51 protein-coding genes and 1 pseudogene (2 of these 52 only partly in view) are annotated in these 56,596 nt (G+C 71.4%); 26 read left to right on the top strand and 26 right to left on the bottom strand.

Going from position 1 to position 56,596, the window contains the following annotated elements; translation table 11 throughout:
* The 8 genes and pseudogenes from egtB to ABD785_RS04755 all read left to right on the top strand — a co-directional run.
* Window positions 1–948: the 3' portion of an ergothioneine biosynthesis protein EgtB gene (egtB, locus tag ABD785_RS04790; RefSeq protein ID WP_344822514.1), read on the top strand. The gene continues 315 nt to the left of window position 1, outside the view; 948 of the gene's 1,263 nt are visible here — the last part of the coding sequence; the start codon falls outside the window, past its left edge; its stop codon occupies window positions 946–948.
* 1 nt (window position 949) lies between these two features.
* On the top strand, window positions 950–1,684 hold the full coding sequence (gene egtC, locus ABD785_RS04785) for an ergothioneine biosynthesis protein EgtC (RefSeq protein ID WP_344822512.1): 735 nt from the start codon (window positions 950–952) through the stop codon (window positions 1,682–1,684).
* Between the two features lie 14 nt (window positions 1,685–1,698).
* Window positions 1,699–2,643: an L-histidine N(alpha)-methyltransferase gene (gene egtD / locus ABD785_RS04780; RefSeq protein WP_344822510.1), complete on the top strand. Its 945-nt coding sequence runs from the start codon at window positions 1,699–1,701 to the stop codon at window positions 2,641–2,643.
* A gap of 72 nt (window positions 2,644–2,715) precedes the next feature.
* A complete protein-coding gene (locus ABD785_RS04775; protein WP_344822508.1) occupies window positions 2,716–3,654 on the top strand; it encodes a LacI family DNA-binding transcriptional regulator in 939 nt (312 codons plus the stop codon).
* A 21-nt stretch (window positions 3,655–3,675) separates the two neighbouring features.
* Window positions 3,676–4,422, top strand: a pseudogene (locus tag ABD785_RS04770) (ABC transporter ATP-binding protein); the annotation flags it as partial.
* A 13-nt stretch (window positions 4,423–4,435) separates the two neighbouring features.
* Window positions 4,436–5,086 (top strand): ABC transporter permease, encoded by a 651-nt coding sequence (locus ABD785_RS04765; RefSeq protein ID WP_344822506.1) that lies wholly within the window; start codon window positions 4,436–4,438, stop codon window positions 5,084–5,086.
* The gene (locus ABD785_RS04760; protein ID WP_344822504.1) at window positions 5,083–5,745 is read left to right on the top strand and encodes an ABC transporter permease; all 663 of its coding nucleotides are present in this window, start codon (window positions 5,083–5,085) and stop codon (window positions 5,743–5,745) included. Before ABD785_RS04765 ends, ABD785_RS04760 begins: the two co-directional genes overlap by 4 nt.
* A 17-nt stretch (window positions 5,746–5,762) precedes the next feature.
* Window positions 5,763–6,677, top strand: coding sequence for a glycine betaine ABC transporter substrate-binding protein (locus ABD785_RS04755; protein ID WP_344822502.1), 915 nt, complete (start codon window positions 5,763–5,765; stop codon window positions 6,675–6,677).
* Window positions 6,678–7,030: 353 nt separating this feature from the next.
* Here ABD785_RS04755 and ABD785_RS04750 read toward each other — a convergent pair whose 3' ends face one another.
* The 3 genes from ABD785_RS04750 to ABD785_RS04740 all read right to left on the bottom strand — a co-directional run bounded on the left by ABD785_RS04750 (window position 7,031) and on the right by ABD785_RS04740 (window position 9,234).
* A complete protein-coding gene (locus ABD785_RS04750; RefSeq protein ID WP_344822500.1) occupies window positions 7,031–7,753 on the bottom strand; it encodes a hypothetical protein in 723 nt (240 codons plus the stop codon).
* Window positions 7,754–7,787: 34 nt separating this feature from the next.
* On the bottom strand, window positions 7,788–8,354 hold the full coding sequence (locus ABD785_RS04745; protein WP_344822498.1) for an RNA polymerase sigma factor: 567 nt from the start codon (window positions 8,352–8,354) through the stop codon (window positions 7,788–7,790).
* Window positions 8,355–8,433: 79 nt separating this feature from the next.
* Window positions 8,434–9,234, bottom strand: a complete 801-nt coding sequence (locus ABD785_RS04740; protein WP_344822496.1) for an IclR family transcriptional regulator — start codon at window positions 9,232–9,234, stop codon at window positions 8,434–8,436.
* Window positions 9,235–9,326: 92 nt separating this feature from the next.
* Between ABD785_RS04740 and hutH the strand changes: the two genes are divergently transcribed.
* Genes hutH through ABD785_RS04720 form a run of 4 tightly spaced genes read left to right on the top strand, consistent with a single transcriptional unit; the run spans window position 9,327 to window position 15,089 of the window.
* Entirely contained in the window at window positions 9,327–10,886 is a 1,560-nt protein-coding gene (hutH, locus tag ABD785_RS04735; protein WP_344822494.1) for a histidine ammonia-lyase, read from the top strand.
* Window positions 10,887–10,896: 10 nt separating this feature from the next.
* On the top strand, window positions 10,897–12,546 hold the full coding sequence (hutU, locus tag ABD785_RS04730; protein ID WP_344822492.1) for a urocanate hydratase: 1,650 nt from the start codon (window positions 10,897–10,899) through the stop codon (window positions 12,544–12,546).
* The gene (locus ABD785_RS04725; RefSeq protein ID WP_344822490.1) at window positions 12,546–13,736 is read left to right on the top strand and encodes an allantoate amidohydrolase; all 1,191 of its coding nucleotides are present in this window, start codon (window positions 12,546–12,548) and stop codon (window positions 13,734–13,736) included. The genes hutU and ABD785_RS04725 overlap by 1 nt, the downstream gene beginning before the upstream one ends.
* 3 nt (window positions 13,737–13,739) lie before the next feature.
* A complete protein-coding gene (locus ABD785_RS04720; RefSeq protein ID WP_344822489.1) occupies window positions 13,740–15,089 on the top strand; it encodes a formimidoylglutamate deiminase in 1,350 nt (449 codons plus the stop codon).
* Here ABD785_RS04720 and ABD785_RS04715 read toward each other — a convergent pair.
* The 3 genes from ABD785_RS04715 to ABD785_RS04705 form a co-directional block, all read right to left on the bottom strand.
* Window positions 15,086–16,324 carry a cytochrome P450 gene (locus ABD785_RS04715; protein WP_344822487.1) on the bottom strand — a complete coding sequence of 413 codons (1,239 nt, stop codon included), beginning with the start codon at window positions 16,322–16,324 and terminating at the stop codon, window positions 15,086–15,088. The two genes, ABD785_RS04720 and ABD785_RS04715, sit on opposite strands and share 4 nt — an antisense overlap.
* A complete protein-coding gene (locus ABD785_RS04710) occupies window positions 16,321–17,676 on the bottom strand; it encodes a glycoside hydrolase family protein (RefSeq protein ID WP_344822485.1) in 1,356 nt (451 codons plus the stop codon). The genes ABD785_RS04715 and ABD785_RS04710 overlap by 4 nt, the downstream gene beginning before the upstream one ends.
* A 222-nt stretch (window positions 17,677–17,898) precedes the next feature.
* Entirely contained in the window at window positions 17,899–18,123 is a 225-nt protein-coding gene (locus ABD785_RS04705; RefSeq protein WP_344822483.1) for a hypothetical protein, read from the bottom strand.
* Window positions 18,124–18,218: 95 nt separating this feature from the next.
* On the opposite strand from ABD785_RS04705, the gene ABD785_RS04700 reads away from it, so the two are divergent.
* On the top strand, window positions 18,219–19,001 hold the full coding sequence (locus ABD785_RS04700) for a GntR family transcriptional regulator (protein ID WP_344822481.1): 783 nt from the start codon (window positions 18,219–18,221) through the stop codon (window positions 18,999–19,001).
* A gap of 59 nt (window positions 19,002–19,060) precedes the next feature.
* Window positions 19,061–21,247, top strand: coding sequence for a 1,4-alpha-glucan branching protein GlgB (gene glgB, locus ABD785_RS04695; protein WP_344822480.1), 2,187 nt, complete (start codon window positions 19,061–19,063; stop codon window positions 21,245–21,247).
* On the opposite strand, the gene ABD785_RS04690 is transcribed toward glgB, so the two are convergent.
* Entirely contained in the window at window positions 21,244–22,050 is an 807-nt protein-coding gene (locus tag ABD785_RS04690) for an NUDIX domain-containing protein (protein ID WP_344822478.1), read from the bottom strand. The two genes, glgB and ABD785_RS04690, sit on opposite strands and share 4 nt — an antisense overlap.
* 119 nt (window positions 22,051–22,169) lie before the next feature.
* Here ABD785_RS04690 and ABD785_RS04685 point away from each other — a divergent pair, with 119 nt between their 5' ends.
* From ABD785_RS04685 to ABD785_RS04670, 4 genes are all read left to right on the top strand, one after another.
* A complete protein-coding gene (locus tag ABD785_RS04685; protein ID WP_344822477.1) occupies window positions 22,170–23,801 on the top strand; it encodes a serine/threonine protein kinase in 1,632 nt (543 codons plus the stop codon).
* 86 nt (window positions 23,802–23,887) lie between these two features.
* Complete coding sequence (locus ABD785_RS04680) at window positions 23,888–24,364, top strand: PaaI family thioesterase (protein WP_344822476.1); 477 nt, start codon at window positions 23,888–23,890, stop codon at window positions 24,362–24,364.
* Window positions 24,365–24,373: 9 nt separating this feature from the next.
* Complete coding sequence (gene sppA, locus ABD785_RS04675) at window positions 24,374–26,068, top strand: signal peptide peptidase SppA (protein ID WP_344822475.1); 1,695 nt, start codon at window positions 24,374–24,376, stop codon at window positions 26,066–26,068.
* A 31-nt stretch (window positions 26,069–26,099) separates the two neighbouring features.
* A complete protein-coding gene (locus ABD785_RS04670) occupies window positions 26,100–26,576 on the top strand; it encodes a flavin reductase family protein (RefSeq protein WP_344822474.1) in 477 nt (158 codons plus the stop codon).
* Here the strand turns inward: ABD785_RS04670 and ABD785_RS04665 are convergent.
* Window positions 26,557–26,868, bottom strand: a complete 312-nt coding sequence (locus tag ABD785_RS04665; RefSeq protein WP_344822472.1) for a cupin domain-containing protein — start codon at window positions 26,866–26,868, stop codon at window positions 26,557–26,559. The genes ABD785_RS04670 and ABD785_RS04665 overlap by 20 nt on opposite strands.
* Before the next feature lie 51 nt (window positions 26,869–26,919).
* Here ABD785_RS04665 and ABD785_RS04660 point away from each other — a divergent pair, with 51 nt between their 5' ends.
* A complete protein-coding gene (locus ABD785_RS04660; RefSeq protein ID WP_344822470.1) occupies window positions 26,920–27,462 on the top strand; it encodes a hypothetical protein in 543 nt (180 codons plus the stop codon).
* 27 nt (window positions 27,463–27,489) lie between these two features.
* Here ABD785_RS04660 and ABD785_RS04655 read toward each other — a convergent pair whose 3' ends face one another.
* Complete coding sequence (locus ABD785_RS04655) at window positions 27,490–28,032, bottom strand: ferritin-like domain-containing protein (RefSeq protein ID WP_344822468.1); 543 nt, start codon at window positions 28,030–28,032, stop codon at window positions 27,490–27,492.
* Between the two features lie 50 nt (window positions 28,033–28,082).
* Window positions 28,083–29,225 carry an imidazolonepropionase gene (hutI, locus tag ABD785_RS04650; protein WP_344822466.1) on the bottom strand — a complete coding sequence of 381 codons (1,143 nt, stop codon included), beginning with the start codon at window positions 29,223–29,225 and terminating at the stop codon, window positions 28,083–28,085.
* A gap of 163 nt (window positions 29,226–29,388) precedes the next feature.
* Here hutI and ABD785_RS04645 point away from each other — a divergent pair, with 163 nt between their 5' ends.
* A complete protein-coding gene (locus ABD785_RS04645; RefSeq protein WP_344822464.1) occupies window positions 29,389–29,850 on the top strand; it encodes a MarR family winged helix-turn-helix transcriptional regulator in 462 nt (153 codons plus the stop codon).
* A gap of 47 nt (window positions 29,851–29,897) precedes the next feature.
* Here the strand turns inward: ABD785_RS04645 and ABD785_RS04640 are convergent, their stop codons facing one another.
* From ABD785_RS04640 to ABD785_RS04585, 12 genes are all read right to left on the bottom strand, one after another.
* A complete protein-coding gene (locus tag ABD785_RS04640; RefSeq protein WP_344822462.1) occupies window positions 29,898–30,515 on the bottom strand; it encodes a hypothetical protein in 618 nt (205 codons plus the stop codon).
* 13 nt (window positions 30,516–30,528) lie between these two features.
* The gene (locus ABD785_RS04635) at window positions 30,529–30,834 is read right to left on the bottom strand and encodes a hypothetical protein (protein WP_344822460.1); all 306 of its coding nucleotides are present in this window, start codon (window positions 30,832–30,834) and stop codon (window positions 30,529–30,531) included.
* The gene (locus ABD785_RS04630) at window positions 30,831–31,739 is read right to left on the bottom strand and encodes a glycosyltransferase family 2 protein (protein ID WP_344822458.1); all 909 of its coding nucleotides are present in this window, start codon (window positions 31,737–31,739) and stop codon (window positions 30,831–30,833) included. The genes ABD785_RS04635 and ABD785_RS04630 overlap by 4 nt, the downstream gene beginning before the upstream one ends.
* Window positions 31,736–33,949, bottom strand: a complete 2,214-nt coding sequence (locus ABD785_RS04625; protein WP_344822457.1) for a hypothetical protein — start codon at window positions 33,947–33,949, stop codon at window positions 31,736–31,738. The genes ABD785_RS04630 and ABD785_RS04625 overlap by 4 nt, the downstream gene beginning before the upstream one ends.
* A 2-nt stretch (window positions 33,950–33,951) precedes the next feature.
* On the bottom strand, window positions 33,952–35,343 hold the full coding sequence (locus tag ABD785_RS04620) for a lipopolysaccharide biosynthesis protein (RefSeq protein ID WP_344822455.1): 1,392 nt from the start codon (window positions 35,341–35,343) through the stop codon (window positions 33,952–33,954).
* Window positions 35,333–36,115, bottom strand: a complete 783-nt coding sequence (locus ABD785_RS04615) for a polysaccharide deacetylase family protein (protein ID WP_344822453.1) — start codon at window positions 36,113–36,115, stop codon at window positions 35,333–35,335. The genes ABD785_RS04620 and ABD785_RS04615 overlap by 11 nt, the downstream gene beginning before the upstream one ends.
* Before the next feature lies 1 nt (window position 36,116).
* Window positions 36,117–37,217, bottom strand: coding sequence for a glycosyltransferase family 2 protein (locus ABD785_RS04610; RefSeq protein ID WP_344822451.1), 1,101 nt, complete (start codon window positions 37,215–37,217; stop codon window positions 36,117–36,119).
* The gene (locus ABD785_RS04605) at window positions 37,214–38,284 is read right to left on the bottom strand and encodes a GNAT family N-acetyltransferase (RefSeq protein ID WP_344822449.1); all 1,071 of its coding nucleotides are present in this window, start codon (window positions 38,282–38,284) and stop codon (window positions 37,214–37,216) included. Before ABD785_RS04605 ends, ABD785_RS04610 begins: the two co-directional genes overlap by 4 nt.
* A complete protein-coding gene (locus ABD785_RS04600) occupies window positions 38,281–39,111 on the bottom strand; it encodes a glycosyltransferase family 2 protein (protein ID WP_344822447.1) in 831 nt (276 codons plus the stop codon). The genes ABD785_RS04605 and ABD785_RS04600 overlap by 4 nt, the downstream gene beginning before the upstream one ends.
* A 129-nt stretch (window positions 39,112–39,240) precedes the next feature.
* A complete protein-coding gene (locus ABD785_RS04595) occupies window positions 39,241–40,371 on the bottom strand; it encodes a maltokinase N-terminal cap-like domain-containing protein (protein ID WP_344822445.1) in 1,131 nt (376 codons plus the stop codon).
* Window positions 40,368–42,065 carry a maltose alpha-D-glucosyltransferase gene (gene treS, locus ABD785_RS04590; protein ID WP_344822443.1) on the bottom strand — a complete coding sequence of 566 codons (1,698 nt, stop codon included), beginning with the start codon at window positions 42,063–42,065 and terminating at the stop codon, window positions 40,368–40,370. The genes ABD785_RS04595 and treS overlap by 4 nt, the downstream gene beginning before the upstream one ends.
* Window positions 42,062–43,984 (bottom strand): alpha-1,4-glucan--maltose-1-phosphate maltosyltransferase, encoded by a 1,923-nt coding sequence (locus tag ABD785_RS04585; RefSeq protein ID WP_344822442.1) that lies wholly within the window; start codon window positions 43,982–43,984, stop codon window positions 42,062–42,064. The genes treS and ABD785_RS04585 overlap by 4 nt, the downstream gene beginning before the upstream one ends.
* Before the next feature lie 201 nt (window positions 43,985–44,185).
* On the opposite strand from ABD785_RS04585, the gene ABD785_RS04580 reads away from it, so the two are divergent.
* Complete coding sequence (locus tag ABD785_RS04580; RefSeq protein ID WP_344822440.1) at window positions 44,186–45,295, top strand: lipase family protein; 1,110 nt, start codon at window positions 44,186–44,188, stop codon at window positions 45,293–45,295.
* 108 nt (window positions 45,296–45,403) lie between these two features.
* Window positions 45,404–47,938 (top strand): alpha-glucan family phosphorylase, encoded by a 2,535-nt coding sequence (gene glgP, locus ABD785_RS04575; RefSeq protein WP_344822438.1) that lies wholly within the window; start codon window positions 45,404–45,406, stop codon window positions 47,936–47,938.
* Between the two features lie 52 nt (window positions 47,939–47,990).
* Here glgP and ABD785_RS04570 read toward each other — a convergent pair whose 3' ends face one another.
* From ABD785_RS04570 to ABD785_RS04555, 4 genes are all read right to left on the bottom strand, one after another.
* Window positions 47,991–49,139, bottom strand: coding sequence for a hypothetical protein (locus tag ABD785_RS04570; RefSeq protein WP_344822436.1), 1,149 nt, complete (start codon window positions 49,137–49,139; stop codon window positions 47,991–47,993).
* 2 nt (window positions 49,140–49,141) lie between these two features.
* Window positions 49,142–49,675: a SigE family RNA polymerase sigma factor gene (locus tag ABD785_RS04565; protein ID WP_344822434.1), complete on the bottom strand. Its 534-nt coding sequence runs from the start codon at window positions 49,673–49,675 to the stop codon at window positions 49,142–49,144.
* Between the two features lie 99 nt (window positions 49,676–49,774).
* Window positions 49,775–50,590 (bottom strand): SWIM zinc finger family protein, encoded by an 816-nt coding sequence (locus ABD785_RS04560; RefSeq protein WP_344822432.1) that lies wholly within the window; start codon window positions 50,588–50,590, stop codon window positions 49,775–49,777.
* Window positions 50,590–53,634 carry a DEAD/DEAH box helicase gene (locus tag ABD785_RS04555; protein WP_344822430.1) on the bottom strand — a complete coding sequence of 1,015 codons (3,045 nt, stop codon included), beginning with the start codon at window positions 53,632–53,634 and terminating at the stop codon, window positions 50,590–50,592. The genes ABD785_RS04560 and ABD785_RS04555 overlap by 1 nt, the downstream gene beginning before the upstream one ends.
* 136 nt (window positions 53,635–53,770) lie before the next feature.
* Between ABD785_RS04555 and ABD785_RS04550 the strand changes: the two genes are divergently transcribed.
* The 4 genes from ABD785_RS04550 to ABD785_RS04535 form a co-directional block, all read left to right on the top strand.
* Window positions 53,771–53,920: a hypothetical protein gene (locus ABD785_RS04550; RefSeq protein ID WP_344822428.1), complete on the top strand. Its 150-nt coding sequence runs from the start codon at window positions 53,771–53,773 to the stop codon at window positions 53,918–53,920.
* Window positions 53,921–53,952: 32 nt separating this feature from the next.
* A complete protein-coding gene (locus ABD785_RS04545) occupies window positions 53,953–54,732 on the top strand; it encodes an enoyl-CoA hydratase/isomerase family protein (protein WP_344822426.1) in 780 nt (259 codons plus the stop codon).
* 10 nt (window positions 54,733–54,742) lie between these two features.
* Window positions 54,743–55,495 carry an SDR family NAD(P)-dependent oxidoreductase gene (locus ABD785_RS04540; RefSeq protein ID WP_344822424.1) on the top strand — a complete coding sequence of 251 codons (753 nt, stop codon included), beginning with the start codon at window positions 54,743–54,745 and terminating at the stop codon, window positions 55,493–55,495.
* Window positions 55,496–55,667: 172 nt separating this feature from the next.
* A protein-coding gene (locus ABD785_RS04535; RefSeq protein WP_344822422.1) for an acyl-ACP desaturase crosses the window boundary here: on the top strand, window positions 55,668–56,596 show its 5' portion. The gene runs 7 nt beyond the window's last position; 929 of the gene's 936 nt are visible here — the first part of the coding sequence; its start codon is at window positions 55,668–55,670; its stop codon lies beyond the right edge, outside the window.

Below are 56,596 nucleotides of genomic sequence, written 5' to 3'. Positions count from 1 at the left end.
GTCCTGGACGCCCTGGACGGCCTCGGCCCGCACAACCGCTTCCTCTACGAGATGGTCATCCAGCACGAGCACCAGCATGACGAGACCATGCTGGCCACCCACCAGCTCCGCACCCTGGCCGCCCCCTTCACCGAGCCCGCGGGCGTCCCGGGGGAGATCGTGCCGTTCGCGCCCGAGACCCTGGTCCCCGGCGGCCCGTTCGTGATGGGCACCAGCGACGACCCGGCGGCCTACGACAACGAGAAGCCCGCCCACCGGGTCGACGTGCCCGGCTACCTCATCGACACCGTGCCCGTCACCAACGGCGCCTACCAGGCCTTCATCGAGGCGGGCGGGTACGACGACCCGCGCTGGTGGGCCCCCGAGGGCTGGGCGTGGCGGCGGAGCAGGGAGATCGGCGCCCCCGCCTTCTGGTTCAAGGAGGGCGTCTGGCTGCGGCGCCGGTTCGGGACCGTCGAGGAGGTGCCGCCGGACGAGGCCGTCCAGCACGTCTGCTGGTACGAGGCCGACGCCTACGCGCGCTGGGCCGGGCGGCGGCTGCCCACCGAGCGGGAGTGGGAGAAGGCGGCCCGCTGGAACCCGGAGACGCAGCGGTCCCAGCGCTATCCGTGGGGTGACACCTTCGAGCCGGGAAGGGCCAACCTGGGACAGATCCGTTTGCGGCCCTCCGAGGCGGGATCTTTCAGTGAGGGAGCGTCCCCCTCCGGGGTGCGCCAGCTCATCGGAGATGTGTGGGAGTGGACGTCGACGGACTTCCGGGGATACCCCGGCTTCCGCTCCTACCCGTACAAGGAGTACTCGGAAGTGTTCTTCGGCAAGGACTACAAGGTGCTGCGCGGCGGGTCGTGGGCGACCGACGCCACGGCCTCCAGGGGCACCTTCCGCAACTGGGACTACCCGATCCGGCGGCAGATCTTCGCCGGTTTCCGCACGGCCAGGGATCTGTAGGGTGTGCCGCCACGTCGCCTACCTCGGTCCGCCCGTCACGCTGCACTCGCTGCTCTACGGCCCGCCGCACGCGTTGCAGCGGCAGTCGTACGCGCCCAAGTACAACCTGCACAACGTGCTGAACGCCGACGGCTTCGGCGCCGGCTGGTACGCGGGCGACCGGGTGGTGCGCTACCGCCGCAACATCCCGATGTGGCAGGACGTCGGGTTCGCCGAGCTGACGGAGATCCTGCAGACGTCCTGCGTGGTCGCGGCCGTCCGCAGCGCCACGACGGGCTTCCCCGTGGACGAGGCCTGCGCCCAGCCGTTCCGGTGCGAGCGCTGGCTGTTCAGCCACAACGGCAGGGTCGAGGGGTTCGGCGCGGTCGAGGCCAAGCTCCGGGAGATGGCCGGCGACCTCTCGCTGGTCCCCGAGGCGCGGGCGCCCGTCGACTCGGCCCTGCTCTTCGCCAGGTCCGTCCGGTCCTGGCGCGGCGGCCGGACCCTCGCCGAGGGCCTCGCCGAGACGGTCAGGACGGTCAGCGCGATCGCTCCCGGCCGCTACAACCTCCTGGCCTCCGACGGCCAGGGCATCGCGGCGACGGCCTGGGGGGACAGCCTGTTCTTCCGCTCGGCCGACCACGCCGTGGTGATCGCCTCCGAACCGTACGACAGCAGCCCGTCCTGGCAGCAGGTGCCCGACCGGTCTCTGGTCACCGCCGACCGGCACGGCGTCTCCGTCCACCCCCTCCGATGAAGCAGAGGACCGACATGGATCGCCATCTGGACCCCGCCGAGCTCGACGCGGCACTGCGCAGGGACGTCGCCCTCGGGCTGACGTCCCGGCCGAAGACCCTGCCGCCCAAGTGGTTCTACGACGAGCGCGGCAGTGAGCTCTTCGACGAGATCACCCGGCTGGAGGAGTACTACCCGACGCGCCGGGAGCGATCGATCCTCGCCGAGCGCGCGGCCGAGATCGCCGAGCTCACCGGCGCCCGCACCCTGGTCGAGCTCGGCGCGGGCTCGGGGGAGAAGACCCGCCTGCTCCTGGACGCCCTGCCGCTGGCCGGGTACGTGCCGGTGGACGTCAGCGGGGAGTTCCTGGGCGACGCCGCGGCGAAGATCGCCGAGGAGTACCCGGGGCTGGCGGTCCTGCCCGTCGTGGCCGACTACGAGCACCATCTGAAGCTGCTCCCCGACGGAGAGCGGAAGATCGTCGCCTTTCTGGGCGGCACGATCGGGAACATGGTCCCGGCCGAGCGCGAGGGCTTCTTCACCGGCGTCCGGGAGATCCTCGGCGAGGGCGACGCGCTGCTGCTGGGCGCCGACCTGGTCAAGGACGAGCGCCGTCTGGTCGCCGCCTACGACGACTCCCTCGGGGTCACCGCGGAGTTCAACCGGAACGTCCTGCGGGTGATCAACGCCCGGCTCGACGCCGACTTCGACCCGGAGTCCTTCCAGCATCTGGCCGTCTGGGATCCCGGTCAGGAGTGGATCGAGATGCGGCTGCGGGCCCGCGGCCGCCAGGACGTCAGGGTCGGCGCCCTGGGCGTCACCGTCCATTTCGAGGACGGTGAGGAGATGCGCACCGAGATCTCCGCCAAGTTCCGCCGCGAGGGACTCGAACGCGAGCTCGCCGAGGCCGGCTACCGGGTGGAGCGCTTCTGGACCGACGCCGCGGGGGACTTCTCCCTCACTCTCGCCAGACCCGTCTGAAAGGGTCCCCGATCGCCGGATATCCGGGGGGCGGATCTCGGAAATGTCCGTCCCCCCTCCTAGGGTGGTCTGATGGCCCGAGTCACGATCCGGGACGTGGCGCGGGTGACGGGTCTGTCCCCCGCGGCGGTCTCCTACGCCCTCAGGGGCCAGCACACCTCGGCGGAGACCCAGCGGCGGGTCCGGCGGGCCGCGGCCGAGCTCGGCTACGAGGCCCATCCGATCGCCCGCGCCCTGGCCAGCGGGAAGACCGGGATGGTCGGCCTGATCTGCGGGTCGCTGGAGGACTTCTGGCAGCAGTCCCTGGCCGTGGAGATCGGCCGGGCGCTGCTGGCGGTCGACCGGTACGCCATCATCCTGGACGCAGCGGACGATCCCGTGCGTGAGCGCGAGCTGGCGCGCCAGCTGAAGGAGCAGCAGGTCGACGGCCTGATCGTGCAGCCGATCGACCCCTCGGCGCCGTTCTGGGCGGAGCTGGCGGCCGAGCTCCCCGTGGTCTCGATCGGCGACTCCCTCACCGGCAACCCGCACGGGGAGGTCGTCTTCGACAACGAGGAGGGCCTCCGCCTGGTCCTCGGCCATCTGGCGGGCCACCGGATCGCGGTCCTCACCCCCACCCCGCTGCGCGTCGGCCTCCCGCCGGAGATCGAGGTGATCCTCACCCCCTCCGGCCTGGCCGAGTCGACCGCCGTGGCCAGGGAACTCCTGGTCAGGCCGGACCGCCCGACCGCGGTGTTCTGCCTGTCCGACTCGATCGCCTACGGCGTGTACGCCGCCACCCGTGAGCTCAGCCTGGAGGTCCCGGATGAGATCTCCGTCTGCGGGTACGACGCCCATCCGCTGTCGGCGCTGCTGTCCCCGCCGTTGACGACCGTCGACTGGGATCTGCCGGAGGTCGCGGCGGATTCCGTCCGTTTGGTGGTGGGAGCGATCGAAGAACAGACGCATCGGCGGATCGTCCGGAAACCGAGGCTGTGTCCGCGAACATCCACTGCTAGCATTACAGATTAATCCGAGCGATTAGGTAGGAAATTGATCACCTTCAGTGGCGTGACCAAGCGCTACGCCGACGGCACCGTGGCGGTGGACGAGCTCGACCTCGAGCTGGCCACCGGCGAGATCACGGTGCTGGTCGGCCCCTCGGGCTGCGGGAAGACCACGACGCTGCGCATGATCAATCGCATGGTCGAGCCCACCTCCGGCACGATCAGGATCGACGACGTGGACGTCACGACGAAGGACGCCGCCCAGCTCCGGCGGGGCATCGGCTACGTCATCCAGCAGGGCGGGCTGTTCCCCCACCGCACGATCATCGACAACATCACGACCGTCCCGCGGCTGCTGGGGGTGGGCAGGAAGGAGGCCCGCGCCACGGCGGCCGAGCTGATGGAGCGCGTCGGGCTCGACCCGAAGTTCGCCAAGCGCTATCCCCACCAGCTCTCCGGCGGCCAGCAGCAGCGCGTCGGGGTCGCCAGGGCACTGGCCGCCGACCCGCCGGTCCTGCTCATGGACGAGCCGTTCAGCGCCGTCGACCCGATCGTCAGGGGCCAGCTCCAGACCGAGTTCCTGCGCATCCAGAGCGAGCTGCACAAGACCATCGTCTTCGTCACCCACGACATCGACGAGGCCGTCCGGCTCGGGCACCGCATCGCGGTCTTCGCCAAGGGCGGCAAGGTCGCCCAGTACTCCGCCCCCGACGAGCTGCTGGCCACCCCCGCGCCCGGCTTCGTCACGGAGTTCCTGGGCGGGGAGCGGGGGCTGAAGAAGCTCCGGTTCTTCCGGGAGCTCGCCGATGCCTGAGGACGAGCCGCTGATCCGGTGGGACTGGATCCAGGACCACTACGGGCTGTTCGGCGACCTCACGTTCCTGCACCTGAAGCTGGCGCTGCTGCCGATCCTGTTCGGGCTGCTCGTCTCGGTCCCGCTCGGGGTGCTGTGCGCGCGCTGGCGCTGGCTCTACCCGCCGGTCCTGACCGCCGTGAACATCCTCTACGCGGTGCCGTCGCTGGCGCTGTTCCTGTTCCTGATCGACTACTTCGGCCTCGAGATCTGGACCGTCGTCATCCCCCTGACGCTCTACACGCTCTCGGTCCTGGTCCCCAACGTCGTCGACGGCCTCCGCCAGGTCCCCGAGCACGTCCGCCAGGCCGCCACCGCGATGGGGTACACACCGCTGCGCCGGCTGGTGGCCGTCGAGCTGCCGATCGCGGTGCCCGTGATCATCGCGGGGCTGCGGGTCGCGACCGTCTCCAACATCAGCCTGGTCTCGCTCGGCGCGATCATCGGGATCGGCGGGCTCGGCTCCCTGTTCAAGACCGGCTTCGACCTGCAGTTCACCACCCCGGTCATCGCGGGCATCGTGCTGATCGTGCTGCTGGCCGTGGTGTTCGACCTGGTGCTGGTCGCGCTCCAGCGCCTGCTCACCCCCTGGAGCGCCCGATGAACGAAGGCTGGACCTGGCTGACCGACGGGGACAACTGGCACGGCCCCGACGGCATCCCCACCCGCGTCGCCGAGCACCTCGGCTACAGCCTCCTCATCCTGCTGATCGCGGTCGCGATCGGCGTGCCCCTCGGCCTGCTCATCGCGCGCACCGGCAACCCGCTCGCCTTCACGGTGATCAGCGTGGCCAACGCCTTCCGCGCGCTCCCCACGCTCGGCCTGCTCGTCCTGATCTACCTGCTGACGACCGGCGGCGACTCGGCGGCGCTGATCCCGCTGATCGCGCTGGCCGTCCCGCCGATCCTCCTCAACACCTACGAGGGGATCCGGCAGGTCGAGCCGCAGATCAGGGACGCCGCCTCCGGCATGGGCATGACCGGGCTCCAGATCCTGCTGAGAGTGGAGCTGCCGATCGCGGTGCCACTGCTCATGCTGGGTGTTCGCACGGCCGCCGTGCAGGTGGTCGCCACGGCGACCGTCGCCGCTTACATCAACCTGGGCGGGCTCGGCGGCTACATCATGGACGGCGTCCTGCTCCAGGAATACGGCACCGTCGTCGGCGGTTCCGTCCTGGTAGTGATCTTGGCGATCGCCGTCCAGCTCTCCTTCACCCTGCTCGGCCGCGTGCTCACCCCCAAGGGACTGCGGCAGAAATCCTGAAAGGATCTCCACCTCACATGCGTTCTCTCTCCATCCTCGCCGGAACCGCGCTGCTCGCGACGCTCGTCGCCGGGTGCGGTGACGACGGCAAGTCGGACAATCCGCTCGAGGCGCCGAAGCCCAGCGGCTCGGCCTCCTCGAAGACCATCACGGTCGGCTCGGCCGCCTTCCCCGAGTCCGAGCTGCTCGCCGAGATCTACGCGGGCGCGCTCGAGGCCAAGGGCGTCACGGTCAAGAAGCAGCTGAAGATCGGTGAGCGCGAGGCGTACTACAAGCTCATCGAGAACGGCACGATCAGCTTCTTCCCCGAGTACAACGGCGCGCTGCTGGCCTACCTCGACCCGAAGGGCGAGGTCCCGGCCACGGCCGAGGACACCACCAAGGCGCTCACCGGCAAGCTGCCGGCCTCGCTGAAGATCCTCGCCCCGTCGCCCGCCGAGGACAACGACTCCCTGACGGTCACCCAGGAGACCGCAACGAAGCACAACCTCAAGACCCTCGACGACCTCAAGCCGGTCGCGAAGGACTTCACCGTCGGCGGCCCGGCCACCTTCGAGCAGCGGTTCAAGGAGAAGTTCAGCAGCGTCTACGGCCTGACCTTCAAGGGCTGGACCCCCGACCGCTCCGGCGGCGGCAACATCCCGACCTGGCTGAAGAGCGACAAGGTCCAGATCGGCAACGTGTTCACCACGTCGCCGGCGATCGTCACCCAGAACCTGGTCGTGCTGGAGGACCCCAAGCACGTCTTCGGCTTCCAGAACATCACCCCGCTGGTCCGCGCCGACGCCGTCGACGCGACCGCCGAGGGCGTCATCAACGGCGTCTCCGCCAAGCTCACCACCGAGGACCTCCTCAAGCTGGTGAAGGAGATCGCGATCGACAAGAAGGACGCCGCGTCCGTGGCCAAGGAGTGGCTCGCCGCGCACCCGTGAATCCGTTCGTGACGACGATGGCCGCTCCCGCGTGGGGGCGGCCATCGTCGTCACCGGGGAGCGGGCGTGCGGGGAGGGGCCGGGAGAGAAAGCGGCCCGCCACGTCTGCGCGACCACCCCAGATCGACAGACGCGGCGGACCAGTGAATGAGCCGTGTTCGCGGGCCCGGGCAAAGCCCGCGAACACGGCATACTGCCGAACTCCTCGCGCGACCGGACGGCCGCTCTCACAGTGGGGTCGCCGCACCGTCCGGACCGGAGGGCGCGAGAAGACCCGGCAGTTCCGGGCATCGGGGCCAGCGGGAACGGGGGCAGAACCCGCTGTGATGCCCGGAGTCTTCTTCAGTTGTGGTCTAGGGCGTGAGCAGGGAGTCCCACGCCTTCTTCTGGTCCTTGATCCAGCGCTCGAGCGCCTTGTCGTCCCTGGCCGGACGCAGGGGCCACTGGGGCCAGTCCTGGGGTCGTCCGGCGTCCTTGCCGAGCAGGGTGAAGCAGTAGCCGAGGACGTCCTTCCTGCCCCCGGCGGCCTTGATCAGCCGATCGAGGCCGGCGGTGTCGGCCTTGCGGCCGAGGAACGCCTTGCACAGGTCCGCCAGTTCCGCGGTCTGCGCCTTCTTCGTGCCGGGCTTCACCTTGGCCTTGGGGGCCTGCTTGCGGGTGAGCTTCTCCGGCGAGGGGGCCACCGTGGGAGCGGGCGGCAGCGGAGCCGGGGTGGTCGCCGAGGGAACGACGGTCGGGCCGGTGCGGCCCGCGTTCCCCGCCGCGATGACCGCGCCGCCGCAGACCGCCGTCACGGCCACCGCGAGCCCCACGGCTTTGACGGTCACCGCCCTGGCCGTCCATGCGGACGATCTCCCCCTGCCACGCGTCGATGAGGTCCTCCCGAGCACCACGACCGGACTGTCGAGCGCCATCCGGAACGTGGCCACCGCGATCTCCTCGCCGGCCAGTTCGCTCGCGGTCCCGGGTACGGCCACCGCGGCGAGCAGATCGGCGAGAGGATCCGCGTCCTGGCCAGCAGGAAGTCCGCGGAGCAGTCGCTCTGCGTCCCTCTTGCCGATCCCTTTAGCGCTCATCTCATCTCTCTCAGCGCCGCGCCGCACGGAAGTGTCACTCGATTTCCGTCGCGAGTTTTTTCAGTCCCCGGTAGGCGGCCGTCCGGACCGCCCCGGCGCGCTTCCCGAGGACCTGACCTGCGGTTTTGGCGTCGAGACCGAGGACGACCCGGAGCAGGACGGCCTCGGCCTGGTCCTGGGGGAGCCGCCGGATGAGGTTCAGGGCCCGTTCGGTGCCGATCCCGTCGAGGGCGCTGCCCTCGGTGTCCTCGTCGGAGGCCCGCTCGGCGAGCTCGTCCAGCGGGGTCTCGGCCTGGGGGCGGCGCTGGCGGCGGCGCACGTGGTCGAGGGCGCGGTTGCGGGCGATGGTGGTGGCCCAGCCGCGGAACCCGTCGTACTCGCCCTTGAACGAGGGCATGTCCCGGACGATCTGCAGCCAGGCCTCGGAGGCGACGTCCTCGGAGTCGTCGGAGACCAGGACGCGCAGATAGCGCAGCAACCGCGGATGCAGATCCTGGTAGACCGTACGGAAGGCCTCCTCGTCTCCCCGCTGAGCGCACCTGACGGCCGCGGAGAGCGCGGTTTCATCAGGGAGTGTGCGCTGGGCCACCTTCCGATCCACGGGCCCAACTATGGTGCCTAAAGCGGATGAAGTGAAGAATTTGTTTGTTAACGAAGGTTCCTGAACTTCGTTCACTTATCTACTGGCGTCCACCTTCCGGGCCTGAAGTCAGGTGAGTGCCGGGAGGGGAGTGGCCGCTGAGGCGCCGGGTGAGCTCTGAGGCGGCTCTCTGGACGTGCGCGGCGAGGTCGGGCCAGGTGGCCTCGGGCCGGTCCCCGGACCGGAAGGTGACGCCCACGGAGGCCGCGGGACGGCCGGTGTGGTCGAAGGCCGCCGCCGCGATCGTCGTGAAGCCGGGAGTGACCTGGCCGTGCTCGTAGGACCAGCCGCGGCGGGCGTCGGCGGACAGGACGCGCCGCAGTTCGGTGAGCGTCGCGGGGCCGGTTCCCGAGCGGTCGGCCAGCGGCCAGGGGAGCGTGGCGCGGACCTGGGCGGGGGACAGCCGGCACAGCATCGAGCGGCCGCTGGCGGTGAGCTGGGCGGGCAGCCGGACGCCGACGTCGGTGACGAGCGTCGCGTGGTGGCGGGGCTGCTCCTTGAGCAGGTACAGCGTGTCGGCGCCGTGCAGGACGCCGAGCTGGGCGATCTCCTGGACCTGGTCGACCAGCCGGTGCAGGACCGTGCGGGCCAGCCGCACCAGTGGGCCCTGGCGCAGATACGCCGAGCCGATCTCGAAGGCGGCGACGCCGAGCCCGTACCGCTGCTCCTCGGGCAGATAGGCCACGAACCCCTCCGCGATCATGGCGTTGAGCAGGTGATAGGTGCTCGACCGGGGGATCCCGAGCCGCTGGGCGACCGCGGCGGCCTCCAGGGGCTCCGCGGAGGCGGCCAGGATCCGCAGGACGGCCAGCGTCCGGATCGCCGAGGGTACTTGGGCCATGGGCCGATTGTCTCGTATCCGAGACGGACGCCTTCCGCCAGGGGTGATGTGATCATGAATGCGCCTGTCCAATGGAGGGCATGGAGACGGACATGGGGGGAACAGGGGCGGGCGCACCGCTGATCGAGATCGGCCCGGGAGCACTGACGTTCGAGCAGGTCACCGCCGTGGCTCGCGGCGGCGCTCTGGTCGGGATCACCAGGGAGTCGCTGGCGGCGATGGCCGCCTCGCGGGCCTCCATCGACGAGCTGGCCGCGCGGCCGACGCCCGTCTACGGGGTCTCGACGGGGTTCGGCGCGCTGGCGACCCGGCACATCGATCCGGCGCTGCGCGCCAAGCTCCAGGTCTCGCTGGTCCGGTCGCACGCGGCGGGCAGCGGGCCCGAGGTCGAGCGGGAGGTCGTGCGCGCGCTGATGCTGCTGCGCCTGTCGACCCTCGCCACCGGCCGCACGGGCGTGCGGCCCGGCACCGCGCTGACACTGGCCTCGATGCTCAACGCCGGGATCACCCCGGTCGTCCACGAGTACGGCTCGCTCGGCTGCTCCGGCGACCTCGCGCCGCTCGCGCACTGCGCGCTGGCGCTGATGGGCGAGGGGACCGTCAGGGACGGCGCCGGCGACCTGGTCACCGCGGCCTCGGCGCTGGAGGCCGCGGGCATCGAGCCCGTCACCCTGATCGCCAAGGAGGGCCTGGCCCTCATCAACGGCACCGACGGCATGCTCGGCATGCTGGTCCTCGCCCTGGACGACCTGCGCGGGCTGCTGAAGCTCGTCGACATCGCCACCGCCATGTCGGTCGAGGCGCTGCTCGGCACCGACCGGGTCTTCGCCGCCGACCTCCAGGAGCTGCGCCCGCACCCCGGCCAGGCCGTCTCGGCCGCCAACCTGCGGGCCCTCCTCACCGACTCCAAGATCATGGAGTCGCACCGGGGCCCGGACTGCACGCGCGTCCAGGACGCCTACTCCCTGCGCTGCTCGCCGCAGGTCAGCGGCGCCGCCCGCGACACCGTCGGCTACGCCTCGCTGGTGGCCTCCCGCGAGCTGGCCTCCGCCGTGGACAACCCGGTCGTGCTGCCCGACGGGCGGGTGGAGTCCAACGGGAACTTCCACGGCGCGCCCGTCGCCTACGTCCTGGACTTCCTGGCCATCCCGGTCGCGGACGTCGCCTCGATGTCCGAGCGGCGCACCGACCGGATGCTCGACAAGGCCCGCAGCAACGGCCTGCCGCCGTTCCTGGCCGACGACCCCGGCGTCGACTCCGGTCACATGATCGCCCAGTACACGCAGGCGGCGATCGTCGCGGAGCTGAAGCGGCTCGCGGTCCCGGCCAGCGCCGACTCGATCCCCTCCAGCGCCATGCAGGAGGACCACGTCTCGCTCGGCTGGAACGGGGCGCGCAAGCTCCGCAGGGCCGTCGACGGGCTGGCCAGGGTCGTCGCCATCGAGATCCTCACCGCGGCCCGCGCCCTCGACCTGCGCGGCCCGCTGCGGCCGTCCCCGGCGACCTCGGCCGTGGTCCGCGCGCTGCGCACCCGGGTCCCGCCGCCGGGACCCGACCGCCACCTGGCCCCCGAGATCGAGGCCGCCTTCCGGATGGTCCAGGACGGCTCCCTGCTCGACGCCGCCGAGTCCGTCACCGGCCCCCTCTCCTAGGAGTCCGCTCATGACCTGCACCCCCGTCCGCGCCGCGCGCGGCACCACGCTCACCGCCAAGGGCTGGCAGCAGGAGGCCGCCCTGCGGATGCTGAACAACAACCTCGATCCCGAGGTGGCCGAGCACCCCGAGGCGCTCGTCGTGTACGGCGGCACCGGCAAGGCCGCCAGGAACGTGCCCTCCTACGAGGCGATCGTCCGGTCGCTGACCTCGCTGGAGGGCGACGAGACGCTGCTGGTGCAGTCGGGGAAGCCCGTCGGGATCTTCCGGACGCACGAGTGGGCGCCGCGCGTCATCCTCGCCAACTCCAACCTGGTGCCCGACTGGGCGAACTGGGAGGAGTTCCGGCGGCTGGAGTCCCTCGGCCTGACCATGTACGGGCAGATGACCGCCGGTTCGTGGATCTACATCGGGACCCAGGGCATCCTCCAGGGCACCTACGAGACGTTCGCGGCCGTCGCGGCGAAGCGGTTCGGCGGCACCCTCGCCGGGACGATCACGCTGACGGCCGGGCTCGGCGGGATGGGCGGCGCCCAGCCGCTGGCCGTCACGATGAACGGCGGCGTGGCGATCTGCGTCGAGTGCGACCCGTCGCGGATCGACCGCCGGGTCGAGCACGGCTACTGCGACGTCCGGGTCGACGACGTGGCCGAGGCGCTGCGGCTGGCCGTCGAGGCCCGGGACCTGCGCCGCCCGCTGTCGATCGGGCTGCTGGGCAACGCCGCCGAGATCCTGCCCGAGCTGCTCGCCGCCGGGGCCCCGGCCGACATCGTCACCGACCAGACCTCCGCGCACGACCCGCTCTACTACCTCCCGGCGGGCGTCCCGTTCGAGGAGATGGCGGCGCTGCGCGTGAAGGACCCCCAGGGGTTCACCCAGCGGGCGCGGCAGTCGATGGCGGCGCACGTCGAGGCGATGGTCGGGTTCATGGACGCCGGCGCCGAGGTCTTCGACTACGGGAACTCCATCCGCGGTGAGGCCCAGACCGCGGGGTACGCCCGCGCCTTCGCCTTCCCCGGCTTCGTGCCCGCCTACATCCGGCCGCTGTTCTGCGAGGGCAAGGGCCCGTTCCGCTGGGCGGCGCTGTCGGGGGAGGCCTCGGACATCGCGAAGACGGACCAGGCGATCCTCGACCTGTTCCCCGAGAACGAGCAGCTCGCCCGCTGGATCAGGATGGCGGGGGAGAAGGTCAGGTTCCAGGGGCTGCCGTCGCGGATCTGCTGGCTCGGCTACGGCGAGCGCGACCGGGCGGGCCTGCGGTTCAACGACATGGTCGCGAGCGGTGAGCTGGCCGCTCCGATCGTGATCGGCCGCGACCACCTCGACTGCGGCTCGGTCGCCTCCCCGTACCGCGAGACCGAGGCCATGCTCGACGGTTCCGACGCGATCGCGGATTGGCCGTTGCTCAACGCCATGATCAACACGGCTTCCGGGGCGTCCTGGGTGTCGATCCACCACGGCGGGGGCGTCGGCATCGGCCGCAGCATCCACGCCGGGCAGGTGTCGGTGGCCGACGGGACCCCGCTGGCCGCCCAGAAGCTCGAGCGCGTGCTCACCAACGACCCCGGGATGGGCGTCATCCGGCACGTCGACGCCGGCTACGACGCGGCCAGGGAGGTCGCGGCCGACCGCGGCGTCCAGATCCCGATGGGCTCGTAGTGGGCTTCGCGGAGCTGTGGGAGTCGCTGCTGACGGTCGGCGGGGACGCGGCGGCGGGCTACCGCCGGTTCACCTGGAACGACGCCGAGCTGGAGTGCCGGGCGTGGTTCCGGCGGGAGGCCGCGGCCCGCGATCTCGCGGTCGAGGAGGACCGGAACGGCAACCTCTACGCCTGGTGGAGCCCCGGGGGCGCCGCGGGCAGGGCGGTGCTGACCGGGAGCCACTTCGACTCCGTCCCCGGCGGCGGGGCCTTCGACGGGCCGCTGGGCATCGTGTCGGCGTTCGCCGCCCTCGACCTGCTGCGCGAGCGCGGGTTCAGGCCGTCCAGGCCGGTGGGGATCGCGGCGTTCGCCGAGGAGGAGGGCGCCAGGTTCGGTGTCGCCTGCCTCGGCTCACGGCTGCTCAGCGGGGAGATCGACGCGGAGCGGGCGCGCGGGCTGACCGACGCCGGCGGGATCACCTTCGCCGAGGCCGCCGCCGCCCACGGGCTCGACCCCGCCCTCCTCGGCCGCGACGACGAGCGTCTCGGCCGGATCGGGTGCTTCGTCGAGCTGCACGTCGAACAGGGCAGGGCGCTGGACGTGCCGGTCGGGGTGGCCAGCGCGATCTGGCCGCACGGCCGGTGGCGCCTGGACTTCCACGGCCACGGCGACCACGCGGGCACCACCCGGCTCGCCGACCGGCGCGATCCGATGCTGCCGTTCGCGCACGCAGTGATCGCCGCCAGGGAGGCCGCCGAACGCCACGGGACGCGGGCGACGGTCGGCAAGGTCGAGGTCGAGCCCGGAGGCGTCAACGTGATCGCCTCCCGGGTGACGGCCTGGCTGGACGCCCGCGGAGCCCGTGACGAGAGCGTCCGGGAGACCGTCGCCGACGTCCGCAGGACCGCGGAGGAGACCGCGGAGGGCCACGGGGTGGGCTTCGCCCTGCGCGAGGAGTCCTACACGGCCGTCGTCGACTTCAACACCGCGCTGCGCGACCGCCTGGCCGCCGCCCTGGGCGGGGTGCCCGTCCTGCCGACCGGCGCGGGCCACGACGCGGGCATCCTGTCGGCCCACCTGCCGACGGCGATGCTGTTCGTCCGCAACCCCACCGGCGTCTCGCACGCCCCCGCCGAGCACGCGGAGCCCGGGGACTGCCTGGCCGGGGTCGAGGCCCTGGCGACGGTCCTGGCCGAGCTGGCCGGGTAGACCATGGACGCACGCTGGCATGCCGAGCTGGCCTGGCTCGGCGACGGAGTGGCACGCGACGTCCTCCTCGAGGCCCGGGGAGGGCGCTTCACGGCGGTCGTGCCGGGCGTGCCCGCCCCGGAGGGGGCGGTGCGCCTGCGCGGCCTCACCCTGCCCGGCCTGGCGAACGCCCACTCTCACGCCTTCCACCGGGCGCTGCGCGGCCGCGCCCAGACCGGCACCGGGACGTTCTGGACCTGGCGCGAGCAGATGTACCGGATCGCCGCCCGGCTGACCCCCGAGAGCTACTTCGAGCTGGCGCGGGCCGTCTACGGGGAGATGGCGCTGGCCGGGGTGGCGTGCGTCGGGGAGTTCCACTACCTGCACCACCGTCCCGGCGGCACGTCCCACCCCGACCCGAACGCGATGGGCGAGGCGCTGATCGCCGCGGCCTCCGACGCCGGGATCCGCATCACGCTCCTCGACGCCTGCTACCTGGCGGGCGGCATCGGAAAGCCGCTGGAGGGCCCCCAGGTCCGCTTCGGCGACGGCACGGTCGAGGGCTGGGCTCGCCGCGCCTCCGCCCTGCACGCGAGGACCGACGGGAACGGCCACGCCAGGATCGGCGCGGCGATCCACTCCGTGCGGGCCGTCCCGCGCGAGGACCTGCGCACCGTGGCCGCCTGGGCACGCGACCGCGAGGCCCCTCTGCACGTCCATCTCAGCGAGCAGCCCGCCGAGAACGAGGACTGCCTGGCCGCCCACGGCCTCACCCCGACGGGCCTGCTCGCCGAGGCGGGCGCCCTCGGCCCGCGGACGACCGCCGTCCACGCCACCCACCTCACCACCGACGACATCGGCCTGCTCGGCGCCACCACGACCGGCGTCTGCATGTGCCCCACCACCGAACGCGACCTCGCCGACGGCATCGGCCCCGCCCTGCTCCTCCGGTCGGCGGGCTCCCCCCTGTCCCTCGGCTCCGACCAGCACGCCGTCATCGACCTGTTCGAGGAGGCCCGCGCCCTGGAGCTCAACGAGCGCCTCGCCACCCGCAACCGCGGCAACTGGACGGCCGGAGAGCTGCTCACCGCCGCCACCTCCACCGGCCACGCGGCCCTCGGCTGGCCGGAGGCGGGCCGCCTGACCCCCGGCGCCCACGCCGACCTCGTCACGGTCTCCCTCGACTCGATCCGCCTGGCCGGCACCGCCCCCGCCCACGCCCCCGAATCCGTGGTCTTCGCCGCCACCCCCGCCGACGTCACCACGGTCGTCATCTCCGGCCGCGAGGTCGCCCGCGACGGCGCCCACCGCCTCATCCCGAGCCTCCCCGCCGCCCTCGCGGCGGCCGTCACCGAGGCCACCGCCCCTGGCTAGAACGCGAACGGCTGGCAGACGACGCCGTTGTCGAAGTTCGACAGGAGGAGTTCGGGGTCGTCCGTGGTGCGGATCGCGGGGAGGCGGGTGAAGAGCTCGCGGAACATGATCTTCAGTTCCATGCGGGCGAGGTTGGCGCCGAGGCAGAGGTGGGGGCCGGGGCCGCCGAAGCCGACGTGGGGGTTGGGGGAGCGGGAGATGTCGAAGTCGTCGGGGTCGGTGAAGACGGCGGGGTCGCGGTTGGCGGCCTGGTAGAGCATGACGACCTTGTCGCCGGCCGCGAAGGAGTGGCCGCCGAGGGTGTAGGGCTCCTTCAGGGTGCGGCGGAACTGGATGATGGGGGAGACGTAGCGGACGATCTCCTCGATCGCCGGGCCGATGCGGGCGTCGTAGTCCTCCAGGAGGAGCTCGCGCTGCCCGGGATGGTCGGTGAACAGCTTCAGGCCGTGCGCCAGGGCGTTGCGGGTGGTCTCGTTGCCCGCCACCAGCAGCAGGTCGAAGAAGGAGCCCAGCTCGCGGGTCGTGAGGAACTCTCCGTCGACGTTCGCGTTGACCAGCGCGGAGACCAGGTCGTCCTGCGGGGCCCCGCGACGCTCCCGGCCCATCTTCGCCACCAGCCGGTGCAGGTCGACGATCGCCTTGAGGTTGCCGAGCAGCAGCCGGATCGTGCGCGGGCTGAAGAGGGAGCCGCGCACCCCCGAGTACTCGGTCATCACGTCGATGCGCTTGAGCACGTACGGGCGCCGCTCCGGCGGGACGCCCATCATCGCGCAGATGACATGGATGGGCAGCCGGGCCGCCACCTGCTCCACGAAGTCGCGGGCGCCCTCGCGCTCCAGATCGTCCACGATCATCGTGGCGGTCGCCTGGATCTCCTCCTGGATCCTCCCGAGCATCTTCGGGCTGAACGCCCGCGACACCACCCGGCGCAGCCGGCCGTGGCGCGGGTCGTCCATGTTGACCATCGGACGCCCGAACAGCCAGGCGATCCACGGCGGCGGCTCCGGCGACGTCGCGGCGGGCTCACTGGAGAAGATCTTCGCGTTGCGGCTGACCTCGACGACGTCGGCGTGCCGGGTCAGCGCGTAGAAGCCCTTCCCCGCCCGCACCAGCGGGATCCGTGGTTCGGCGAAGAACGGCGGCGACTCCAGCGACCTCAGCCGCGCGAACTCCGCGTGACGCTCCTCGTGCGGACGCTCCCAGAACTCGATGCCGACCAAGTCCGTGCTGCTCACCGGGCGACCCACTTCACCTCATAGGGCTGGAGATCCAGCCTCACCGAACCGACCGTCGTCGAGACCGCCTGGCCGGTGGTGTTGACGGCGACGAACTCCTGCCTGCTCGACAGGACCCGTACCGACTTGGACGCCGCCGCCATGGGCATGAGTTCGGTTCCCGGCTTGAACCACCGCGCGAAGTTCTGGAGCATCTCCAGCGGCGGCAGCCTCCGCCCCGAGGCGTCCCACAGGCAGCCCGCGCACGGGGCCGGGCTCCCCTGCGGGCTCCAGTACAGCGCCCCCGACGCCCCCGACTCGGCGAACTCGATCATCGCGACGGTCTGCACGGCGTTCAGCCGGTCCGCGGGCCACCGGGCGTCCGGGGGCTCCACGTACCACTCCGACCACACGACGGGCAGCCCGCCGCCGTTCGCCCGCAGCCACCGGGTGACCGCGCCGAACTTGCCGGTCGCGGCGAACTCGTCGGCGTGGGCGGTGCGGTCCTCGGGCAGGGTCGAGCCGTCGACGACGACGAAGTCGGCGCCCTTCTTGTTCTTGAACCAGTACTTCAGCGCGTCCAGGGCCCGCTTGTCGGCGGCGCCCCACGCGCCCTTCAGCTCGCCGGAGGATTCGGCCCTGTCGTTGGCGTAGCTGTTGACGACCATGTAGGGGCCGCCGACCTTGGCGTCCGGGTTCGCGGCCTTCACCGCCGTGTAGACCTTGTTGTAGAGCTGGGTGTAGCCCTCGTAGTCCCAGCGGTTCCTGCCCTGGTTGAAGAAGCCCTTGAACTCGTTCCAGACCATGAAGTACTTGATGTCGGGATACCGCTTGGCGACCACGCCGGCCTGCTCGGCGAAGGCGTCGAAGAACGGGGCGGCGGGAGCGTCGTTGAGGTGCGACCAGTCCGTCTTTCCGGCGGGGCCGCCCTTCATCCAGTCCGGCGCGCAGCACAGCGTGATGACGGGGGTGCCGCCGGTCTGCCGCATCTGCTCGACCCGCCGGTCGAGGGAGGTCCAGTCGAAGCGGCCCGGGGTCTCCTGCGGGTTGAGCGCGCCGAAGCCCATGATGTGCTGGGCCTGGAGCAGCGGCTGCGTCGTGACGTTCTGCGCGGCGCCCGGGGTGCTCTCGAGGCTGTTCTCGGTGTGGGTGAAGCCCCAGGCGGGCCAGTCGAACCCCTGGGCGATCTCCCCGACGGGCCTCTCGTCGACCTTCGGCGCGGAGCCGTCGCCGCGGAAGTAGAGGAAGACGGCGGTGGTGAGGATCCCGGCGAGGGCCGCGATGAGGGCGACCATCCAGATCGGAGCGCGGCGGCCGTGCCTGCCGCGGCGGGTGGAGGCGAGATGGCTCGTGGTCTGCGGGGGGCCGCTCAAGGGAGACTCCAGTGCTCGCTGCCGGTCCCTGTCAGGACCTCTGCTCTCTTAGAACGTTCAATCATTTACCCCGGTTCGTCGATACGCGGCGTTCTCATGTCTTTTTCAGGGAGCCGGGAGGCTTACCAAGGAAGGACGCTTCTGTAACTCCTGTCACTGGAGTCTGCCTGAAACGTGATAACCCCGGCCCGGCCCGCCCCCGCAAGCGGACCGGGCCCGGGGTTACCCCTCCTGCTCCTCCGTGTCCTTTCGGGCCTGCTCCGCGAGGAGTTCGCGCAGGCCCGGTTCGTCGTCGGAAGCCAGCGTCATGGCGAATCCCGCCTGCAACTGGGCATCGGTGAGGTCTCCGCTCCTGGTGGCGTACCACCGGCCCGCGTCGCTTCTCCACACCAGCCACCCCGGGTACTCCGCCTCGATGATCGCCTTGAGGTCCTCGAAGTCCCCCATGTGGGTGGTCCCTTCCCCGAGCGAGATGTTCCGTATACAAATGTGAATCGAGGACGGAGAAGCGTCAAGCTGTAGGTAAGTGGAACGTTTCTCCGGTGGTCATAGGGGAGGTGTCGCGACTGGTGCCGAAACCTGCCTATTTGCGGATCGCCGACGAGCTGCGACGGGGCATACGTGACGGGAGTTATCCCCCCGGTGGGAGGCTCCCGACCATTGCGACGCTGTCCACGGCGCATTCCGTGTCCGAGATCGTCATCCGTCAGGCCATCGCCGTGCTGCGCGGCGAGGGCCTCGTCGAGACGCGCCGCGGCGGCGGCACGGTGGTCCGGATCCGGCCACCGGTCCGCCGGGTCGCGATGGACCGGTACCGGGTCGAGACGCAACCGCTGACCGTCCCCGCCACGTCCTTCACCCACGACCAGCGGATCACGTGGAGCGACTACCGCCTCGACCGCGTCTACCGCAGGGTCCGCGCCGACGCGGATCTCGCCGCGCTCTTCGAACTCCCGCCGGGGACGCTCCTGCTGCGCCGCAGGTTCGTCTTCTACGCCAAGGGCGAGCCCCAGCAGATCTCGATCAACTATCTGCCCTGGGACGTCGTCGCCGAGACCCCCGTCGCCGACCCGGCCCGCGAGCCGTGGCCCGGCGGCACCCCCGCCCAGCTGGCCTACCTCGGCCACCCTCCGACCAGGGTCGAGGAGGCCGTCCGGGCGCGGATGCCGACCCCGGAGGAGTCCGAGACGCTCCGCATGACGGGCGGCGTCCCCGTCGTCACCATCACCCGCCGGATGTTCTCCGGCGACCGCGTCCTGGAGGTGTGCAGGGACATCATCATTCCGGCGGACCGGATCGTCCTGGATTATTCGATAGATCTCTGATGTGACACCTCCACCGGGCAGGGCATGGAAACCTTCGTATCCTCGGGAGGGAGTACCGGATGGCACGGGTCACACGCACGGAGATCGACCGGCTGGTCTGCGGAGAACACCATGATCCGCACAGCGTGCTCGGCGCGCATCCAGAGCGCGACGGGGTCACGGTCAGGGCGCTGCGCCCGCTGGCCGAATCGGTCGAGGTGGTGCTTCCGGACGGCCGCCGGCATCCGCTGAAGCACTCCCACGCGGGCGTGTTCACCGGGACCCTGCCGGAGGGCACGGCCCTCGCCCCGCCCTCCGGGGCGCCGACGGCCGTCCCGGAGTACCGGCTCGCAGTCACCTACTCCGGCGGCCCCGAGCTCCTCCAGGACGACCCCTACCGGCATCCGCCGACCCTGGGCGACCTCGACCTGCACCTCATCGCCGAAGGGCGGCACGAGGAGCTGTGGCGCGCCCTGGGGGCACGGGTGCGGACCTACGGGGACGTCTCGGGCACCACGTTCGCGGTCTGGGCGCCCAACGCGAGCGGCGTGCGGCTGACGGGCGACTTCAACCACTGGGACGGCTCCGCCCACCCGATGCGCTCGCTCGGCTCGTCCGGGATCTGGGAGCTGTTCGTGCCCGGCGTCGGGCACGGCGCCACCTACAAGTTCGACGTCCTGGCCGCCGACGGCCAGTGGCGCAGCAAGGCCGACCCGATGGCCCGCTGGACCGAGATCCCGCCGAAGACGGGCTCGCGCGTCCTCGCCGAGGCGCACGAGTGGACCGACGGCGAGTGGATGGACGCCAGGAAGGCCCGCGACTGGGCGGCCGAGCCGATGTCGGTCTACGAGGTCCACCTGGGCTCGTGGCGGCAGGGCCTGTCCTACCGGGAGCTGGCGGAGGAACTCACCGCCTACGTGGTCGAGATGGGCTTCACGCACGTGGAGTTCCTGCCGGTCGCCGAGCACCCCTACGGGCCGTCGTGGGGCTACCAGGTGACGTCCTACTACGCGCCGACCTCCCGCTTCGGCGACCCCGACGACTTCCGCCACCTGGTCGACGCCCTGCACCGGGCCGGGATCGGCGTGATCGTCGACTGGGTGCCCGCGCACTTCCCCAAGGACGAGTGGGCGCTGGCCCGCTTCGACGGCACCCCCCTGTACGAGCACGGCGACCCGCAGCGCGGCGAACACCCCGACTGGGGCACCCTCGTGTTCGACTTCGGGCGCTCGGAGGTCCGCAACTTCCTGGTCGCGAACGCCGTCTTCTGGCTGGAGGAGTTCCACATCGACGGCCTGCGCGTGGACGCCGTCGCCTCGATGCTCTACCTCGACTACTCGCGCGACTCCGGGCAGTGGACGCCGAACGTCTACGGCGGCCGGGAGGACCTGGAGGCGATCTCCTTCCTCCAGGAGATGAACGCGACGGTCTACAAGCGCAACCCGGGGATCATGACGATCGCCGAGGAGTCGACCGCCTGGCCCGGCGTCACCCGCCCGACCCACCTCGGCGGCCTCGGCTTCGGGTTCAAGTGGAACATGGGCTGGATGCACGACACGCTCCGCTACGTCCAGCACGAGCCGATCCACCGCCAGTACCACCACGGCGAGATCACGTTCTCGCTCGTCTACGCCTTCTCCGAGAACTACGTGCTGCCGCTCTCCCACGACGAGGTCGTCCACGAGAAGGGGTCGCTGCTGGGCAAGATGCCGGGCGACACCTGGCAGAAGTTCGCCAACCTGCGCGCGCTGATCGCCTACATGTGGGCGCACCCGGGCAAGCAGCTGCTGTTCATGGGCGCCGAGTTCGGCCAGGGCGGCGAGTGGGCCGAGTCGCGCTCGCTCGACTGGTGGCTGCTCGACGACGACTTCCACGTGGGGATCAGCCGGGTCGTGAAGGCCGTCAACGCCCTCTACAAGGAGATCCCCGCGCTCTGGGACGAGGGCGAGACCGGCTTCCAGTGGATCGACGCGGGTGACGCCGCGGGGAACGTCCTGTCGTTCCTGCGCACCGGCCGCGACGGCTCCCAGCTGGCCTGCGTCGTCAACTTCGCCGGAAACCCGCACGAGGGCTACCGGCTGGGGCTGCCCGAGCCGGGCCGCTGGCAGGAGGTCCTGAACACCGACGCCTACGACTACGCGGGCAGCGGTGTCGGCAACCTCGGCGAGGTGACCGCGAGCGACGAGCCGTGGCACGGCCGTCCCGCCTCGGTCACCCTCCGGGTGCCGCCGCTGGGCGCGCTCTGGCTCTACCGGCCGGCGCCCTAGAGACGGTCGAGGAGCCAGCGGGGGCCGAGCGCGGTCGCCCCGCGCGCCTCGCAGCGGGCCCTGAGCTCGCGGTCGGCGGTGACGACGTAGTAGACGGCGTCGTCACCGATCTGGCCGACGATCGCGTCGTCGCCGCTGCCGGGGGCCGCGACCACCCGGACGCCCGGGACGCCCTCCAGCGCCCTCGCCTGCCCCTCGACCACCAGGACGATCTCGGGAAGGGCCTCGTCGAACGGGGCGAGGGGCACCGGGCCGAGGCCCGCGAGGGAGTCGCGCAGACGGGCGGCGGCGCCGAGACGGTCGCGCCACCAGCCGTCGGGACGCGATCCCATGACGTTCGCCGCGTCCACGACCAGGACGACCTTGGTGAGCATGGTCCGGAGCCTAGGCCAGGACAGCGCGAACGGCCGGAACAACCGCAGCCCGTCGACCTCCTCGATCCGGAACCAGCCCGCGTCCTTGGACTCGCTGGAGGCCGGCCACACCTCGGGCCGGTGCGTCGTGGTGCCGATCACGGCCGTGTAGGACCAGCCGTCGTGGTCCTCGACGGCCAGCCCGTGGGCGGCCACCAGGGAGACGTCGAGTGAACTCTCCTCCGCGGTCTCCCGCAGCGCGGCCGTCACCGCGTCCTCGTGGCCGTGGCGCCCGCCGCCGAAGGTGCCCCACGAGCCGCCGCCGTTGCACCACCAGGCCCGCTGCTGGAGCAGGACGTGCCCGTCGCAGTGCAGCATCAGCCCGGCGGCCCCGTAGCGGCCCCAGTGCATGTGGCCCCGGGCGCATCGGGCGAATCCGTCCCCGTTCATGTCGACCTTTCCCCCCAACCCTGCGTCAAAGGAAGCAGCGTCGCATTCCCCGGGCCCGAACCACTAGGTTGGAAAGTGCCGTGGGGGCGGCCATAGCACGATAAATCGGAGGATTCACCGTGGGCGAACCCCTCAAGCCGGACGACCCGCGCACGCTGGGCCGGTTCACGCTGCGCGAGCGGCTGGGCGAAGGCGGCCAGGGCATCGTCTATCTCGGCCTGGACCCGGAGAGCGGCGAGCGCGTCGCGGTGAAGGTGCTGAAGGCGGCCGACGCCGAGGCGCGGCAGCGGCTGGAACGCGAGATGAACGCCGTCCAGCGGGTCAGGCGGCGGTTCTGCATCGCCAGGGTGATCGATTTCTCCTTCGAGGGGCAGCGGCCGTTCGTCGTCAGCGAATACGTCGAGGGCCCGTCGCTGTACGAGCGCGTGGCGCAGTCGGGCCCGCTCCGCGACGGAGACCTCGAACGCCTGCTGGTGAACACGGCCACGGCGCTGATCGCGATCCACCAGTCGGGCGTGGTCCACCGCGACCTCAAGCCCGCGAACGTCCTGCTCGGCCCCGACGGCCCGCGGGTCGTCGACTTCGGCATCGCCCGCCCCGTCGACCAGCACACCCGCAGCGGCCAGCTCGTCGGGACGCCGTCCTACTTCGCGCCCGAGCAGCTCAACGGGGTGCCCGCCTCGCAGGCCTCCGACATCTGGGCGTGGGCCTGCACGATGGTCTTCGCCGCGACGGCCTTCCCGCCGTTCGGCCCCTTCCCCGACGACGGCCCCAACATCGCGGCGATCCTCAGCCGGATCATCCGCGAGGAGCCGCGCCTCGGCCACGGCCTGGACGAGTGGGAGCCGCTGCTGAAGCGCTGCCTCGACAAGGATCCCGCCCGCAGGCCGACCGCGCGTCAGGTCCACGATCTGATCCTGGAGTCCGACCTCGACATCGAGCCGCCGCCCGTCCCGGCCGAGCCGCCGGTCTCCTCCTGGCAGCCGCCGCCCACCCCGGGCTTCCCGGCCGCCGCCCCCTCGATCCCGCCGCGCCCGCCCGCGGACCTGCCGGGAGCGGTGCCGCTGGGCACACCGCAGCCGCCCTCGTCCTGGCGGCCGCCCGGCCCGCCCGGGTCGCGCGACTTCACCCAGGAGCGCACGCCGGAGCCGTCGATCCCCGAGGCGCTGCCGCCGGAGCCCTCGGTGCCGCCGCGCTTCCAGGAGACGATCCCGCCGGGGAACACCCCGCCGCCGTTCTCCGCCACCCCGCCCCCGTTCCCGACGACCCCGCCGCCCTTCCCCGGCGTCCCGGCCCGCCCGCCGGCCGGACGGCGCCGGTCGAAGACGGGACCGGTCCTCGCGGGGCTGGTCGTCGTCCTGCTGCTGGCCGGCGGCGGATTCTGGTTCCTCGGCCGCGAGGGCGGCCCGGGCGGCGGCAGCGGCATCCCGGCGTCCTTCAAGGGCACCTGGACGGGCGAGGTCCGGGTCAGCAACGGCCTGTACGGCAACCATTCCTACGCCACCTCGCTCACCCTCTACGAGGGCGACACCAGCGCCGACGCCCAGCTCACCGGCCCGTCGGTCTGCCCCCTGACGCTCGGTTACCAGAGCACCAAGGGCTCCTCCCTCGTCTTCGACGCCACGGGCGGCATCGCCAAGGAGTGCCCCAGCGGCAAGATCACGCTGACCCGCGACGGCGACAAGATCGCCTTCCGGATCACCGGACCGGGTCCCGTGACGGGGGACGGCACCCTGACCAAGCAGAACTAGGTGACCGAGCAGAACTAGGTGACGAAGCAGAGATGGGTGACCAAGCCCACACGAATCCCGTTCGGTCGAACGGTTATCGTCGGGCGATGCAGGATCTCTGGAACACCCTGACCGGCGCCGAGTTCATCCAGGCGATGGCCGACGGCCGCCTCCCCCCGGTCGCCGACGTCTCGACCTACATCGGCCAGGTCGTCGAGAAGGCGGAGCCCGGCCGGATCGTCCTGGCCTGGACGCCGGAGGAGAAGCTCTGCAACCCCGGCGGCCTGGTCCACGGCGGTTTCATCGCGACGATCCTCGACAACGCGGTCTGCCTGGCCGCCGCGAGCGCCGGCGACCTGTTCCTGCCGCAGCTCACCCTGAGCCTCAACGTCGACTACCTGCGGCCGGTCACCGCGGACGTCACCTACCAGGTGGTCGGGACCGTGGTCCACGGCGGCCGCACCCGCACCGTCAGCACCGCCACCGTCTTCGACCCCTCCGGACGCCCCTGCGCCACGGCCACCGCCAGCGTCACGGGCAATCAGGCGTTCGCCCGTGAACGCAAGGTCACGACCGACGCGTAGTGTTGGCTCATGGATCCTCTGAAGGCGCTCGGAACCGTCAAAGAACTCCATGATCGGCGCAATGCTCCGTTGATCCTGGAACTCGATCTCTCCGAGGGCGTCGTGGAGGGGTCACCGCCCGACCCGCTGTCGGCCCTGCTGTCGATGCGGCGCACCCATCTGCGGGACGTCCTGGACGGCCTGCGGAAGGCCCGCCGGGATCCCAAGGTCAAGGCGCTGGTCGTCAAGATCTCCGGGGGAGTGGGGCTGGCGCTGGCCCAGGAGCTGCGGGACGCGGTGGCCGAGTTCCGCGCGGCGGGCAAGCTGACCGTCGCCTGGTCGGAGACCTTCGGCGAGACCGGGCAGGGGACCTCCTCCTACTACCTGGCGTCGGCGTTCGAGAAGGTCTTCCTCCAGCCGTCCGGGGACGTGGGGTTCACCGGGGTCGCGCTGTCGGAGCCGTTCCTGAAGGACGCGCTCGACAAGGCGGGCGTGGAGTTCAGGTTCGGCAAGCGGGCCGAGTACAAGACCGCGCCGAACATGTTCCTGGAGGACTCCTACACCGAGGCGCACGCCGAGGCGTCCGAGCGCCTGGTGGCCTCGATCGGCGAGCAGATCGTCGACGGGGTGGCCGCCGCGAGGGCGCTGCCCGCCGGCAGGGTCAGGGAGCTGGTCGACCGGGCGCCGCTGACGGCGGAGGAGGCCCTCGAGGAGGGCCTGGTCGACGAGCTGGGCTACCGCGACGAGGTGTACTCCTACGTCCGCAGGTCCGCGGGCAAGGACGCGGTGCTGCGGTTCGTGACCCGCTACAACCGCTCCGGCATCGCCGACAGGCTCCCCAACCGCAAGGAGCCGGACCTCGTCGCGCTGGTCAGCGCCCAGGGCATGATCAAGCTCGGCCGCAGCGGCCGCAGCCCGATCCCCGGGCAGGGCGGTGCGGTCGGCTCCGACACGCTGTCCGCCGCGATCCGCTCGGCCGTCCGCGACCCCCGGGTGAAGTCGATCGTGCTGCGGGTGAACAGCCCCGGCGGCTCCTACGTCGCCTCCGACGTCGTCTGGCGCGAGATCGTGCTGGCCCGCAAGGCGGGCAAGCCCGTGGTCGTGTCGATGGGCAACCTCGCGGCCTCCGGCGGCTACTTCATCTCGATGGCCGCCGACACGATCGTCGCCCAGCCGGGCACGCTCACCGGGTCCATCGGCGTCTACACCGGCAAGCCGGTCTTCAGCGACCTGCTCCAGAAGCTCGGCGTCTCGTTCGGCAGCACGGCGTTCGGCGAGCACTCCCAGATCTACACCACCACCCGCGACTTCACCGACAGCGAGTGGGACAAGATCAACTCTTCGCTGGACCGGATCTACGCGGACTTCACCACCAAGGCGGCCGAGGGCAGGAAGATGGCCCTCGACGTGCTGGAGCCGCTGGCCAGGGGCCGGGTCTGGACCGGCGCGGACGCCCGCGAGCGCGGCCTCGTCGACGAGCTCGGCGGTCTCGACCACGCCCTGGACGTCGCACGCAAGGCCGCGGGGCTGCCCGCCGACGCCCCCGTCCGCAGCTTCCCGCAGAGCAGCCCGCTCGACCGCTTCAAGCCGCCGGAATCCAGCGACGACCGCTCGGCCGCCTCGGCCCGCATCGAGGCGTGGGGCTCCCTGTCGGGGGTCGCGGCCCGGCTCGGGCTGCCCGCGGCGGGACCGCTGGTCCTGCCGGGCGTCTGGGACCTCAGGTAGCGGAGCGAGCGGGCATCGGGGGAGAAGCAGAGTGCTGACGCCGCAGGACTTCACGGCCGCCCTGGCGTCCTTCGCCACGGGAGTCGCCGTGGTGACCGTCCGTGACGGCCGCGACGATCTGGGCAGCACGATCACGGCGTTCACGTCGGTGTCGATGGACCCGCCGATGGTGCTGATCAGCGTCGCGGCGGCGTCCTACCTGGCCGAGGTGCTGCACCGGCAGCCGCGCTGGGCGGTGACGGTCCTCGCCGCGGCCCAGCGCGCCCTGGCGGGCCGCTTCGCCGCCGAGGGCCGCCCGTCCGCCCGGCTCCTGCTGGGCGGACAGCCGCACCACCGGGGGCCCAAGTCCGACGCCCTGGTGATCGAGGGCGGGCTGGCCGCGATCGAGTGCGAGACGCGGGTGCGGCTCCCGGCCGGCGACCACGTCCTGTTCGTCGCCGAGGTGCTCGGCGTCGACTACCTGGCCCGGCAGGATCCCCTGATCAGGGTCAACCGCCGCTACCGGTGATCTGGTAGACCTTCCGCAGCCGCTCGTGGACGTGCCAGGTGGTCCGCGCGCCCTTGTCGAAGACGCAGACGTCACCGGGGCCGACCTCGAGCGTGGGCCCGTCCTCGATCACGATGGTGGCGCGGCCCTCGATCACCACGAAGATCTCGTCGGCCTCGATGTCGGTGGCGGTGCCGGGCTCGATCTCCCAGATGCCCCGCTCGACCCCGCCCGCCTCGTGCAGGACGGCGGCGGCGGTCCCGTCGCCCGACGCTTCGAGCACGGCATCGGCGACGTGCACAACGAACGACATGAGTCTCCCTCGCGATTCGGCTTTCCGGCGAGGGTAGTGCAGGGTGGGGGAATGGGCGGATTCGGGTCCCGGCAGCTCACGCTGGCGCTGATGCACAGGATGCGCGATCTCAACGCCGGACGCGTCGAGGACGCGCTGCGCGAGATGGACGCCTCCCGCGCCGAGATCCGTGCGGCCCACACGATGTGGACCAGGTGGGCGCACTCCAGGACCGCGCCGAAGGGCGTCCGGGCCTTCCGGGCGGCGCTGGGCCCGCCGCTGTCGACCTCGGTCAGGGACTTCGGCGACCTGCCGTGCGAGGTGGCCACGTGGAAGCTCGTCCACTGGCCGGACTTCGAGTTCGAGCTCCTGCTCGGCCCGGACGGGCGGCTGTGGAACCAGTGGTTCGTCCGGGCCGGTGAGCCGAAGGCGATCGCGTTCGCCGATCTGGCCCCCTGGACGGCCGTCGTCTCCGACGTGGGGGCCTCGTTCGAGGGCGCCGAGCACGTCGAGGGCTCGGCGCCGCACCACTGGGCGGTCGACTTCACCCACGAGGGTGAGGCCCACCGTGCCCTGTTCGTCTACGGCCTGCTCCAGCGGGTGGACCGCCGGTAGCACGCCGCCGGTAGCACTCGCCGTGTCCTACGACAGGTCCCTCGGGAGGCGTTCGAGGAGGCCGCGCAGGTCGTCGGCGTGCTCCTCCTCCTGGGAGAGCAGGTTCTCGAAGACCCGCCGGGTCGTGGGGTCGCCGTCGCCGAGCCACTGGACGATCTCGGTGTAGGACTGGACGGCCACCCGCTCGGCCACCAGATCCTCCTTGATCATCTCTATGAGGTCGAGGCTCTCGTCGTACTCGGCGTGGGAGCGGGCCGTCAGGGTGTCGGGGTTGAAGTCCGGTTCCCCGCCGAGCTGGACGATCCGCGTCGCCAGCAGGTCGGCGTGCTCCTGCTCCTCGGCGGCGTGCTGCCGGAACTCGGCCGCGACGCCCTCCGCGTGCAGTCCCGTCGCGGTGTAGTAGTGCCGCTTGTACCGCAGGACGCAGACCAGCTCGGTGGCGAGAGCCTCGTTGCACACCTGGATGACCCGGTCCAGATCCGCGCCGTAGGCCTCGGTGATCGGCCCCTTGCCGATCTCCTGCCGCGCCCGTTCGCGCAGGGTCTTCACGTCCGTCAGAAATTCAGCCATGCTTGCGCCTCCCTCGGTGTTCGCCAGGCGCCGTACCCGCTGGGCGGGAGCTACACCTGCCGGACGCCCCGCGCCCACACCGCGGCCGTCAGGGGGACCCCGGGACGGTAGGCCAGATGGAGCTGTGAGGGGGCGTCCAGGACCTGGACGTCGGCCCTGGCCCCGACGCCGAGATGGCCGACGTCGGTGCGGCGCAGGGCCTTCGCCCCGCCCGCGGTGGCGGCCCACACGGCCTCCCGCGGCGTCATCCCCATGTCCCGGACGGCCACCGCGATGCAGAACGGCAGGCTGGAGGTGTAGCAGGAGCCGGGGTTGCAGTCCGAGGCCAGGGCCACGGTCACACCGGCGTCGATCAGGCGGCGGGCGTCGGGGTAGGGCTGGCGGGTGGAGAACTCCACGCCCGGCAGCAGGGTGGCGACCGTGGAGGAGCCGGCGAGGGCGTCCACGTCGGCTCCGGTGAGGAAGGTGCAGTGGTCGGCCGAGGCCGCGCCGAACTCGACCGCGAGGCCCACGCCCGGCCCGGGGCCGAGCTGACCGGCGTGCAGCCGCGGCACCAGGCCCTTCGCGACCCCGGCGGTGAGGATCTCCCTGGTCTGGTCGCCGTCGAACGCGCCGCGCTCGCAGAACACGTCGATCCAGCGGGCGTGCGGCGCGCAGGCCTCCAGCATCGGGCCGGTCACGAGGCTCACATAGGCGTCGGCGTCGCCCGAGGGGACGACGTGCGCGCCGAGGAAGGTCACCTCGTCGGCGACCCGCCCGGCGATGCGCAGGGACCTGGCCTCGTTCTCCACGTCGAGCCCGTAGCCGGACTTGCACTCGACGGTCGTCGTCCCCTGCCGGGCCATCTCGGCGACGAGGCGGCGCAGGTTGGCCTCCAGGGCCTCGTCGGAGGCGGCGCGGGTGGCGGCGACGGTCGTCCTGATCCCGCCCGCCGCGTAGGGCTCACCGCTCATCCGGGCGGAGAACTCCTCGGCCCGGTCCCCGGCGAACACGAGATGGGCGTGGGAGTCCACGAACCCGGGCAGCACGGCCCGTCCCGCGGCGTCGAACCGCTCGTCGGCCGGGGGCGCCTGCGCGGAGTCCCCGACCCAGGCGACCTTCCCGCCGTCCAGGACCAGGGCGGCGTCCCGGAGCACCCCGATCCCTGGATCGTTGGTGACCAGCTCCGCGATGTTCGTGATGACCGTGCTCACGCCCCCACCCTTCCATCCCCCTCCCCGCGCCCCCGGCCGTCTTCCCCCACGCCCGTCTCAAATCCGAGACCGGGCCCGGATGGCCCGGCGCGCAATAGTTGCATACGCGTTATAAGTGCAGGCGCTGATAGTATGGGGGTGGTCACGCGGAAGGAGGGTGCCGATGACGGCCACCGATCCGGTGCTCACCGGCCTGGCTCAGGGGTGGTGTGCGCTCTCGCTGCTGCACGGGCGGATCGAGAACCACGTGGAGCGGGCGTTGCAGGCGGCGCACGAGCTGAGCGTGCGGGAGTTCTCGCTGCTCGACGTGCTGAGCCGCCAGCACGACGGGCCCGGCGGCCATCTGCAGATGAAGCAGGTCGCCGACGCCGTGGTGCTCAGCCAGTCCGCCACCACCCGGCTCGTCACCCGGCTGGAGGACCGCGGGCTGCTCGCCCGCTACCTGTGCCCGACCGATCGGCGCGGGATCTACACCGACGTCAGCCCGTCCGGGCTCGCGCTCCTCGAGGCCGCCCGCCCCACCAACGACCGGGCGCTGCGGCAGGCGCTCGACGAGGCGGCGGCGGACCCCGTCCTGGCGCCGCTGGTGCGGACCGTCGAGTCGCTCTCCGCGACCACGGCCTGAGCGACGCGGCCGCGCCCCCGCCAAGGCGGAGGCCGCGGCCGGTGACGCTACTTCTTGACGAGCTTCAGGTAGAGGTGGACCGTCTCGCTCATGCGGCCCCACTTGCGGATGTCGCGCAGGTGCAGCTTCTTGGTCTTGGCGTCGCAGAGGTACACGGCCCGGTACATGACCGGCGTGTCGAACTGCTTCTTCTTGATGTGGTCGGAGACCTTCCAGTAGCCCCAGGAGGCCTTGACCGGCTTGGTGTTGAGGCCGGTGCCCTTGGCGGTGCCCTTCGCGGACTTCGGCGCGGTGTGCAGCTTGCCCTTGGCGTTGCCGGTGAGCTTGGCCTTCAGGGTCAGCCCGCCGCCGAACAGCTGCTCCCAGCCGGCCTTCTTGACCTTGCCCTCGTACCCGGTGAAGTACTCCTTCTTGGAGCCCCGGAAGTCGTAGGCCAGCTTGGTGGGCGTGATCTTGACCTTGATCCCCGCCATGCCCCTGTAGGTGACCTTCGTCTTCTTGCCCGCGTCGGTCGTCCCCTGGATGACGGCCGTGACGCCGGTGACCTTCCACAGGCCCGTCGCGCACTGCACGGGGGCCGCCTGGGCGGCGCCGCCGACGCCGACGACGCTCCCGGCCACGAGACCACCGGCAATAACAATTTTCGCCAAGTTCACATTCTTCACCTAGGTGACAGTACTACTCAGCGAACAGCCAGTCCTCGTCCTCTTCGGCTTTGGCGGCGGCTTCTGCTTCCGCCCGGTGGATCGGGCGGCGCCGCCACGCGAGCAGAGCGGCGGCGAGCGACACGACCGCGACGGCCACCGCCCCGCCGACGGGCGACCACGCCTTGAAGATGATCATCACTTGGACGACGAGGGTCAGCAGGCACAGTGAGGCGGCGACGCCGGCCGTCGCACGACCGAGCGGATCCAGGCCCGGCAGCATCCAGGCGAAGCACGCGGCCGGAACCGCGATCATGAACAGGATGAGGATCGCGTTCACACGCCCCTCCCCATCCGGTCGAGGACCTTCATGACCAGCGCCGGCGGCACGCCCAGCGCGACGACCGTGGCCAGCAGCGCGCGGGCGTCGAGCGGGCGGCGGAGCATCGTCCGCCACGACCACCGCAGCGCCTCGCCCCGGTGCTTCTGGACGGCCTCGGCGAAGGCCACCTTGCCCGCCCAGTGCGCGTAGCCGGCGCGCGGGAAGTCGTACCTGCCCAGCAGCCAGCGGACGGCGCTGGAGATGAGCGGAGCGTTCTGCAGGACCGAGAAGTAGGAGCCCTTGTGCCAGCGGATCCCCACCCCGACCACGGGCAGGTTCCGCACCGGAACCCGTCCGGCGGCGCGCAGCAGGAACTCGTAGTCCTCGCCGTAGCTGCCGGGGATCTCCTCGTCGAACAGCCAGCCCGCCTCGCGTCGCATCAGGATCCCCGACGGATGCAGCTGCGGCATGTGCCCGTGCAGCAGATCGTCGCGGCTGACATGGGTGAGCGGGATCGTCCTGTCGATCTCGAGGTCGGGGCCGAACAGCCGCAGCCCGCAGCAGACGATCTCCGAGTCCGGCTCGTCCCGCAGCACCTCGGCCTGCATCCGCGTCTTGCCGGGCAGGAACAGGTCGGTGTCGTCGCAGAAGGCGACCAGGTCCGTGGTCGCGGCCAGCACGCCGGTGTTGCGCGCCCCCGCCGCCCCCGGCACCCGGTCGTTCCTGATCGCCCGGACGGGCCGCAGCGCGTCGTCGGACACGATGCCCTCGTCGGGGTCGCTGCGGTCGAAGACGACGATCGCGCCCAGGATCCCGGGGTAGTCCTGCCCGGCGATCGCGTCGAGCGTCTCGCGCAGCAGCTCGGGCCGGTCCCTGGTCGGGATGACGACGCTGATGGAGGGCCAGCCGTCCGTGGCGGTCACTGCGGGATCCCTCCGAGGGTGATGAAGCGTTCGACGACGATCGCCAGCAGGCCGAGCAGCAGCGGGAAGGCGATGACGCTGTAGGGGCGCAGCCGCCGCAGCTCGGTGTCGTCCAGGCGGATGCGGCGCAGCTCCCTGGCGGTGAGGACGCCGAGCAGGACGGGCAGGTAGATGAGGCCCGCCGGGGTCCACGGGCTGATCCCGATGACCAGCCCCTTCGGCACGACCGGGGCCTCGGCCGGGACGTCGGGCGGCGTGGCCAGCTTGTACACGGCGGCGTCGCGGTCGGCGAACACGCGCTTGAACTTCGGCGACGCGTCGAGCTGGGCGCGCAGCCGGGTGCCCCAGTCCTGGGGGAGCCCGAAGTTGAGGGTCTGGTACTCGTCGTTGATCCGCGAGGAGTACAGGTAGCTGTTGGAGTCGAGCTGCATGTCCTGCTCGATCCCCTCCAGGGTCGGCTTGCGCGCCGCGAGCTGCGCGGCGGTCGGCTGGACGGGCGGCTTCTTCAGGAGCTGGGCCGCGAACGGCTCCTGCGCGAACTTGGAGTTGGTGTACTTGAACAGCTCGAAGTGCCGGTAGCTCCACGGACCCTGCGGGGTGTTCGAGGCGGCCTCGGCGTTGGTGACGATCTCGCCGGTCACCCAGACGACCGTGATCGGCTTGCCCCGGGAGTCGGTGATCATCGAGTCGAAGGCCCTGAGCTCGCCCGGCCTGACCTGCTCGAACGCCTCGTTGCCGTACCTGACGGTGAGGAAACCTCCGGCGAGCAGCACGGCGGCGCCCGTCGCCACGACGGTCGGGATCCACCGGCGGACCCGCTGGATGCGCGGGATCGCCTTGACCACCGGTACCGGCTTGGGATCGGGGTAGAAGGCGTAGGCGGCCAGGAACACCGCGCCCGGCAGCATGAACAGGTAGGTGCGCAGCGCGATCTCGCCGCCGTAGGACTGGAGGCCGAAGGTCGACACCGGGACGATCAGCAGGATGAACGCCACCCGGTCGTCGATGCCGCGGGCCCGCCGCCGGATCAGCCCGACCAGGGTCAGCAGCATCACGACCAGCACCAGCACGATCCGCAGCATCGCGATCTCGCCGAGGGCCGGATCGCCGATCGCGATCCGCCCGCTGGTCGACTGCAGGAGCGTCTGGAGCGGGTTGCCGCCGCCCGCGAACAGCGTGTTCTTCGGCGACGGCGCCCAGTACCCGTAGGCCATGAAGCTGATCCAGCCGATGTAGATCACACCGCCGAGGATCGGCAGACCGCGCAGCTCGCACCGTCCGACGATCACCAGCGCGCCGGCGGAGGCGATGAACAGGTACGGGGTGAGCTGGTGGGCCGCGGTGCCGGTGATGAGGATCGCGACGAGCATCAGCACCAGGAACGAGCGCTCCCACCGGCCGACGACCATCACCGGGTCCTCGCCGGGCAGCTTCGGCCCGAAGAAGAAGGAGTACAGGCGTCCGGGCTCGGAGCCGGTGCCGCGCCTGCCCGCGCGGCGGGTGCGCAGCACGGTCGGCCGGAAGTAGGTCAGCAGGATCGCCAGGAAGAACAGGTAGAGCAGATAGCCGAACGCCTGCGGTGCCAGGTAGTCCTGGCCGACCCAGTTGGCGACCGGGAACAGCCACACCGCGAACCACTTGGCCCGCCAGTTGGCCTTCATCACCCGGACGATCATCGACAGCGGCAGCAGGTACAGCAGCTGCATGACCACCGGCGACCACTTCAGCACGGTGTTGAGGTCGCTCACCCCGACGGCCTTGGTCAGGAACCCCACCAGCGCGAAGAACGCGGGCCAGGAGAACCGGGCGTCGAGGTTGGTGCCGATCTCCCCGGTCCTGGTGATGTACTCGATGAACCCCGCGTGCTGCCAGACGGTCGGGAAACGGGCGACCGGCTCCATCACCTGGGCGAGCGCGTGCAGTGACACCACCGTGATGACGATCTGCACGCCGAGCAGCAGCGGCGCGGCCCGGCGCAGCGACAGCGTGAACACGAAGGCCGCGACCAGGACGACGGCGCCGAGCAGGGTCGGCAGCGGCAGGACCTTGATCAGCCCGTAGCCGTCGGCGCTCCGCGGGGTGACGCCGTGCAGCGGCACCCAGTACAGCACCGTGCCGAGCCCCACGAGCAGGCTGAGGACGACGACCGGCAGCCGCTCCAGCGGATCCGCCGGCGACGCCTCGGGGGTGGCCGTCGCACGAATCGACACGCTCAACTCATACCTTCCACGGGACCGCCCTGGGAAGGCACCCGGGGACCGGAACGGGTCGCCCGCAGGAGCGGCGGCAGGATGGCGAGGGCGACCACTCCCTGCACGATGACGACGGACCAGCCGACCGCGATCAGCCGGTGGTCGTTCACGAACACCAGGACGCCCGCGAGGACGCCCGCGAACCGCAGCCCCTGGACCATCGCGACCAGCCGGGTGCGCGACCGGACCCGCAGCACGCCGATGTACAGCTCGATGATCGCCTTGGGCAGGGTCGCGAAGGCCAGCAGCATCAGCACGGGACCGGCCTGCTCGCTGAAGCCGCCGCCGAACAGGATCCCCCACGACAGCACCCACGGGCCGGCGAAGGCGACGACCACGGAGATCGGCACGAGGAGCATCACGGTGCGGCGCAGCGCCGCCCTGGTGGTCTCCGCGAGCCGGGCGGTGTCGAAGGAGCCCTCGACCGTCATGGACATGGCCATGTTCAGCGCGAGCAGGTCGAGCATCAGGCCGAACACCCACGCCATCGCGAAGTAACCGTTGGTCTCCGGTGAGACCTTCGCCGCCACCAGGAGCGGAATGAAGTTGATGGTGGAGTGGGAGAAGACCGTCCCGACGTAGTCGCCCGCCAGGTAGCGGCCGACCTCGCGCGGGGTGGGCGTGCGGTGCCGGTTCCTCGTCAGCGCGACGTGCTCGGGGACCAGCCGGCGGAAGATCTTGACGTCCATGGGGACGACGACCAGCAGCACGGGGATCATCGTGGCGAGCACGATCCCGGTGGACGGGTCGATGGTCCAGGCCAGGACGGCCAGCAGCACGAGTTTCAGGATCCCGTAGACGGTGTTCTTCGCCGGGACCCAGCCCGCCCGCCGCAGCCCGGTGAACACGCCGTCCTGCTGGGTGAAGATGTTCCACGCGATGATGAAGACCAGGAACAGCGCGGCCGTGCCCGGCTCGGTCAGGGCGTCGAAGTTGGGGGAGCTCCACCAGGTGAGCGACACCAGGAACACGACGCCCAGCAGCAGCGCGGCGACCGCGCCGACCGCGTAGGTGGCGATGACCAGGCGCTTGGTGGCGGGACCCGCCTGCGGGATGAACCGCAGCAGCATGTAGTTGAGGATCGTGACGCCGCCGATCCCCATGATCGCCTGGATCTCGGCGGCGCTGCGGCCGAAGTCGTCCTGAGAGTGGAAGTGCTTGGCGGCGATCCAGAATCCGAGGCCGAGGACGCCGGTGAGGCCGCCGTTGAGCATCAGCGCGTAGGCGTTGCGGAACAGCGGATTGCTCAGCTCGCCGCGGAGCCTGTCCATGCGGGAGGCGTCGCTGCGGGGCTTGGCCCCGAGGAGGCTGGAGATGTCCTGCGGGCCGGTGCCCATGACCTCAGGATTCACGGCGCAGCACCTTTCCGCAGGCGTACCGCGAGCGGCGGACCAGCGCGTAGCCCTTGGTCAGGGCCTTCTCCTTGCGGAACGGATGCTCGCCCTCGACGATCTTCGCGAACGTCTCCAGCGAGGTGGTGCGCTGCACGGTCAGCCGCGGGATCGCGAACCCCGACACATCGGCGGCGACGTCGTTGGCGACCGCGTAGCCGCTGCTGTATCCGGCGTCCGCGGCGAACCGGCGCACCCGCTCGCTGGAGTACCCGTAGGGGTAGGCCATCGTCGTCACGGGGAGCTGGAGCCGGTCCTCCAGGCTCAGCCTGCTCCGGGTCAGCTCGTCGTGCAGGGGCCCGTCGCGGAGCTGGTCGAGCTGGGGATGGCTGTGGCTGTGCGCCCCGACCTCGATGCCGTGCGCGGTCACCTCGGCCACGTGCGCCCAGGTCAGCATCGCGTCGAGCGGGCGGCCCGCGGCGTCGGGGCCGGCGTCGTCGAGCCAGCCCGTGGTCACGAACACCGTCGCGGGGAAGCCGAAGTCGGTCAGGATCGGCAGGGCCCGGGAGTGCAGGTCGGCGTAGCCGTCGTCGAAGGTGATGACGACCGGCTTGACGGCCTCCACGCCCGCCTCGACGGCCGAGAGCGGCAGCGGGGTGAACCCGCGGTCCTCCAGCACGGCCATCTGGTCGCGGAACGCCCCGGGGGAGACCGCCAGCGGGGCGGTCTCGGGCGGTGCGTCGTCGCGCACCGAGTGGTACATCAGGATCGGCACCCCGGCCGCCCCGGACACCTCACGCCCCCTTGGGCGCCGAGCGGCGGGTCGCCCGCCGCCCGACGAGATAGCCCGTGGCCGTGTAGCCGAGGCCGACGGTGATGGCCGAGGCCCGGCCGAAGCCGCCCACATCGCCCCTGACGGTGTCGCCGAGGCCGCGGAAGGCGCCCTTGGGCAGTGTCTTGAAGGCGTGGGCGCGCTCGTTGGACAGACCGTCCTGGGCTCCGACGCTCTGCGCGACCAGGGCCTTGGACAGGCCCTCGGCGTAGCAGCGCTCACGGAAGTAGGCGAAGCGGGTGCGTTCGGCGGGGACCCGGTGCCAGATGACGGCGCGGCCGTCGAAGAGCTGGACCGTCTCGGGCATCCGCTGGCCGAGCCGGATGCAGAACTCCGTCTCCTCGCAGCCGAGGGGGCGGCTGATGGCGTGGGTGCGGCCGATGTCGGAGGAGAACCCGCCCGCCACCGCGAACGCGTCCCGCCGGAACGAGGCGTTGCCGCCCAGGACGTTGCGGACCGGACCCGGCACCATTCCCCGGTAGGTACCGCCCACGGTCCACTCGAATTCTTCTGGGAACCATCGCGGACGCCGTCCCGTTCTCACGGTGAAGGCTTTCGCAGGACCGGGGCGACGATGGGGGTCTCCGCCCTGGTCCTGCGAGAGCCTTTCCAGTTCCGCGGCTCCCGCCGCGCCCTCCTCGACCAGGGTCGCCTCGGCGCCGAGCTCGTGGAACAGCTCGGCGGACGACGGCGAGCCCGGCCACAGCGAGATGGTGCGCCCGCCGACGCCGATGACCTTTGCGTCCTCGTAGGCGAGGGCGAACGCCGACAGCCACTGCGGCGAGGCCACGGCGTCGTCGTCGAGGAAGGCGACCACGTCGCCCGAGGCGTAGGAGACGCCGGTGTTCTTGCCGCCGGACAGCCCGCGGGTCTCGGCGTTCTCCACGACGCGGACGTCGGGGAGCGCCTCGGTGAGCCGCGCGAACAGCTCCGGGTTGTGGTCGACCGACAGGATGATCTCGTGCGGGGCGTGCCGCTGGCGGCGCACCGACTCGACGGCGGCGTGGACGTCGTCCCAGCGCCTGTCGGTGAACGCGCAGATCACCACCGAGATGGAGGTCATGAGGAGGGCTTCCGTAGCTTGGCGTAGGTCTTGAGTACGCGGTCGGCCTGGGCGTAGAACTTCGGGTTGCTGAGGGCGGCGTCACGGAGCCTGTTGACCGGCACGTGCCGCACCCAGTGCCAGCCGGCCCCGGGGGTGGGACGGGCGACACGGCCCTCGGCGATGGGGAGCTCGCGGCTCTTGAGCCACTCCTTGAACTCCTTGCCGCCCCGGCCCATCCAGATCTCGGTGATCCCGTCCGCGGCGGCCCCCGAGGCCAGCGCGAGATGGCCGATCATGCCGGGGGAGTAGCGGCCGAACTCGGTGTCGTAGGCGGGGAACCAGCCGGCCATCGCGTGCCCGGACCGCAGCCCGAAGTGCATCGACACCGGACGGTCGCCCGCGCGGAGCACGCTGAGGACGCCGAACCCGGTCTCGTGGAAGTGCCGGACCAGATCGACGATCCAGGGCCGGGTGAACCGGTCGGTCCTGCCGGTCCGCTGGTACTGCGCGGACTTCCAGTCCATGAGCCGCTGGAGCTCGTCGGCCGAGGCGGAGGAGAAGGTCGTGGAGACCTCGCCGACCTCGCGGCCGAGCTTGCGCTCCTTGTACTTGATGGTCTTGTGGGTCTTCGGCGCGAGGGCCTTGGCCTCGGTCTCCCACGCGGCGTAGCCCGCCGTCAGGTCGATGATCGGCTCCACCCGGGTGACCTGGTGGTAGGGGGCGAACAGCCGCTGGTGGGCGATGAGGTGGTCGAAGTCCCAGACCCCGATCCGGCAGGCCCGCAGCAGCGCCTTGGCGTCGAGGTCGAGGCCGGGCTCGGCCACGATCCCCTGGAGGTCGGTCAGGCCGAACCCGACGGGGTGCCCGACCCCGGCGCCGTGCCGCTCGTAGGGGAAGAACCCCTCGATCCCGGTGGCGGAGGAGATCACCGCGACGTGCACGTCCTTGCGGAACCTTCCGACGCCGAGCGTGAACTCGGGCGCCATGAAGGGGTTGGCGAGGGCGGGATCGGTCCCCTGGATCTCGCGCCAGCGCTCCAGCTCGGACGAGCCCAGCTCGCCCGGCCTGAGGATCTCGATCTTCATTTGGCCCTCGCGGCGGCCAGCTGGCCGACGGTCACCGGCTCGAACGGCTGGGTCAGCTGCCCGCTGTCCAGCTTTCCGGCGAACCGCAGCCTGAACATGGTCCGCAGCACCCGCCAGCCGTCGCGGAAGGTGTTGAGGTTGGACTCCCCGAAACGCCGGTGCGACTCGTGCGAGGCCACCTCGGCCACGCGCAACCCCGCCCGGACGGCGTTGATGCAGATCTCCGTCTCGATCTCGAACCCGGTCGAGACGAGCTGGAGCCGCTCGACCGCCGACCGGCGCATCGCCACGTAGCCGTAGCAGAGGTCGGTCCACTTCTGGCGGTAGAGGATGTTCGCGGTGCGCGTCAGCCAGAGGTTGCCCTTGTCGCGCAGCCAGGTGAGGTCGTCGGAGCCGCCGCCGCAGTTGTAGCGCGACCCCTTGACGAACTCGAAGCCCCGGCACAGCAGCGACAGGAAGCTGTCGAACTCGGCCGGGTCCATCGAGCCGTCGGCGTCCAGCATGATGATCACCTCGCTGGTCGCCGCGGCCATGCCGGTCCGCATCGCGGTCCCCTTGCCGGTGGGCGGCTCCACGATGATGACGGCGTCCGGCCGCAGCAGCCGCGTGATCTCGACGGTGCCGTCGGTCGACTCACCGTCGACGATCACGACCTCGTCGACGGCGGTCAGCCGCGGCAGGAGCCATCGGAGGTTGTCGGCCTCGTTGAGCGTGGGAATGACCGCCGTGACGGTCGGCCATTGGGTCCGCCGCCGCGACAGGTCCAGCCGGTTCCTGCGAAGCGTCGGGGAGATCATCGCCGGTGCGAGGGAATGCTGGGTGTTCATGGGGGCCCCCGGGGGAGGTGGGTGTCTGACTCTTTTGATGTAGGCAACCCTCGCGATGTTCACCGCTGCATGGAGATCGTGGAGTTAGGCATCGATCACGCAGAGTCATTACCGACAAACGCCGCTATGTCACTCGAAGGTGCTGAGGGGGATCGGCAGCCAGTGAGGACGGTTGCGCGCCTCGTAAACGACCTCGTAGACCGCCTTGTCGTAGACGAAGGCGCGCAGTGGGACGGGGTGGACGGAGGGGTCGGGCCCGCCGGCTTCTGCGTAGCCGGAGCAGAAGGCGGACCGGTGCGGATCGGACCATGACGGCGTGTGGCCGAAATGTGCCGCGTAGTCGAACGACCTGAGCATTCCCGCCACATCTCTCAGAGGGTGAGCGGGCGCGCGCCGTTCTTCAAGGGGTTTGCTGGGCTCGCCCTCGAAGTCCAGGAGTCTCCACCCGTCGGGAGTGCTCATGACCTGGCCCAGGTGGTAGTCACCGTGGATCCGCTGGGCCGGCATCGGCCCGTGGGAGGCCAGATCGGCGAACGCCTCGGCGATCCGTGCCCGGTGCGGCGCCAGCCGCGGGACCTCCGAGCACGCGGCGTCCAGGCGCGTGGTCATGGTCCTGGCCAGCGCCTGGACGGCCGGAGCCGGAATCCGCGCGACGCCGAACACGGCCGCGAGATCCTTGTGGACGCGGGCCGTCGCCGCGCCCAGCGCGTGGGCATGGGCGCGGAAGTTCCCGGTGGCGGTGGCGAGCTTCCAGCCGTCGACGCCGTCGGCGAGGAACTCCGAGACCATCCCGAGGGTGGTGGTCACGCCGTCGATGTCCGTCTCGAACCAGCCGTGCAGCCGGGCGACCTGACCACGTCCGGTCAGCGCCCGGGTGAGCTCGAGATCGGGGTTCAGGCCCGGGGTCAGCAGCCGGAAGACCTTCCCGATGGCGCTGCGGCCGTACACGAAGGAGGTGTTGGACTGCTCGGCCCCGAGCGGCCGCGCGGGCAGGCCGGGGTCGAGCGGCTCCAGCGAGCGGAAGCGGAGCCCGCCGAGGTCGGCGCCGGCGGCGCAGGCCGACAGCAGGAACGCGGGGAAGCCGTCCCCGTCCAGGTGCTGGTACAGCGAGGTCTCGTCGTCCTGGCGGACCTCGATGAGCTGGTGGGTGAGACCGTCCGCCAGAGGAGTGCTCCGGCGGACGGTCACCGAGGTGATGGGGCGGCCCTTTCCCGCGAACCAGCGCTGGCGGGGCAGCCATGCCTCTAGCGAAGTCGTCATTCCTCCAAACGGGGCGCCGGGGGCAGCACGAACCAGTAGAAGCCGTGGCCCGGAAGGGTCATGAGGTAGGGCAGTTCCCCGATCGCGGGGAAACGCACCCCGCCCATGCACTCGATCGGGGAGATCCCCTCGAACCGGCGCAGGTCCAGCTCGACGGGCTGGGGGAAGCGCGACAGGTTGTTGACGCACAGGACCCGGTCGTCGCCGAACTCGCGGATGAACGCCAGGACGGCCGGATTGTCCGCGCTGAGCTCGACGTAGGAGCCGTTGCCGAAGACCGGATGCCGCTTGCGGATCTCGATCATCTTGCGGGTCCACAGCAGCAGCGAGCCCGGATTGCGCTGCTGCGCCTCCACGTTGAGCGCCTGGTAGCCGTAGATCGGGTCCATGATGACCGGCAGGTAGAGCCGGGCCGGGTCGCAGGAGGAGAAGCCCGCGTTGCGGTCGGGCGTCCACTGCATGGGCGTGCGGACGCCGTCCCGGTCGCCGAGCCAGATGTTGTCGCCCATGCCGATCTCGTCGCCGTAGTACAGGACGGGACTGCCCGGCAGGGACAGCAGGAGCGCGTGGAAGAGCTCCATCTGGTTGCGGTCGTTGTCGAGCAGCGGGGCCAGCCGGCGCCTGATGCCCACGTTGGCCTTCATCCGGGGATCGCGCGCGTACTCGGAGTACATGTAGTCGCGTTCCTCGTCGGTGACCATCTCCAGGGTCAGCTCGTCGTGGTTGCGCAGGAAGATGCCCCACTGGCAGTTCTCGGGGATCTTGGGCGTCTGGGCCATGATCTCCGAGATCGGGTGGCGGGACTCCCGGCGCACCGCCATGAAGATGCGCGGCATCACCGGGAAGTGGAAGGCCATGTGGCACTCGTCGCCGCCCGTCGCCGGGTCGCCGAAGTACTCCACGACGTCCGCCGGCCACTGGTTGGCCTCGGCCAGCAGGACCCGGTCGGGGTAGAGCCGGTCGACCTCGGCCCTGACCCGCTTGAGGTACTGGTGGGTCTCCGGCAGGTTCTCGCAGTTCGTGCCCTCGCGGGCGTACAGGTAGGGGACGGCGTCCAGGCGGAATCCGTCGATGCCCAGGTCGAGCCAGAACCGCAGGACCTCCAGCATCGCCTCCTGGACGTCGGGGTTGTCGTAGTTCAGGTCCGGCTGGTGGGAGAAGAAGCGGTGCCAGTAGTACTGGCCGCGGACCGGATCGTGGGTCCAGTTCGAGGTCTCGGTGTCGACGAAGATGATCCGGGCGTCCGGGTACTTCTCGTCGGTGTCGGACCACATGTAGAAGTCGCCGAACGGGCCGTCGGGGTCGCGGCGCGACTCCTGGAACCACGGGTGCTGGTCGCTGGTGTGGTTGATGACCAGGTCGGCGACCACGCGGATGCCGCGGGCGTGCGCCTCGTCGACGAGCTTCACGAAGTCGCCCAGCACCCCGAACTCGGGGAGGATCTTCATGTAGTCGCTGATGTCGTAGCCGCCGTCGCGCAGCGGGGACTCGTAGATCGGCAGCAGCCACAGGCAGTCGATGCCGAGCCACTGGAGGTAGTCCAGCTTCTCGATGAGGCCCTTGATGTCGCCGGTGCCGTCGCCGCTGGAGTCGGAGAACCCGCGGATCAGCACCTCGTAGAAGACGGCGGTCTTGTACCAGTGGGGGTCGCTGGGCGTGCCCTCGGCGAAGGTGTTCTGAATGGGAGGAGTCAAGCTGCGGAGCCCCCTTCGATCGTGAACACGTGCGCCGGCTGGTGGTGCGGGTCGAGGCGCACGTAGTTGTGCTCGTGCCAGGTGTAGGTCGCGCCCGAGAGAACGTCGGTGACCTGCTGGGGGTCCGGCCAGTCGAGGTGGACCATGGTTTCGCGCGGGTGGTGCGGGTTGAGGTTCACGACCGCGAGGACGTCGCCCTTGGAGAAGGCGATCACTTCCGGGTCGTCGGTGGGGTGGAAGGTGAGGGTGCCGAGCCGCTGGAGCGCCGGGTGGTCACGGCGCAGTTCGTTGAGCGTCGTGAGCAGCGGCGCGAGGGAGTCCTCCGCGGTCCAGTCGCGGTCCTTGAGCTGGTACTTCTCCGAGTCGCGGTACTCCTCGCTGCCCGGCCGCACCGGAAGGTGCTCGCACAGCTCGAACCCGGCGTAGACACCCCAGGCGGGCGACATCAGCGCCGCCAGGACCGCCCTGATCTGGAACGCGGGACGGCCGCCGTGCTGGAGATAGGCGTGCAGGATGTCCGGCGTGTTCACGAAGAAGTTCGGCCGCATGTAGTGGGCCGCCGCCTTGAGCTGCTCGCCGTACTCCTGGAGCTCGTCCTTGCTGTTGCGCCAGGTGAAGTAGGTGTAGGACTGATGGAAGCCGATCTTGCCGAGGGTGTGCATCATCGCCGGGCGGGTGAAGGCCTCGGCGAGGAACAGCACGTCGGGATCGGTGCGGTCGATCTCCTTCAGCAGCCGCTCCCAGAACCTGACCGGCTTGGTGTGCGGGTTGTCGACCCGGAAGACGCGGACCCCGTGGTCCATCCAGTAGCGGACGATCTCCAGGACGGCCTGGTAGATGCCCTCGGGGTCGTTGTCGAAGTTGACCGGGTAGATGTCCTGGTACTTCTTCGGCGGGTTCTCGGCGTAGGCGATCGTGCCGTCGGCCCGGGTGGTGAACCACTCCGGGTGCTCCTTGACCCACGGGTGGTCGGGGGAGCACTGGAGGGCGAGGTCGAGGGCGATCTCCAGGCCGAGGCCGTTCGCGCGCTCGACGAAGGCGTCGAAGTCGTCGATCGTCCCGAGGTCGGGGTGGATCGCGTCGTGGCCGCCGTCGGGGGAGCCGATCGCCCACGGGCTTCCGGGATCGTCGGGGCCGGCGTTGAGGGTGTTGTTCGGGCCCTTGCGGTACTGCAGCCCGATCGGGTGGATCGGCGGCAGGTACAGGACGTCGAACCCCATCGCGGCGACCGCGGGAAGGCGCTTCATCGCGGTCTGGAACGTGCCCGACTGGGGCGGGCGGCGTCCCATGGGGTCGAAGACGGCGCCCTCGGAACGGGGGAAGAACTCATACCAGCTGCTGAACCGGGCCTGCCTGCGGTGCACCTTGAGGGGGAACCAGGCCGTGCGGGTCAGGAGCTCGCGCACCGGATGCGCCTCCAGGACGTCGCGCAGCTCGTGGACCTTCCCCAGCAGCAGGCTCGCCGGGAGGGCGCCCTCCTTGAAGGCCTCGGCGAGCTGCTTGACGGGCGCCCGCAGGGCCTTGGGCGTGCCCTTGGCGGCCCTGGCGAACAGCCGGGCCCCCTCCAGGACGACCAGATCGAGATCCTGGTTGCGCGGGACCTTGATCTCCGCGTCGTGCAGCCAGTGGGCGATCGGATCGCCCCACGCCTCGATCCGGAAATGCCACGTTCCCGTCTCCTCGCCGACGTCTATCTCGGCGGTGAGGCGGTCGGTTCCGGGCTGTTTTTCGGTGAGCCTGATCCAGGGCCGCTGAGTCCCGTCGGGCGAGCGCAGCGTGACCCCCGCGCCGAGCATCTCGTGCCCTTCGCGGAACACGGTCGCTGCGACGGTGAGAGTTTCGTCCTGGGCGGCTTTCGCGGGCCATCTTCCGCAGTCGACCACAGGCTGGACATCGAGAATGGGGATTCTGCCGATCATCTCTCCCCACGCTAGCCGCGTACTCGCCGGTATTTCCCCCTCTTCTCCCAGGTAACGATCATCTCCCTTATTCGTCATCTCCGGGACATAGACCATGCCCACTCCCTTACCTAAACGGACCACCGCAAACCGGCGGAATGTCCGATCTCGGACGCCATCGACCCCTGGCGGCACCGCCACATGACCCGCTAGTAACGGGTCATGCTGATCAGGATCGCGATGGCGGGAACCCTGCTGGCGACCGTTCCCGCGGTCCCCGCCGCGGCCGCGGAGCCCGCCCCGGGACGGCTCGTCTCCCGGGCCCCGCTGGCCCGGAAGCTGTGGCTGCCCGGAACCGGGCGGGCCTACCAGGTGAAGTACTGGACGAAGGACGTGCGCGGCCGGGCGGCGGTCAGCACCGGCGCCGTCTTCCTGCCCAAGGGCAGGGCTCCGCGCGGCGGCTGGCCGGTCGTCTCCTGGGCCCACGGCACCGTGGGCGTCGGCGACTCCTGCGCGCCGACCCGGGCGGGACGCTCCGCCCGCGACATCAAGTACCTGAGGCGGTGGATCGCCCAGGGCTACGCCATCGTCGCCACCGACTACCAGGGGCTCGGCACGAAGGGCGTCCACCCCTACGGCGACGGCCGCACCGAGGCCCGCAACGTGATCGACATGGTCCGCGCGGGACGCCGGACGACCGCCGCCCTGTCCCGGAAGTGGGTGGTCATCGGGCAGTCACAGGGCGGCCACGCGGCCCTGTTCACGGCGTCGACGGCCGCGCGGTACGCCCCCGAGCTCGACTACCGGGGCGCGGTCGCGACCGGCGCCCCGTCCAACATCGAGCTGATCGCGCCCTACGCCGGACCGATCGTCCCCGACCTGGGCCTCGACGGGCTCGTCACCTACTTCGCCTACTTCCTGGCCGGGCTGCGCGCCTCGCACCCGTCGCTGCGGGTGGACCGCTACCTGACCCCGGCGGGCGTGAAGGCCGTCGACGCGGCCGAGCGGCTCTGCTACGACGCCATGCACGAGCGCGTCTCCGGGCTGTCCATCGGCGCGATGCTGGCCCGCGACCTGAACGTCCCGGCGTTCTCCGCGGCGATCCGCTCGGCGATCGAGGTCCCCCTGGACGGCTACGGGGCGCCCTTCTACGTGGCCCACGGCGTCCTCGACACCGACGTTCCCCTCCCGCTGACCTACAAGCTCGTCGCCGATCTGCGCGCCCGCCACCGTCCCGTCACGTTCAAGGCCTACCCGGGCGCCGACCACAGCGCCAACATGTTCGCCTCGCTGCCCGACACCCTGCCCTTCGTCCGCCGTCTCCTCCGCTGATTCACCGTGCGGTTCACCGCTCTGGCCAGGCGTGGACCGGTCCGGGAGGGCCAGGTTCTGCTAACCGGGGGTGTGCACTGGCGTGGTTCGTGCATAGCGTTGGGACGTGTGAAGGCAATCCGGCGGTTTACGGTCCGAACTGTACTTCCCGAGGAGCTTCGGGGGCTTGAGGAGCTGGTGCTCAACCTTCGGTGGTCCTGGGACCACGCGACGCAGGAGGTGTTCAGGGACGTCGCCCCCGAGCTGTGGCGCGGTGACCCCGTCCGGCTGCTGGGGGAGGTGACGGGGGCCCGGCTCGCCGAGCTCGCCGCCGACGGGGAGTTCGTCGCGCGGCTCGCGGCCACCGTGGAGGATCTGCGCGGGTACCTCGCCTCCGAGCGCTGGTACCAGGGGCTGGAGGAGGCGCCCGCCGGGGTGGCGTACTTCTCCCCGGAATACGGGATCACCGCGGCGCTGCCGCAGTACTCCGGCGGCCTGGGGATCCTCGCGGGCGACCATCTCAAGACGGCCTCCGACCTGGGCGTGCCGATCGTCGGGGTGGGGCTGCTGTACCGGCACGGGTACTTCGCCCAGTCGCTGTCGGCCGAGGGCTGGCAGCTCGAGCGCTATCCCCCGATCGACCCGAACGGGCTGCCGCTGACGCTCCTCCAGGACATCCGCGTCGAGCTGGAGCTCCCCGAGGAGCGGCGGCTCCATGCCCAGGTCTGGCTCGCCCAGGTCGGACGCGTGCCGCTGCTGCTGCTCGACTCCGACGTCGAGGAGAACGACGCGGCGCTGCGGGAGGTCACCGACCGGCTCTACGGCGGCGGCAGCGACCACCGGCTGCTCCAGGAGATGCTGCTGGGGATCGGTGGCGTCAGGGCGATCCGGGCGTACTGCGCGATCTCCGGGCATCCCGCCCCCGAGGTGTTCCACACCAACGAGGGGCACGCCGGGTTCCTGGGAATCGAGCGGATCCGCGAGTACCGCGAGCAGGGCCTGTCGTTCGAGGAGGCCCTCGAGGCGGGCCGGGCGGGCACCGTGTTCACCACCCACACGCCCGTCCCGGCGGGGATCGACCGGTTCCCGCGCGAGCTGATCCAGCGCTACTTCACCGGCCCCGACGCCGACCGGGTCCTCGCGCTCGGCGCCGAGACCTACGACGACGGCGACCCGACCGTGTTCAACATGGCGGTCATGGGAATGCGGCTTTCGCAGCGCGTCAACGGGGTGTCGCTGCTGCACGGCGCGGTCAGCCGGGAGATGTTCGGCGGGCTGTGGGGCGGGTTCGACACCGACGACGTGCCGATCGGGTCGATCACCAACGGCGTCCACGCCCCGACCTGGGTGGCGCGCGAGGTGCTGGAGCTCGCCGCCCGCGAGGTGCCCGACCTCGTCACGAAGGCCTCCGGCTGGGAGGGCATCGCCGCCCTGCCCGGCGCGGACATCTGGCGGATCCGCCGGGTGCTCCGCGAACGGCTCGTCACCGAGGCGCGGCGGCGGCTGCGCGCGTCGTGGATCACCCGCGGGACGGCCCCGGCCGAGCTCGGCTGGATCAACGACGTGCTCGACCCCGACGTCCTCACGATCGGGTTCGCCCGGCGGGTGCCGTCCTACAAGCGCCTGACCCTCATGCTGCGCGACCCCGACCGGCTGCGCGGGCTGCTGCTCGACCCCGAACGGCCGGTGCAGATCGTCATCGCGGGCAAGGCCCACCCGGCCGACGAGGGCGGCAAGCGCCTCATCCAGCAGATCGTCAGGTTCGCCGACGCCGCCGACGTGCGGCACCGGATCGTGTTCCTGCCCGACTACGACATGGACCTCGGCCAGGCCATGGTGCAGGGCTGCGACGTCTGGATGAACAACCCGCTGCGCCCGCTGGAGGCCTGCGGGACGTCCGGGATGAAGGCCGCCCTCAACGGCGGCCTGAATCTCTCGATCAAGGACGGCTGGTGGGACGAGTGGGCGGACGGCCAGAACGGCTGGTCCATCCCGACCGCCGACGGCGTCCAGGACCCCGACCGGCGCGACGCCCTGGAGTCCGAGGCGCTCTACGAGCTGATCTCCCATCATGTCGCGGCCGTCTTCTACGACCGCACGGAGGAGGGCCTGCCGCCGCACTGGCTGGAGATGGTGAAGCACACCCTCGCCACGCTGGGCCCGAAGGTCCTGGCCTCGCGGATGGTCCGCGACTACGTCCGCGACCTCTACGCTCCGGCCGCCCACTCCTTCCGGCAGATCTCGGCGGACGGTTTCGCCGGGGCCAGGGAGCTGGCGGCGTGGAAGGCGCGGACGGTCAAGGCGTGGCCGGCCGTCACGGTCTCCCATGTCGACGAGCAGATCGCCGAGGACAGCCCGCACGTCGGGTCGGTCCTGTCGGTCCGGGCCGAGGTGCAGCTCGGTGAGCTGTCGCCGGACGACGTCCGGGTGGAGGTCGTCTACGGCCGGGTCGACGAGCGCGACCGGCTGATCGAGCCGCACACGGCCGTGCTGTCGGCCGACGGCGGCCACTTCGGCGGCGACGTCCCGCTCGACCGGGCGGGGCCCTTCGGCTACAACGTCCGGATCGTGCCGCGTCACCCGCTGCTGGCCGCCTCCGCGGAGATGGGCCTGATCGCCCTCCCCGCCGACCCCGAGGGCATGACGGAGGGCGACCTCCGCTGAGCCCCGCGGTGGGGGCGGGCGCACCCGGTGCGCCCGCCCCCACCGGGCGCTGTCAGGAGGGGGACGGGCTGACGGTCGGCGGGGCGGCGTCCGGGGCGGAGGGGCTGACGGTCGGCGGGGCGGTGGGGACCGGGGTCGGATCGGCGGGCGAGCCCGAGGGGAAGCGCAGGCGCAGGCAGCGCAGGCGGTTGTCCTTGCCGATCGCCTGGAGTTCCTTGGGGGACAGGCGCTTGTTGCCCTGAGCGGCGTAGCCGGCCGCGCAGGCCTGCTCGGAATCGGCGAGGACCTTGAGCAGATCGTCGAAGGTCTTGGGCGCGGTCACGGGAGCGGGGGAGGACGCGTCGGGATCGGGCACCGTGGCGGGAAGGGTGAAGGTGCCGCCGGTGAGCGAGCCGTCGGCGTCCTCGAAGACCAGGTTGTCGGCGGAGTAGAGCAGCGGGTCCTCACCGGCGGGGCCGTTGAGGAAGGCGACGGTGCGCACTCCGCTGGGGAGGGCCGCCTTCAGCCGGTCCACGGCCGCGACCGGTGCGGGGCCCAGGACGACGGTCACGTCACCGGCGGACGACTTCTTGAGCCCGCCGGCGCTGGCCAGCTCGCGGTCCACATGAAGGGTGAGGCCGACGAACGTGGTGCCCTCGGGCAGCGGGTTCTTCGCGCCGGAGGGGAGGGGGCGGCCCGGGCGGGCCCCGGACGGGTCCGCCCAGGAGATGAGGGAGGGGGAGTCGACCGGCGCGAAGCCGGTGACCGTCCCGGAGACCACGTGGCTGCTCAGGTACGCCAGGCGCAGGAGCTTGCCGTTCTTCTCCAGGACGGCCTGCCGCTTGCGGGCCTCCGGGCTGCTCCAGTTCTGGAACGGGGTGAGGGACACGGCGGTGGACGAGCCGTTCGGCAGCAGGTCCTTGTCGTCCTTCAGCACGGAGAGGTCGACGTCGGGGCGCTGGGAGACGGCCGGGCTGACCGTCGCGGCCAGTAGCGGGCCGCGGTCCTCGCCGCGCGGGTCGTCGTCGGCGGCGAACAGGCCGGGGATGACGGTGAAGCCGACCGCGAGCGCCGCGGCCGTGGCCAGTCCCCCGGCGACGTAGCGGCGGCGCCGGGCACGGCGGCCGCCGGCCTCGGCCGTCGCGGCGAGGTCGTGGGTGGGGGGGACGTCTGCGCTGTTGTCCTCGAGCATGGCTCGGAGCTCCCGTTCGGTGAAAGGCATGGTCAGGCCCCCTGGGAGACGAGCGCGTCCACCGCCGCGTGATCGCGGAGGGTGGGGTCGACCCGGAGCTTGGCCAGAGCGCGCGAGATCTGGCTGCGGACCGTCACCGGCTCGCAGTCGAGGATCTCGGCGACCGCGGCATGCTCCAGGTCGCAGAAGTAGCGGAGCACGATCGCGGCGCGTTCGCGCTTGCCCAGACGTCCGAGCGCCGTCCACAGTGCATCCCGTTCTTCCACGCGTCCGCGTTCTTCCACGTGTCCGCCGCCGGGGAACGCGTTCTCCGGCATGACCTCGGTCGGCACCTCGCTCCGCCAGCGGCGGCGCCACCACGAGTTGTGCGTGTTGACCAGGATCCGGTACACGTACGGATCGGGGTCGTCGCCGACCCTCGACCAGGCCAGCCACGCCTTCGTCAGCGCGGTCTGCACCAGGTCCTCCGCGGTGGCCCAGTCACGGCACAGCAGGTAGGCCGTGCGCAGCAGGCGGGGAGACCGCTCCGCCACGTAGGTCCCGAACTCCGGCTGCCCTCCGGCCATCCGCCCTCCTCTGGTCGAGCCCGGCCCAGGGGGTATCGCGCCGGGCTCTGCCGATCACTACTCCCGGGCCCCGCTCAGGTGTTGCGTGGACCTTCCGGATTATTCCGTGGATTCCTCCGGCCCGTCCGCGGCGAGCGCGACGTAGAGGGGAAGGAGGACGTCGGCGAGCTGACGGCGGCGGATCTTGATGTCGGGCGGATCGAGGAGCTGGAGCAGCAGGCCCGGCGGGGTGGTCGGGACCGGCGGCCGGTCGCGGAGAGCGGCCAGGCCGGACGGCGGGGTCCAGAAGTCCTCGGCGGTGAGCGGGTCGTCGTCCTCGTCCTCACCGGGCTCGGGGGTGAGCGGACGGCGCCGCAGGGCGGTGAGCAGGTCGTCCCTGGCGCGGCCGTTCCACGCCAGGATGAGGAACGGGTCGTCGTCGAAGGCCTCGGCCAGCAGGTAGAGGGCGGCGGCGGCGTGCTTGCAGGGGGTGCCCCAGTCCGGGCAGCTGCACATCAGGGCGAGGTCGTCGGCGTGCTCGGGGAACAGCGCGACACCGCAGGCGTCGAAGACCTGCTCGATCTCCCTCGGCATCTCGCCCGCCAGCAGCCGCGCCCGGAAGACCGCGCGGCGGCTCAGCTCCTCCTCGATGGCGTCCCAGCCGTCGATCGCCTGGAGGCCGAGCGTGACCTCGTAGGGTTCCGGCCGCGACCCCTGGACGATCGCGGTCACCTCGTAGGGCCGGATGTCCAGGCGCAGGACCTGCCCCTGCCGCGCGTAGGCGCGGCCCCGCTGGAGCCGGCCGGTGTCGGCGAACGCCTCCAGCAGGTCGATGAACCGCCGCGACCACCACTCCTCGCCGATCGACCCGCGCCGCCTGCGCGCGAGGATCCCGCCGTCGACCCGGATCGGCTTCGCGGACTCGAAGAAGGCCATCAGCCCGCCACCGCCTCGGGCGACAGCCGCAGGACGTCGCGGAGCTCGGCGACCGACAGGTCGGTGAGCCACTCCTCACCGGTGCCGACGATCGAATCGGCCAGCGACTTCTTGCGCTCGATCATCTCGTCGACCTTCTCCTCCAGGGTGCCGGCGCAGATGAACTTGCGGACCTGGACGTTCTTCTTCTGCCCGATGCGGAAGGCCCGGTCGGTGGCCTGGTCCTCGACGGCCGGATTCCACCAGCGGTCGACGTGCACGACGTGGTTGGCGGCCGTCAGGGTCAGGCCCGTGCCCGCCGCCTTCAGCGACAGCAGGAACACCGAGGGCTCGGCGTCCTCCTGGAACCGCTGGACCAGGTCGTCGCGGTGCTGCTTGGACGTCCCTCCGTGCAGCCACAGCACCGGCCGGTCCAGCCGCGCCGCGAGATAGGGCTGGAGCATCGACCCGAACTCGGCGTACTGGGTGAAGACGAGGATCTTCTCGCCCGCCTCCATGACCTCACCGCAGATCTCCTCGAGCCGGGTGAGCTTGCCCGAACGGCCGGGGAGCCGGGAGCCGTCCTTGAGGAAGTGCGCGGGATGGTTGCAGACCTGCTTGAGCTTGGCCATGGTCGCCAGGACCAGTCCGCGGCGCTGCTTGTCGTCGGCCTCGGCGATCTGCTCCAGCATGTCCTCGACGGTCGCCTGGTAGAGGGAGGCCTGCTCGACGGTGAGGTGGCAGAACTCCTTCATCTCCTGCTTCTCCGGCAGGTCCGTAATGATCGACTTGTCGGTCTTGAGGCGTCGCAGGATGAACGGCTGGGTGGCGCGCTTGAGCTCCAGGGCCGCCTGCTCGTCCCCCTCGGCCTCGATCGGGACGGCGAACCGCTCCCGGAAGGCCTTCTTCGGGCCGAGCAGGCCGGGGTTGGCGAACTCCATGAGCGACCACAGCTCGGTGAGGTGGTTCTCGACCGGGGTGCCGGTGAGGGCGATCCGGCTGCCCGCGGGGATGCTCCGGACGGCCTTGGCCTGGCGGGTCGAGCTGTTCTTGAGCGCCTGGGCCTCGTCGCAGACCACCCGTGCCCAGGGGACCTGGGCGAGCTCCCCGGCGTCGCGTGAGGCGGTGCCGTAGGTCGTCAGGACGAGGTCGGCGGCGGTGGCCGCCCTGAGCAGCTCGTTCTGCCGGTGGCGCCTGGTCCCGTGGTGGACGTGGATCGAGAGCTTGGGCGCGAACCTGGCGGCCTCGCGCTGCCAGTTGCCGACCAGTGACATCGGGACGACGACCAGGGTCGGCCTGCGGGCCGCGGGATCCGAGGGCCGCGCCTGGACGAGATGCGCCAGCAGGGTGAGGGTCTTGCCGAGGCCCATGTCGTCGGCGAGCAGGGAGCCCAGGCCGAGGCCGTCCATGAAGGCGAGCCAGGCCAGGCCGCGCTCCTGGTAGGGGCGCAGGGTCGCCTCGATGCCCGCCGGGGTGGGCATCGGGCGGATGCGGCGGTCGGCCTCGCCGGACAGCAGGTCGCCGAGCGAGCCCTTCGCCTCGACCGCGACCAGCGGCAGCGACTGCTCGCCCGCGTGGATGACGGCCCGCACGACCTGCCCGGCCGTCATGGTGCCGGAGCGGCCGTGCCTGAGGAAGGTGAGCGCGGCCTCGAGCTGCTCGTCGTCGAGCTCGACCCACTGGCCGCGCAGCCGGACCAGCGGGGTCTTGAGACGGGCGAGCTCGGCCAGCTCGTCCTCCTCGATGGTCTCCTCGCCGACGGCCAGCTCCCACCGGAAGTCGATCAGCGAGGTCAGGCCGAAGCCCGAGCTGGTGGCCGCGCCGTCCTGGTCCTGCTCCTCCTCTTCGGCCTTGAGCTTCAGCCCGAGCTTGGCCTTCCCCGCCCAGCTCGGCAGGAACACCCCGAACCCCGCCGCGGCCAGCAGCGGCGCGGCCTGGCGCAGGAACCGGAACGCGCCCGCCGTGTCGAGCGGGAGGCCGGAGGGCGCCGCGCCGTCGAGCGCCTTCGACAGCTCGGGGAAGACCCGCAGCGCCCGGCCGAGCCCGGCGAGCAGGGCCTCCTCGGCGCCTTCGAGCAGGGCCTCGCCCGACCACACGTCGGCGGCGGGGACGAGGAGGCTCGGATCGTCGGCGCCCTGGAGCAGGAACTCGACCCGCCACGCCGGCTCGTCGTCCGGCTCGCCGTGCTGCGGGCCGAGGACCGCGGCCTCGCCGGCCGGAGGGACGGGAGCGGTGACGGACGCCGCGGGGGGCGGCGGCTCCGTCAGGCGGAAGGTGAGGCGGAGCGGGCCCGTGGCCGGGAGGGCGGAGCGGTACCAGGCGTCGAGCTCGGCCTCCAGATCGGCGGCCGAGTCGTGCGGCTCGCGCCGGATGGAGGGATCGGGGCCGGTCAGCGCCTCGAACCAGCGCTCGGCCAGCGGGATGTGATCGGGGACGTCGCCCTTGCGCTCGGGCAGCAGCGGATGCGGGGCCGAGCCCCGGACGGTCGTGTCGGTGAGGCCGTCGAGGGCCTCGCGGAGCACGGTCGAGGCCGGGCGGCCGGGGGCGACGGCCCGGCAGGCGGGCGGCATGGCGGCGGCCAGCGTGCGGAAGCGCGCCGGATCGGGCACCGGCCGCCAGCGGGCCGCGGGGTCGCCGTCCTCGCGGACGAGCGCGGGCAGGACCCGGCCGCGGCGGACCAGATCGGCGACCTCGGCCGCCAGCAGCGCCAGATAGCGGAGATCGGTGCCGGGGACGACGTCGGCCTGCCCCTCGGCGGACCTGAGCAGCGTCATCGCGGGGAACGGGTCGAGAACCAGCGCGGGCACCCGCCAGACGGCCAGCCCCGGCTCGCCCTCGAACGGCTCGGGCCCCAGCTCGGCGGAGGGCAGCGGATGATCGGCCGTGCTGGGCAGGATCAGATCCAGCACGACCCGCGGCGCCCCCCGCACGAGGCCGGCGTAGGAGGTGCCGGAGAAGTCGGCCGTCGCGAACGGATGGACGCTGCCGCGCCCCGTGCGCGGCCCGTCGTGCTCCGCCCACAGGCACAGCGCGCCTCCGTGCCAGGTCGCGTGTGCGACGAGCATCCCGCCCTGCCTCCTCCCGGTCCCGACCGAAGCTAGCAGTGGCCTCCGACGTTCCGCGGTTCACCCGCCCGGACCTGCCGCTCAGCGCTGACGTATCGTGACGGAGAGTCATCACATCACTTCGCGGGGGGTTCGGATGGACGCAACCGGAGACGACGGCCTGGTCCGCCAGGTCCGCGGGCTCGAGGCCATGATCGCCGAGCAGGACGGCCGGATCGAGGCCATCCTGGCGGCCCTCCGCGACCTCCTCGACCGCACCCCGGCCCCCCGGCCCCACCGGTATTAGGCTGGGCCGCCAACGCGACCGGGAGGCTTTTCATGGGTGAGTTCGTTCGGGTCGAGACCGCCGGGGGCGTCGCCACGATCCGGCTCGACCGGCCGAAGATGAACGCGCTGAACGGGCAGGTGCAGGACGAGCTGGCCGAGGCCGCGCGGGCCGTGTCCGGGGACGAGGGCGTCCGCGCCGCGGTGCTCTACGGCGGGGAGCGGGTGTTCGCGGCGGGCGCCGACATCAAGGAGATGGCGGAGATGTCCTACGCCGAGATGGCGGTGCGCTCCGGGCGGCTCCAGGACTTCACCCGGGCCCTCGCGGCGATCCCCAAGCCGGTGATCGCCGCCATCACGGGCTACGCGCTCGGCGGCGGCCTGGAGGTCGCCCTCACCGCCGACTTCCGGGTCGCGGGGGAGAAGGCACAGGTCGGCCAGCCGGAGATCGGGCTCGGCATCATCCCGGGCGCCGGCGGCACCCAGCGGCTCGCGCGCCTCATCGGCGTCGCCAAGGCCAAGGACCTCATCTACTCCGGGCGCTTCGTCAAGGCGGACGAGGCCCTCGCCCTCGGCCTCGTCGACCGGGTCGTCGCCGACGACTCCGTCTACACCGAGGCCGTGGCCTGGGCGCGGACGTTCGTCAACGGGCCCGCCCTGGCCCTCGCCGCCGCCAAGAAGGCGATCGACGCGGGCATCGAGGTCGACCTCGAGACCGGCCTCGAGATCGAGCGCCTCCAGTTCTCCGGCCTGTTCGCCACCGACGACCGCGCGGCGGGCATGCGCGGCTTCGTCGAGGAGGGCCCGGGCAAGGCGAAGTTCACCGGACGCTAGTCTGCGCCCTATGTGGCGGAACGCTCTGGTGACCGGTGCTTCGAGCGGTATCGGTGAGAGCTTCGCCCGGCTGCTCGCGGCCAGGGGCGTCGATCTCGTCCTGGTGGCGCGGCGGGCGGAACTCCTCGAGAGCCTCGCCTCGGAGCTGCGGGCGGAGTGCGGGATCGGCGTGGAGGTCGTGCCCGCCGACCTCGGGCGTGACCTCGCGGCGGTCGAGGAGCGGGCCGCGGGGGTCGAGCTCCTGATCAACAACGCCGGTTACGGGGCGTTCGGCGCCTTCCACGAGCTCGGCCTCGACGACCAGCTCGCCGAGATCGCCCTGAACGTCACCGCGCTGACCCGGCTCACCCACGCCGCCCTGCCCGGCATGGTCGAGCGCGGGCGCGGCGGGATCCTCAACGTCGCCTCCGTGGCCGCGTTCGCCCCCGCTCCCGGCAGCGCCGTCTACGGTGCGACCAAGGCCTATGTCACCAGCCTGACCGAGAGCCTGCACGCCGAGCTGAAGCCCCGGGGCGTCCATGTGACGGCCCTGTGCCCGGGCTTCACCAGGACCGAGGACGACGCTCCGACAGGCCTGATGTGGATGAAGAGGCAAAAAGTCGCCGATGCAGGGCTAAAGGCCGTCGAGCGCGGTAGGGCCTTCTGCGTCCCCGGAGCGCAGTACAAGGCGCTCGTCCCGGCCCTCAAGATCGCACCTCGCGGGGCCCTCCGGAGCGCCTCGGCGGCCCTGTGGCACCGGGCGTTCCGGACCCACGGAGGATGAGCCACGACTTGTGCTCCCCCGCCAAAACGGGCATCGATCACTTGTAGGGCCCGCTCATATCACTGCGGCGTGGCGCCACATAGCATCTTGACGAGCGTCACAAGCGGCGCGACTATCAGCCTTCCATGCATAAGGCGTCACTTACGCGCCGATCCCCGGAAAGGGCCTAGGTATGCCTGAAGCCATTGACATCAAGGTGCTCCACGAGCTCGACGGCACCGTCGAGGCCGAGCTCAACCGTCACCTGTCGATGGCGAAGGAGTGGTTCCCGCACGACTACGTGCCGTGGAGCCAGGGCAGGGACTTCGCCTTCCTGGGCGGGGCGGACTGGTCGCCGGAGGAGTCGAACGTCACCCCGGCCTCGCGCGAGGCGCTGCTGGTCAACCTGCTGACCGAGGACAACCTGCCCGGCTACCACGCCGCCATCGCCCGCATCATGGGCAAGGAGGGCGCCTGGGGCCAGTGGGTCAACCGCTGGACGGCCGAGGAGAACCGGCACGGCATCGTCATCCGCGACTTCCTGACCGTCACCCGGGCCATCGACCCGGTCGTGCTGGAGCGCGCCCGCATGCAGCACATGGAGATCGGCTACGAGCCCGACCACGGCGACAAGGTGCTGCACGGGGTCGCCTACGTCTCGTTCCAGGAGCTCGCCACCCGCGTCTCCCACCGCAACACCGGCAAGGCCTCCGGCGACAGCCTCTGCGAGCAGATGATGCAGCGCGTGGCCGCCGACGAGAACCTGCACATGATCTTCTACCGGAACGTCCTCGCCGCCGCGATCGAGATCGCCCCCAACGAGGCGATGCGCGCGATCACCGACGTGGTCAAGGGCTTCCAGATGCCCGGCTACACCATCGACGGCTTCCTGCGGAAGTCGGTCGCCATCGCCAACGCCGGCATCTACGACCTGCGCCTGCACCACGACGAGGTGCTGATGCCCGTCCTGCGCAAGTGGGGCGTGTTCGAGCTCGAGGGCCTGGACGCCGAGGGCGAGAAGGCCCGCGAGGAGCTCTCCGACTTCATGACCGGCCTGGACGAGGCCGCGAAGAAGTTCGAGGAGCGCCGCGAGGCCCGCCGCGCCCGCATCGCCGCCAGGGC

Source organism: Actinocorallia longicatena (genome assembly GCF_039534125.1).
Classification (GTDB): domain Bacteria; phylum Actinomycetota; class Actinomycetes; order Streptosporangiales; family Streptosporangiaceae; genus Actinocorallia; species Actinocorallia longicatena.
This window is presented reverse-complemented; position numbering and strand designations above follow the sequence as displayed.

Excerpts from the sequence above, each read along its gene's own strand:
- ABD785_RS04540 (WP_344822424.1), top strand. The coding sequence starts at position 54,743 with ATGTGGCGGAACGCTCTGGTGACCGGTGCTTCGAGCGGTATCGGTGAG.
- ABD785_RS04595 (WP_344822445.1), bottom strand. The coding sequence starts at position 40,371 with ATGACGACTTCGCTAGAGGCATGGCTGCCCCGCCAGCGCTGGTTCGCG.
- hutH (WP_344822494.1), top strand. The coding sequence starts at position 9,327 with ATGGGGGGAACAGGGGCGGGCGCACCGCTGATCGAGATCGGCCCGGGA.
- ABD785_RS04645 (WP_344822464.1), top strand. The coding sequence starts at position 29,389 with ATGACGGCCACCGATCCGGTGCTCACCGGCCTGGCTCAGGGGTGGTGT.
- ABD785_RS04565 (WP_344822434.1), bottom strand. The coding sequence starts at position 49,675 with ATGGCCGGAGGGCAGCCGGAGTTCGGGACCTACGTGGCGGAGCGGTCT.
- ABD785_RS04570 (WP_344822436.1), bottom strand. The coding sequence starts at position 49,139 with ATGCCTTTCACCGAACGGGAGCTCCGAGCCATGCTCGAGGACAACAGC.
- ABD785_RS04665 (WP_344822472.1), bottom strand. The coding sequence starts at position 26,868 with ATGTCGTTCGTTGTGCACGTCGCCGATGCCGTGCTCGAAGCGTCGGGC.
- ABD785_RS04755 (WP_344822502.1), top strand. The coding sequence starts at position 5,763 with ATGCGTTCTCTCTCCATCCTCGCCGGAACCGCGCTGCTCGCGACGCTC.
- ABD785_RS04750 (WP_344822500.1), bottom strand. The coding sequence starts at position 7,753 with ATGAGCGCTAAAGGGATCGGCAAGAGGGACGCAGAGCGACTGCTCCGC.
- ABD785_RS04720 (WP_344822489.1), top strand. The coding sequence starts at position 13,740 with ATGGACGCACGCTGGCATGCCGAGCTGGCCTGGCTCGGCGACGGAGTG.
- ABD785_RS04655 (WP_344822468.1), bottom strand. The coding sequence starts at position 28,032 with ATGGCTGAATTTCTGACGGACGTGAAGACCCTGCGCGAACGGGCGCGG.
- ABD785_RS04580 (WP_344822440.1), top strand. The coding sequence starts at position 44,186 with ATGCTGATCAGGATCGCGATGGCGGGAACCCTGCTGGCGACCGTTCCC.
- ABD785_RS04600 (WP_344822447.1), bottom strand. The coding sequence starts at position 39,111 with ATGAACACCCAGCATTCCCTCGCACCGGCGATGATCTCCCCGACGCTT.
- ABD785_RS04660 (WP_344822470.1), top strand. The coding sequence starts at position 26,920 with ATGGGCGGATTCGGGTCCCGGCAGCTCACGCTGGCGCTGATGCACAGG.
- ABD785_RS04610 (WP_344822451.1), bottom strand. The coding sequence starts at position 37,217 with ATGACCTCCATCTCGGTGGTGATCTGCGCGTTCACCGACAGGCGCTGG.
- glgB (WP_344822480.1), top strand. The coding sequence starts at position 19,061 with ATGGCACGGGTCACACGCACGGAGATCGACCGGCTGGTCTGCGGAGAA.
- sppA (WP_344822475.1), top strand. The coding sequence starts at position 24,374 with ATGGATCCTCTGAAGGCGCTCGGAACCGTCAAAGAACTCCATGATCGG.
- ABD785_RS04705 (WP_344822483.1), bottom strand. The coding sequence starts at position 18,123 with ATGGGGGACTTCGAGGACCTCAAGGCGATCATCGAGGCGGAGTACCCG.
- ABD785_RS04560 (WP_344822432.1), bottom strand. The coding sequence starts at position 50,590 with ATGGCCTTCTTCGAGTCCGCGAAGCCGATCCGGGTCGACGGCGGGATC.
- ABD785_RS04605 (WP_344822449.1), bottom strand. The coding sequence starts at position 38,284 with ATGAAGATCGAGATCCTCAGGCCGGGCGAGCTGGGCTCGTCCGAGCTG.
- ABD785_RS04765 (WP_344822506.1), top strand. The coding sequence starts at position 4,436 with ATGCCTGAGGACGAGCCGCTGATCCGGTGGGACTGGATCCAGGACCAC.
- ABD785_RS04550 (WP_344822428.1), top strand. The coding sequence starts at position 53,771 with ATGGACGCAACCGGAGACGACGGCCTGGTCCGCCAGGTCCGCGGGCTC.
- ABD785_RS04775 (WP_344822508.1), top strand. The coding sequence starts at position 2,716 with ATGGCCCGAGTCACGATCCGGGACGTGGCGCGGGTGACGGGTCTGTCC.
- egtD (WP_344822510.1), top strand. The coding sequence starts at position 1,699 with ATGGATCGCCATCTGGACCCCGCCGAGCTCGACGCGGCACTGCGCAGG.
- ABD785_RS04555 (WP_344822430.1), bottom strand. The coding sequence starts at position 53,634 with ATGCTCGTCGCACACGCGACCTGGCACGGAGGCGCGCTGTGCCTGTGG.
- ABD785_RS04740 (WP_344822496.1), bottom strand. The coding sequence starts at position 9,234 with ATGGCCCAAGTACCCTCGGCGATCCGGACGCTGGCCGTCCTGCGGATC.
- ABD785_RS04760 (WP_344822504.1), top strand. The coding sequence starts at position 5,083 with ATGAACGAAGGCTGGACCTGGCTGACCGACGGGGACAACTGGCACGGC.
- ABD785_RS04585 (WP_344822442.1), bottom strand. The coding sequence starts at position 43,984 with ATGATCGGCAGAATCCCCATTCTCGATGTCCAGCCTGTGGTCGACTGC.
- ABD785_RS04690 (WP_344822478.1), bottom strand. The coding sequence starts at position 22,050 with ATGAACGGGGACGGATTCGCCCGATGCGCCCGGGGCCACATGCACTGG.
- ABD785_RS04545 (WP_344822426.1), top strand. The coding sequence starts at position 53,953 with ATGGGTGAGTTCGTTCGGGTCGAGACCGCCGGGGGCGTCGCCACGATC.
- ABD785_RS04680 (WP_344822476.1), top strand. The coding sequence starts at position 23,888 with ATGCAGGATCTCTGGAACACCCTGACCGGCGCCGAGTTCATCCAGGCG.
- hutU (WP_344822492.1), top strand. The coding sequence starts at position 10,897 with ATGACCTGCACCCCCGTCCGCGCCGCGCGCGGCACCACGCTCACCGCC.